The following is a 56856-nucleotide window of genomic DNA, read 5'->3' as shown; positions in this document are numbered from 1 at the left end:
CGACTTCAAGCGGAACATCCCCAAGCAAAGCTATCTCAACAATTAAATCGACTCATTACTTATCGACATGCGTTATATGAAAATATTCAACAATATTTGCTTAAACTTACTAATCAATATAATCGATTAGATAGAAAGTTATTGGGTGTTTCGCCAGAATATCACATCACGTTTTATGGTCAGACATTATATCAAAAGCAACAGCAACTGATTAATATGATTAAACAAAAATTAGCAATGTCGCAACATCAATTTGTTTTACAAACCTCACAACTTAATAACTTAAGTCCGCTGGCAACGTTAGAGCGGGGTTATTCCATTACCACTAACCAACATGATGATGTGATTTGTAATAGTCAACAAGTGAAAGTGGGTGAATGTATCACAACAAAGTTAAAAGAAGGGATTTTAGTCAGTCAAATTACTGAGGTGAAATAAAATAATTAATTATTACGATAAAAATCATATTACTAAACTTCAATTTTATACAATAAAGTATACTGATTATTTTAATCAAATAAAATTGTCATTAAAATAGTAATACAGTATATAATACTGCGTTTAAAATTTTTTTAATAACTAATAACTAATAACTAATAACTAATAACTAATAATATTTAAGTACATAAGAGAATAGACGATTTATGCATCCCCCAATAGGTATTGATTTAGGTACAACAAACAGCTTAATTTGTGTTTGGCAAGATAGTAAACCGACGCTGATTCCCAACGCAATTGGAGAAGTGGTAACACCATCAGCAATAAGTATTGATGAAGATGGATCCATTTTAGTTGGTCGAGCAGCGTTATCACGATTAACAACTCATCCCAATCAAAGTGCATCAGCATTTAAACGTTTTTTAGGATCGAATAAAGTTTTTGAATTAGGCGATAAGAAGTTTACGCCAACAGAACTTTCTGCAATTGTCCTAAAATCTTTAAAAGCTGATGCTGAAGCTTTTCTAAAACAAAACATTCATGATGTGGTGATTTCTGTCCCTGCTTATTTTAATGATGAGCAGCGCAAACAAACCCGTTTTGCAGCTGAACTTGCTGGATTAAACGCGGTACGTTTAATTAATGAACCAACTGCAGCGTCCATGGCATATGGCTTGCATGATGAACAATCCGGTAATACATTAGTTTTTGATTTGGGTGGGGGAACATTTGATGTCACCGTACTTGAGTACTCTATGCCAATAATCGAAGTCCATGCTTCGGCGGGCGATAATTATTTAGGTGGAGAAGATTTTACTCATGATATTGTTAAAGCTTGCTTAAGTGAATGGAATATTAAACAGCAAGATGTTTCAGCCGATGATTATGCCAGATTACTTGATTTAGCTGAACAGTTAAAATGCAAGTTAAACGGCGAACAGATGCAACACTTAACTTGGTTTTGGCAAGATAAAGAGAGGCAATTTGAGCTTAACGAAAATCGAGCTAAAATGATTTGGTTGCCATTATTAAATCGCCTTCGAGCACCGATCGAGCAAGCGTTAAGTGACGCTCGGTTGAAGTCGAATCAACTAGAACATATTGTGTTAGTGGGTGGTTCGTCTCAATTGGGCGTTGTGCGTGAACTGGTTACCAAATTATTTGGCAAATTACCTTATCGCCATATTAATCCGACCACTATTGTGGCACAAGGTGCTGCAGTACAAGCAGCTTGTCGATTGCGTAATAAAGATGTGGAAGAAGTTATTTTGACCGATGTTTGTCCTTACACATTAGGTATTGAAAGTGCGTCGGATAATGTTCATGGCTTATTTTCCCCCATTATTGAACGCAATACAATTGTACCAACTTCCAAAGTGAAGACTTTTTATACTAGTCGTCCACAACAAAAATTGATTTCTATAGCCGTTTATCAAGGCGAAAATCCACGTGTTGAAAACAATGTGTTAATTGATGAGTTTGAAGTTCCTTTAACGCCTATGGAAAAAATACAAGGGATTGATATTCGTTTCAGTTATGATTTAAATGGATTATTAGAGGTCGATGTTGTGGTACTTGAAACAGGTAAGCAACACGGCAAGGTAATCGATCATAGCCCGATAGGGTTAACAGAACAACAAAAACAGGAAAGTCATGAACGTTTAAAATCACTGAAAATTCATCCCCGAGATCAAATGCAAAATCGTACATTATTAGCTAGATTGGAACGTGCATGGGCGCAATCACTTGGTGATGAACGTCATTTAATTGGATCTTATCTTGAAGCATTTCTTGATGTATTAAATCGTCAAAATCCAGATGAAATTAATGAGTTTCGTTGTGATATTGAGTCTGAACTTAAAGATCTTGATAGATAATTATTCAAAGTAGTATTTATAAACTTCTCCCCTTTTATTATTGATATAAAAGGGGAAGTTTATACACTAGTTTATCTATTCCTTCACAGGCGGTCCATATCGGTTATTTTTTTTATAACTAGGTTTCCAGAAAGGTAATAATATCAGTAAAAATAGGGTATAAATAATGAAGTAACTTGGTTCACCTAAATAACTATCATTTGCACGTCGTTTTAATGCGAAAATAATATTTATTCCCGAAATCATATAAGCAAATTTTGAAACTTCGTTATATATTGATGCTTCGGACAAATATCTATCAAGAAATAAGGTAGAAAAACCAATAATTAACAGACTATAAAAAATTTGTTTACAAAATCCTTTACGATTTGTTCGTCCATTTAAACGCCAAAATTGCCACCATTTATTTTCAGGTAGAGATAATGCATCAACTTGTTTTTGATTTTCACGATTTCTAGCTAAAAGTATGGCGGCACATAAGCGTAATATCATATTATTGTCTGAATGATTTTTTAGCCCTTCTAACATCTCGATATCATCTTCTTCAATTAGACCACAGTAGTTGGCTAAACATTCTTTAAGATATATTATTCTAGCCGTTAGATCATTATGTTGATATTTATCTTTATTTACTGAAGATGGAAATAACCACTGTTTTTCGAGCGAATTTGCGATTTTTTGTAAATCATCATTATCACCTGCAATTTTATTCAACGTTTGTTGTAATTTCAGATTTTGTTCAGGTTTATATAACAAAATGGCATTTAATATCATTAAATAATAAGGGTTTTGATTGGCAAATTTGGTTTGCCACAATTGTTCGATTTTATTTTCGATATCTTTTAAATCAATTTTTTCAGGATAGTCTATATCAGATTCGATTGAATCTGGGTAATTGATTAAAATACTATTGATTAACCCACTATTATTATCCATTAAATTATAGAGCTCAGTTTTATTTTGCCAGTTTCCATATTTGAAAATATTAATCACTGGAAGCATTTGATCATCATCGGTTAATTTAAACGTATTATTTTCTTTTCGAAGATATTTTGCTGTTTCGTAGGGTTGATTAATTATAGCCATCGTTAAAATAAATTGACGATACCACTCCCAATAAACGTTTTTATCACACGATGAATCAGGTGGAGTTGGAAACTGGTAATAGTGTTCAGATTCTAAGAAAATAAACCAGTCAAACATCTCTATATTTGCATAACGCGAAAAATTATCAAGATGTTTTTTGGCACGCTCCGGAATGGCATCGAATCTATCCAACCATAAACGACCATAGTATTGTTCGTACCCATTCAAGTTAGGATCAAATTTATCTGGAATGGGCGTATTTTCATCACTATCATACAGCCAAGCTTTAAATTCTTTGACGGGTGGAATTTGTTCAAGCCATGTTAAATGTTGCCGAGCTTGGCGTTGTAAATTTTGTAGAATAAAATACTCAAAGTCATCTTTACTCTGTTCATCAATAATTTGTTGTAATAAAGTTTGATTACCATGTCGTAACATAATGGCATGACGATATAAGCGATATAAACGATTAGTACCGTCATCAAGTAACAACAGTGCAAGAATTTGACGATAATTCCAACTCACATTTAACGACCATTTGATAAAACTCGCAATTTCAGGGGAATACTCATCAGGATCAATTTGTGCTAGTCGTGCAACCGTTGTTGCTGTTAACTGAGGAACTGCGTAAAGGTAAGTTTCTGATGTTTCTGCAGCGATACAATAAGAGTTATTCAATGCGATAATTAACAATGGAAAGTAATCACTAGCATAATGTGAGCACCAGCCCGCTATCCAACTGGCTGCTTTTTCTTGATAATGACCTGAGTTATAAAGATCAAGCCAAGCCTGTAAAGACTCATGTTTTTTATCAAGCATAGTATATTGAATTGCTGCAATATATTTCCATTCGATATTGATATGTTCATCTTGATCATCTTGAGTGATGCATTTCAACGCATAATCTAATAAGGTTTGATTAGGGATTCTTGCAACGCAGTGCCAATTAGCAAATTGAAGCATTAAGCTTTTATCATTGGGTAAATAGATGACGGTATCTTGTGATAAAAAGTCATAAAGATCACTACTTCTACGTTCGTAAAATAACCATTTGGTATAATCGATATAATTTATCGTTGCATCTTGCAGAGCTCTGTTTGTGGTGGGTAACAGGGTATAGTCAAATAAATCTTCACTCTCAATATGATTTAAAAAGATATCATACCTTTCAGATTGATTGGGAGATTGTATTTTCAGTTGTTGGCGCCAACGCAAATTATCCGCTAACAGTTTGATACAAGCATTTGATACATTGCTTGCTTCATAACTTATTTCTAATAGACGCCATTTTACCGAATCAATGATTGCCATTGGGTAATCGTAAAATGAACTAATAAATTTTTGCCATTCATCGGCGTTAAAACACCGTTGTGGATCGTTCAAAAGTGCTTGATAAGCAGTATAAATTTCATTTTCTTTGATTTGTTTTTCTGTAAGGGGGTGATTGACTGCTTGCTCTTGTGATTCTTGTTGTGATTGCCCATCCATTTGTTCGGTTGACTGTGCATACTGTATTGCAAACTCATAAGCTTCACGTAAAGCTTTAAATCCAATCGGGTCTGTTTCGGGATGATAAAAGGGTAACTTGGCTCGATAGGCTTGACGTATTGCGACAGTATCCGTCGTTTTTTCTATTTCGAGTAGTTGCCAAATATGTTCATTCATAACCAATCATACTCCCTTAATGATTCTGGCTTTTCAAATTTCTCAATATCAATAAACCATGGTAATCGGTTAAAGGGTGCTTGTTTGTCTTCATATAAATTTGCCATGGATGTTACTTTAGATGGACGGGATAATTCACAGCGTAATTTTTCTAAATCGTCTTTAATCTGTAAATTATTCCAATATTGTAAACCAATAAACCAACTAACAAGGTAGTGTTGCCAAGATTGATAAAAGTATGTTGAACGTAACCCAATTCTATGCAAAATCCATAAACATTCTTCTTCAGTGACATATTTATTCGTCGTGCCAAGTCGTAGAAGATAGGCCATCCGGGCATAATCCCAACTACGAATTCCTGCAATATTACAGATAGGAAATGTTTGCTCAACAAATTTAAGTATCACTTTATGATAATCAGTTTGACGTTCATAAAAGCTGAGCCAATCAAATTCAGACAATTGAGAATATTTAGAATAGAATTCAGATAATAATGGTGCATGTCCATCATCAATCATGGTGAAAACGCAATCAAGTAAAGTTTCCCGAGAATCTATTTCCCAACTCTCTTTCAAATCTATAAAATCATCGTTAGGATAAAAAAAAGGTGAGGTATAGCTTGCTCCATATCTTTTATTTAATATTACCATTGGCGCTGACAAACCATATAGCCAATCAATATAATCCTGTTCCATATTAGCCTATAAAATATCAATACATAGTTTAGTGTATAAAGATAACAGATTTTTCAAATAGACGTCAGTCTGTTTTACTGTTTTTCGTTTATTATTTTTAAAAAAATAAACAATAATTATTATGAATAACAGTAAAATTGTTTTGCAAATTACTTTGTGCAAGGCATAATAAAATCAATTTATTTTGTCATCAGTTACACATTACTAAGCCATAAATGAAGGAGTTATAATGAGAAAAATTGCCTTAACGGTAATATTAATGTCTGGCTCATTGATGTTACAAGGCTGTGTTGCTGCGGTAATTGGAGCCGGTGCAACGGCTACAGCCAAAGTTGCTTCAGATCCGCGTACAACCGGGACTCAAGTTGATGATACAACGCTGAATTCACGAATGGGTATGAAATTAAAAGAAAATACATCAGCTTTTATTGGTTCACGTATTTCAACGAGTGCTTATGACGGTAATATTCTTTTAACCGGACAAGCAAATAATGAACAGAGTATGAAAGTCGAAAATCTTGCTCATGAAGTTGAAGGTGTCAAAAAAGTATTTAATCAAATTCGTATCGGTGAGTCTGTTGGTGCAGGAACCATTACCAATGACGCATGGATTACAACCAAAGTTAAATCACAATTAGTCTTAAATTCGGCAACAAAAGCCAGAAATATTAAAGTCGTTACCGAAAATGGCGAAGTCTTTTTAATTGGTATTGTCAAACCTGAAGAGGGTAAAGCTGCTGCAGTTGTTGCCAGTAAAGTAGCTGGTGTTAAAAAAGTTATCACACTTTTTACTTATTTAGATAAGTAAAAAGTGAAATCGATGAAAGGGCGGAAAGATATTTCGCCCTTTTATTATTCTAATTAACTGATTGAATTCGCTCTATTAATTTATCTAATCCTTTTAGGCGAGATTGACTAAGCTCGTCGGTAATTTTAAGTTTACTTAATTCAAACTGAAAATCGATAGCCTGAATTTGCTTCGCTGTTTTATGATTTGCAATGATAAGTAAAATTGCGAGTAACCCTTTAACAATTCGACCCTCACTATCACCTTGAAAAATAAAAGTATCATCAGCTTGTTTTTGAAAAGTAAGCCAAACTCGATTTTCACAACCATTGACTTGGTTACTATCTGTTTTTAAATCGGCTGGAAAGTCAGGCAATTGTTTTGATAACGCAATGATTTGCCGATAACGATCTTGCCAGTTTTGTTGTTTCAATAATAATTCCGTTAATGTTTGCTGCGATAGCATAATATAGACCTATTTGTCGTTTACATAATGATAAATATTTAAAGTTAACAAAAGCTGGTGATAATACAATTAATCCAAGATTTGTATTGCATGTTGTAATGCATTTATAAAACGATCGATATCGTGTTTGTTATTATAAGGCATCAATGAAAGACGAATGACACCTTGGCAACCTAGCTTTTGCATTAATGGTTGAGCACAAAGTTCACCAGTGCGTATTGCAATGTTTTGTTCACTTAATAAGATAGCAATATCATTATGATGAATATTGTGGATATTAAATGTGATGATTGAACTATTATTTACACTGTAAAATTGAATATTGGTTAGTTTACTAAGTTGTGATTTTGCATAATCGGCTAATTGTTCGGAATATACTTGTGCTTGATTAAAATCCCAACGTTTTAGCCATTCAAACGTTGCATTAAAGCCTAGCATTCCGGCGATATTGGGTGTGCCTGCTTCAAATTTATACGGATGTTGCTCAGGTATAAAGTGATCGAAAGAGACACTTTTTAGCATTTTACCTCCACCATGCCAAACGGGCATAGTCTCAAGCAAAATTTGTTTACCATATAATACACCGAGTCCTGTAGGACCATATAATTTATGCGCTGAAAATGCATAAAAATCAATATTAAGTTTATCAACATCAATGGGATGATGAACAATACCTTGAGCACCATCCACCACTAAAATGGCATTATATTGGTGAACGATTTGGCTAATTGCTGCTAAATCCGGGCAAAATCCTGTCACATTTGACATTTGTGTAATGGCGACAATTTTTGTGCGTTCTGATAGAAGTGAAGTCAGATCATCAATAACTGATGACCATTTAATTACTTTGGCTCCCGTTTGCTCTGCAACAATTAGCCATGGCAATAAATTGCTATGGTGCTCTAATTCACTGACAATAATCTCATCACCTGCTTTTAGCAAAGGTCGAGCATAGCTTTGTGCAATAAGATTAATGGATTCGGTCGTACCACTTGTCCAAATAATTTCACTGCTCGTTGAAGCGTTAATCCAATCAGCGACATTTTGCCGAGCTTGATTTATTATTTCAGTCACTTGTAAGGCATTAGGGTGCAAACTGCGTTTAACAGTTGCAGTATTGTGTGCATAATATTCCAGCGTCGCATCGATCATCGCTTGGGGCTTGAGTGATGTTGCGGCTGAATCAAGATACACGTTTTCATTGTTCAGAGCAGGAAATTCTGCTCTAAACTTTTGATGAGAAAACTTTTTACTGGTTAAGTTCAAGTCCTGCAATTCCATTCCAATACCCATTACAGTCTCGTTTATGCTCTATATGTAGCGGATTTAATCCTTCTTCGTTCGCTCTAAACTGTTTCACAATATCCAATGTTTCCAACCCAAGTGGTGAAATACGAACAATATCAACTAAACCATTCATCTCTTTGAGTTGATTACCTAAATTATAGCAATAACCGCTTTGTGTTTGGATTCCATTTAAAACAAATACTTTTTGTTGTTCTTGTGAAAACACTTCACGCCCAACAGGGTATTTGATACAACATGTTTCGCATTTATCTTTGGGTTTATCTTCTGAACGTGCCGTAAAACAACGAGCTGAATAGGCTAACGGCAGGTAACCGTAACTGAAAACTTCAACGTCAAAATTTCGCTCGATATTGAGACTATCAAATTGATTTAGTACATTTGCTAACCAATCCCGAGAAAGTTCAACGGGCATACACCAACGTACCATACCTTGTTTTTGTAATAATTTTAACGTGTAAGCGTTATAGCAATTAATCGCAGGGCCGGCAACAAAAGGCAATTTATTTTCTTGAGCGATATTAATTGCAGCTAAATCATTGGCTTCAATTAAAAAATCGCCATTATTAACGAGTAATCTTAATTCATTTAATTCAGATGGAGCTTCAAGCAAAGCCAACGTTGAAAGCACAACTTGTTTACCTGATTTAGCGACTTCTTTAGCTAATTCAAGCCAGTTAGGGACTTTCATTTCACGGCGTTTAGTACAAACTGTTTCGCCCATATAAATAATATCGGCTTCACTTTCTTTTGCCGCATGATAAAAAGCTTCTGTTTCGGTTTTAGGCCAATAATAAAGCACTGGGCCTAATGCATATTTCATAGTTTTGCTCACTATATTGATTTATGTTAGATCATTTATCAAATCATTTAAAATGATATTTTATTAAATAAATTCAATAATATAAATTAAAGTAACGCCACTTTATTTTTAATAAGTGTCTTTTCCAATAATATGAATTTAAAGTCTAAAATACTCAATTATTGCCATTTACGGTGATAAGCACCCAATGTTGTTTGTGTTCCTTCCGACACAGAGCCTAATGTATCCATCCAATGTTGTTCAGCTTGAAATGATTGTGGATTGGCTTTATAACGGTCAATTGCTTGTCGCCATACTTTGGTTACTTGCTCAACATAAGCTGGACTGCGTTGACGCCCTTCAATTTTGACCGATGCAATATTGGCAGCAAACAGCTCGGGTAATAGCTCAATGGTATTTAAACTGGTTGGTTCTTCAATTGGATGATAAAGCTGTTCTCCAACAAAATAACGTCCTTTACATAGGGTTGGATAACCAGCATTTTCACCTTTTTTATGACAATCAATCAATACGTTATTCAAACGAGATTCAAGACCTTTGTCGGTCTCTTCCCATCGCACAAATTTAGCTGGAGAACATGCCCCAACCGTATTAGGTGATTCACCTGTTAAATAAGACGATAAATAGCAACGTCCTTCAGCCATTATACACAAACTACCAAAGGCAAAAACTTCTAAAGGGACGGGAGAAACTTTTGATAACTGTTTAACTTGATGCATCGACAGAACACGTGGCAATACAATACGATGAACCTGAAAATTATTATAATAAAACTTAATTGACTCTTCATTGGTTGAAGAGGCTTGAACGGAAACATGGCGTTCAAGATTAGGGTACTTTTCGGCAGCATAATCAAGCATAGCAAGATCAGCAATAATTAACGCATCAGCACCAATGTTAGCCGCGGTATCAACTGCATGTTGCCAACGCTGAAAATTTTCAGGATGTGCAAAAGTATTTATCGCAATATGCAATTTTTTACCACGTTTATGTACATAATCAGCGGCTTCAATTAATCGCTTCTCATTGAAATTTAAACCAGCAAAATGACGCGCATTGGTATCATCTTTTAAACCAATATAAACGGCATCAGCACCATTATCGATGGCTATTTTAAGTGATGGCAATGAACCTGCTGGACAAAGAAGTTCCATAATAATTCCTAAGTTAAGTTCGGTAATTTATACGTCGTGTATTATGCAATAATTCCCAATTTAAAGCGACTAGAAAGCCAAGTATGCGATGAAAAAAGTAACAATAGTGTGGATTAAATAGATTAACTAACTGTCAGGAAAATTGCCAGAATACTAACTCTATTGCTCACAAATTGCAGTTGGTCAATCATGATAAATATTCTTTTATTTTGTACTTAAAATAGGACAAAATCACCTTAACGATAACGACTGATGAAGAGAAAAATCAAGGTGATTTTATCGACTGAATAACAATACAACGTGTGATTATTGTAATTGGCAGGCGTCTTCATCGCCAGTATTTTGGCAAGACAGCTTAAAATAATGTTTAGCTGTGTTAATGTCTTTTTCTCGTCCCAGTCCTTGTTGATAAATAAGTCCTAAATAGTATTGTGATTCACCATGATTTTGCTCAGCAGCCAGTTCAAACCATTTTTGGGCTTGCCGATAATCTTGTTTAACGCCGTTTCCGTTAAAATATAGCCAACCTAATTTGAATTGTGACTCAACGTAACCTTTTTTCGCTGCTTTTTCATCTAATTTTCTACCTTTTACGTAATCTTGTTTCAATCCACCTTTTCCAAGATAATAAAAGTTAGCCAAATTATTATTTGAAACAATGGCATTTCCTTTTACGGCTTGTTCATAATACTTTCTTGCTTTGACGTCATCTTGTTTGACACCTCTTCCAGCTTCATACAAAACACCAAGATTTCCGGCCGCAGCTGGTTCTCCATGCTTTAATGCTTTTTCATACCATTTTCTAGCCATGATATAATTTTGATTGATTGCGTCATTTTTTAAATTGGATTCGATTCCTTTTGCTCTTGGCTTTTGAGCAATTAAATCATAAAAAAGCCCCATATAAAACTCGCCACTACTGTTACCGTTCAATGCGCCTTTTTCAATCAGTTTTTTTGCTTTATCTAAATTTTGAGTGACGCCTAAACCATTCAAATATAAGGAACCTAAATAAACTGAGGCATTTTCATTATTTTGTTTTACAGCTTTTTCATACCATTGAGCTGCTTTGGTATAACTTTGCTCAACTTCAATGCCTTTTTCATACATATAACCTACATGAAATTGTGCTTCAGCATCATTTTGGATAGTTGCTTTTCTGTACTCATCCTTATAATTAAGTTCTTGATTTTCATCAGCGAAAATGGGGGTGTTCACTGAAAAAAATAAGCATAAAATTAATATTAATTTCTTCATCCATTTTTTCCTATTTATAACAATTTATAGCAAATATATTGTATCAAATTACATCGATAATGGTTTATAAGTATCGTCTTTTAATAAAGTTTTATTAAATAAGTTTGTAATATGTGAAAATTATTTAGCAATGCATACGGTGAAAATCGAAAATAATGTTAGTGATAAGTGAATAATATGTTGATAGGAATTATTTATGTAGCAGCTAGTCTCTTTAATAAATTATTAACGTATCAAAACATTATTTAATGCGGTGAATTTGGGATGTTGCGTTATTTTTCTCAAAATCAATAATATCGCTGACATTCCCAACATAATCTGGCAATAAGCTTATAAAACCTTTATACTATGCCGTAAATTTTGGTATCACTTTTTAGGTTTGCCAAAACAACCCGTTCTTTAACATCATCAATTGGAAGAAAATTATGCATCCGATGCTTAATATTGCTATTCGTGCTGCTCGCAAAGCAGGTAATGTTGCCATTAAGGCTTATGAAAATCCTAGTTCAATCGAAATTGATACTAAAGGTGCTAACGATTTTGCAACCAACGCAGATCGTGCTGCTGAAGCTTTAATTATTGAAACAATTAAAAAAGCGTATCCAGATCACATTATTATCGCTGAAGAAAGTGGTCTTGCTAAAGGTAGCGATACCGATACGCAGTGGATAATCGACCCAATTGATGGTACCACCAATTTTATTAAGAATATCCCACATTTTGCTGTATCTATCGCTGCTCGAGTAAAAGGTAAAACCGAAGTGGCAGTGGTTTATAATCCAATGAGCAATGAATTGTATACTGCTGCACGTGGTAAGGGTGCTCAGCTAAATGGCTATCGTATTCGTGTCAGTAATGCTAAAGATTTAAATGGAAGTATACTGGCAACCGCATTTCCATTTAAAGCGAAACAATATAGCGATAGCTATTTTGCAGTTTTACAAAAATTATTTACTAAATGCGGTGATTTTCGTCGCACTGGTTCAGCAGCATTAGATTTGGCTTATGTGGCAGCAGGTCGTTTAGATGGATTTTTCGAAATCGGTTTAAAACCTTGGGATATTGCGGCAGGTGAACTCATCTTACGTGAAGCTGGTGGTGTCATTACCGATTTTGCCGGTGGTAATAATTATATGGTATCAGGTAATGTTGTGGCTGGTAATCCACGAGTTGTGAAAGATTTATTAGTGTCTACTCAAAACGATTGGCCAGAAAAATTACGTAATTAATTTCTATTATGAACAGCGTTGTAATAACGCTGTTTCCTCTTATTTATTGCTTGTCTTTTTGATCACTAAGAAAAAGTAATTGATGCAAAGCATCTTGTATTAAAGTGATTATTGTTTAGGTTGGTCAGCTATTGCTGCCATTGTACAATTGATATTTAGTCCTTGGCGATTTAAACAATGGCTTCCCCATTGATACATTGCTTCTAATACAGGTTTAATACTTTTGCCAAAATCTGTTAAGGAATATTCTACTTTTGGTGGGACGACAGGAAACACTTTTCGGTTGATTAATTGATTGGATTCGAGTTCACGTAACTGCTGAGTTAACATTTTTGGTGTGGCGCAAGGAATTTCTTTTCGTAACTGAGAAAATCTTAATGTTTTGTTTGTCATCAGTTTCCATAAAATTAATGATTTATATTTACCTCCAATCATATTGATTGTTGTTTCAACCGGACAGTGAATAACAGATTCCAAGCTTTGCTCGTTGTTATAGGTTTTAACTAAATGATTTTTCACTTAATGCCTCAATAGTATCTTTTTGGATAGTATATATCAAAAAAGTGCATTCTTGTTATTCGAATAATTAGTATTAAAATATTTGTTAAGTAATCAAAAAAATTTGTTGAGAACGTTTTTTAATCTTAACAACCCTATCACCAAAGGATGCGTCAAATGAAAACAGTTGAATATAATTTTTATGTTGAAGATATGAGCTGCGCATCATGCGTTAGTCGTGTTGAAAAGGCGATTAAAAAGGTTGATGGAGTAATTGATGTTAGCGTGAATCTAGCGACTGAAAAAGCAACCGTTAAAGCAAATTCAAATGTTAATTTAGCAACACTGATGTCAGCGGTAGACAAAGCAGGTTATCATGCGGTGAAAATGACGGATCAGCAAACACATGCAAAAGATACTGAAAAACAAGCATCACTTTGGCCGATTGTGGTGTCCATTTTATTCGCTATTCCTTTTGTTTTACCAATGTTATTAGAGCCATTTGGTTTCCATTTAATGATGCCTGCATGGTTACAATTTATTCTGGCTTCGATTGTTCAATTCGGTCTTGGTGCTAAATTTTACCGAAGTGGTTTTAGTGCTTTAAAAGCTTTCACCGGTAATATGGATTTATTAGTGGCTATAGGTACCAGTGCGGCTTATAGTTTATCGTTATATCAATTAATTACAGGGCATTATGATCATCTCTATTTCGAATCATCTGTTGTAATTATAACTTTAATCTTAGTGGGTAAATGGTTAGAGTCAAGAGCGAAACATCAAACCACACAAGCGATCGAAGCACTTTCAGCATTAAGACCTGAAGTCGCTTTAGTCAGACAAGGGGATCACGAAATTAGTTTACCGATTAGCCAAGTTAAAGTGAACGATATTGTCGTAATTAAACCCGGTGAACGTATTCCAGTTGACGGTATTATTATGGAAGGCACATCCAGTAGTGATGAATCGATGTTAACCGGAGAAAGTTTTCCAGTTAATAAAACTGTTAATGATGTGGTCACGGGTGGTACCATTAATGGTGAAGGACTGATAATCGTCAAAACTACCGCTATCCAATCTGATTCAAAACTGTCTAAAATTATTGAAATGGTCGAATCTGCACAGGCTAAAAAAGCACCTATACAGCGAATTGTCGATCGTATCAGCGCAATTTTTGTCCCAGTCATTTTGATCATTGCTTTGATTACCTTATTGGCTTGGGGAATTATTTATCATGATTGGCAACAAGCATTACTTCATGCCGTTGCTGTATTGGTGATTGCTTGCCCATGTGCTTTAGGATTGGCAACACCCACAGCGATTATGGTTGGCACGGGTGTGGCTGCACGTCAAGGTATTTTGATTAAAGATGCTGAAGCTTTAGAAACCTTGCATAATGTTAACACTGTCGCATTTGATAAAACAGGCACCTTAACAGAAGGTAAACCTGACTTGGTGGAAATCGATGTCGTTGGAACTGAAACACCCGATCAGATTTTGTCACTTGCTGCATCGATGCAAGCTGGTAGTGAACATCCATTAGCAAAAGCTATGTTATCTAAAGCTAAAAAGTATGATTATGCGAAAAATATCACATCAGTAACAGGATCGGGCGTCATGGCAACGATTGATAATACCGAATACTATTTAGGAAGTTTGCGTTGGATGAAATCGTTAAACGCCTATTTTGTAAACATGGATGATAAAATAGATGAGCTAACCAGTAAAGGGTACACTATTTCATTTTTGGCTAAACAACAAGCTGAAGATAGTGTCGTGATACTTGCTTTATTTGGCTTTGCTGATGTGATTAAACCTGAAGCGAGAAATGCAATTGATGCATTACATCACTTGCATGTTAATACTGTCATGCTAACTGGTGATAATCAACAAGCGGCAAATTATGTGGGTCAACAATTAAACTTAGATAAAGTGATAGCCGAAGTGTTACCCCAAGATAAAGCCAACTATATATATCAATTGCAAAAAGAGAGCCATACCAACACCAATAATCAAGTAGCAATGGTAGGGGATGGCATTAATGATGCGCCAGCGTTGGCTGCCGCTGATATCGGCATTGCCATGGGAACAGGTACTGATGTGGCAATGCATACGGCAAGTATTACCTTAATGCGAGGTAATTTATACCTTATCGCTGATGCTATTGATATTTCTCGTCGAACATATAATAAGATCAAACAAAACTTATTTTGGGCGTTTTTCTATAATTTAATTGGTATTCCATTAGCGGCATTTGGTTTTTTAAACCCAATGATTGCTGGCGCTGCTATGGCTTTAAGTAGTGTTAGTGTGGTGACTAATGCATTATTACTAAAACGCTGGAAGCCAAGAGCAGAAACAAAATAAAATTAGCTTGTTAACCTTTAACTTAAGGGGCAATGGATAATGTCCCTTAATGGTTTGATAGCTGATTGATAATGAGCAAGTGGCTTATGTGCTAAGTGACACGAAAATCAATTTGCGAACCTTTTCCTTGCTCAGTCACAAACACGCCGACAGCACAAATAAGTTGTTCATTATAATATATCAAAGGGATGCGTGTTCGCATCCAAGGTGGAATATGGTGTTCTTGCCATAGTTTTTTGATTGCTCTTGAGCCTTGACGATTAACGATTTGAAGCTGTCCTTGAGCATGAAAGCGTACGGTAACATGTTCGTCTCTGTTCGGTAGACGACACGTTAAATCATCTTGATAAAGAGCATGTAACTCACCGATATGATCGGGTAAAACTAAAGGCGAAGTCAGATCCCAATTTATGACTTGTTGTTCAGTATCTTTATAAAGTGGCAATAGATAAAGTAAATTTTGATAACGGCGAATTTGCTTATGGTGTAAAACGAATTGCGGATTAGCATCGTTCTTTGCTTGAACAATGGTTTGCCAAATAAGTGCTAGTTGTTTTTGGCTAGGCATCATAACGTGTTGATGTCGTAGCCACATGCGTAAAATGGCATTGCGTTTATATTCTGAATAATCGCGTAATGGCGACAAGCGTAGCTGACCTTGCTGGGTTAATACTTGATGAAAATCGTTAAGTAACAGCTCGTTAATTAAAGCTTCTTGTTGTTGGCAAAGCGATGCACTTCGGGCAACCATTTGTGAAAACTGAGGCCAACGTTGATCAATAATTGGCAAAACATTTAATCTAAGAAAATTGCGATCATAATGGTCATCTTGATTACTTTCATCTTCTATCCAAGTTAATTGATGCCAATTGGCATACGCTTCTATTTGTTTACGTGAAATAGTGAGTAACGGTCGAAGATGTTGTTGGTTTTCAACGGGCATGGCTGATAACCCTGATGGACCGCTTCCTCTTTTTAAAGCTAACAAAAACGTTTCGCATTGGTCATCAAGATGTTGTGCTGTGCATAGCATTTCATCGCTTTTCAAATGACGATAAATCGCTTGATAACGAGCATGTCGAGCTTGTTCTTCAATATTGCCTGCCGAGGTATCAAGCTTAACCTTTTCAATAATAAAAGGGATTTTCCATTGTTGGCATTGTTGTTGGCAATGGCTTGCCCAATTATCTGCATTTTGACTTAAACCATGATGAATATAAATGGCTCGTACTGCTAGATCAGCTTGTTGTTTCAATTTGACTAGTGCATGTAACAATACAGTGGAATCAACCCCGCCACTATAAGCTACCAATAGCTTACGGTGTTTTTTTAAACATGTTGAAATGGTCTGTGTGATGGTTTGATCAATCATGAGTTGACTTTGATTATCCATGTTTTTCCCGATTATACTAAGCTTTGTAGTGCATTTGCTTTATGATTATGCTGATTGATTCTTTCTAAACCAGCAGCAAGATCAGCAATTAAATCTTCAGGGTCTTCAAGACCGATATGTAATCGGATGAGTGTGCCTGTAAAACTAATACCCGAAACAGGTCTAATTTTAGCTAGTTCTTCCGGTTGATTGGCTAAAATTAATGACTCAAATCCGCCCCATGAATAAGCCATAGAGAAATGGGTTAAATTATCCAGAAAATCGGAAAGTTGAACATCACTTAGGCGATCATGAAGTATAAAAGAAAATAGTCCACTTGCTCCCGTAAAATCACGCTTAAAAAATTCATGTCCTTTACAACTTTCTAATGCTGGGTGATTCACTGTTGCAACTTGCGGGTGATTAGCCAACCATTTTGCTATTTTTAATCCACTTTCATGATGTTGTTTTAATCTGATAGCTAAGGTGCGTAACCCTCGTGCTGCCATATAAGCTGTATCGGCATCGCACATTTGTCCCATTAAATAAGAACGTTCTCGTAGTCTATCCCAGCATCTTTCATTAGCAACCGCGGTACCTAACATTGCATCAGAATGACCAATTAAATATTTTGTGCCTGCCTGAATTGAGATATCAATATTATGATCTAAGGCTTTAAATAATACACCAGCAGCCCAAGTCGTATCCATCATAATGATAATATCAGGATTTACATGGCGAATCGCTTTAACGATGGCCGGTACATCATGCACTTCCATGGTAATGGAGCTTGGCGATTCTAAAAATACGACTTTGGTATTCGGTTTAATATGGTTAGTGATATAGCGACCAACTAAAGGTGAAAAGTAATCGGTTTCGACGCCAAGATCCTTTAAAATATGATTACAAAATTCTTGAGTTGGTTCGTAGCTGGCTTCGGATACAAGGATATGATCCCCGGTTTTTACAAAAGCTAAAATGGCATTAGCAATTGCAGCTGCACCACATGGATAAAGATAACATCCGGCTCCGCCTTCAATTTCAATCATGGCATCTTGAAGTGAAAAGTGGGTTAATGTGCCTCGGCGTCCATAGAATAGTGCCCCTTTGGCTCGATTTTCTGTTGCTTCTTTTTTGGCAGCGACAGTGTCGAAGACTAATGAAGAAGCACGCTGAATTACCGAATTTACAGCGCCTTGGGTATAGCGTTTTTTGCGACCAGCATTCACTAATTTGGTTTGTAATGACATGATGTATCCTTAGCTATCTGAGAAATTTTAATAACAGTTAGCATAGCATGCTGTTAAAATAGTAAAAAATAATTTTTATGAATACTGGCTTTTCAATTATGCTAATCGTCCAACTAGCCAATTTAAATACGGCGACAATTAATTATGCGTTGTTATCAGAGCAAATTATCAACGATGCCAATCAGATGAATGGACAACGTAAAAAACAGTTTTTAATCTGTCGTTCGATATTAGCAGATTTGCTTAATCAGTATTGCCATTGCTCTACCTTGCCAACAATCGTAATCGGTGAAAATAGTCGCCCATGTTTTTTAGATCGAACTCTTCCTGATTTTAATATCAGCCATAGCCAAGATAGGGTAGCTGTCGCGATATCTTTAAACGGTAAAGTAGGTTTAGATATTGAACTTGCTCGCCAGCGTAAACACTATTTAAAAGTAGCAGAAAACTTTTTTGATGATGATGAATATCAATGGATGATAGCGCAAACCGATACATTATCGGCTTTTTGGCAATTATGGACGTTAAAAGAGTCTGCTTTAAAGCTGTATGCGAAAGGTGTTTGGCAAATGAAATCTGTGAAAATTGACCTTAATCACCAATTGATTCATGCTCCTTTTGCAAGTCATTTTTATTATCAATATCAGCAGATTGATGATGTCCATTTGGCGGTCAATAGTAGTGTGCCGATAACAAGGTTTATCTTACAACGTTAAAGACGCTAATCTGCCACATCAAAAAATGAAGCAGATTAACATGTTGTATTAATTATTTGTTGGTCGTTAATAAACCTGATTCACTTAACGTTTTGTTAAAATCTTTATCCATAAAGAATAGGTCACGCTTATTTTCACCGACTAATTCTAGTTTATCGACAATGCTTTTGAAGAGTTTTTCTTCTTCATGTTGTTCAGAAACATACCATTGTAAAAAGTTAAATGTCGAAAAATCTTTCTGTGTTAACGCATAATCAACCAGCGCATTAATTGCTTTGGTAATTTTAAGCTCGTGCTGATAAGCCACTTTAAATAATTCAAGTAAAGAAGGATATTGTGATTCAGGGGCTTCAATTTTGCCAATTAAAGCTAAGGAACCACAATCTAAAACATAATCAAATAAACGCTCCATATGTTGGCGTTCTTCACCCGCATGATCTCTTAAAAACTTTCCGAAAGATGGAAAATTTTGGTCATCACACCAAGCACTCATTTGTAGGTACAGATTTGAAGAGTAAAACTCTAAATTTAATTGCTCATTAAGCTTTTTGACCATTTGATCGGTTAACATTTTTATTTCCTCACATTGCTATTTTATGACTTCACATTTCAATCGATAACATCGTTGATGTGATTATTATTTAAGTATAGATTAACTATCTATATCATTGATATTGTCTAAATTAGATAAAGGTCTTGAAGTACCTTTCTTTTGTTATTATCTAATTGATATTCCTGATCTAACCAATTATCAATAGTCTGATAACGCTGTTTAATTGCCGTTATTGCGGCGGTTAGGTATGCTTCTTTAGCAGCAAAAATCACTTTTTGATTTTCAAGTTCGGTTGCCGTTAATTGGTTTTTATTCTGGTTAAGAATGGTGTCACGAAAATCTTTTAATAATTGTTCGGTAAGTAGATAGTCTTGCATGACAACGTCTTCACTCACGCCTAATGCAAACAGTGTTAAAGCGACACCAATGCCCGTTCTATCCTTGCCGACAGCACAATGCTGAACTAAGGGCTGCCCATTACCATTTAATAAAATGTCAGTGAGTTTTTGATAAGCAGGATTATTGAAAGGTAATAATTGATAAAGTTTGATCATAAAATCAAAGGGTGACGTTTTTTTAATGGTAAAAATATCATCTTCAATTTCTGAGGTTAAACTGGCTGTCACTTCATCACTTAATGGATTTGCCGGAACATTAATATAGTTGGCATTACGCCATAAATTGTCGGGATAGCGATTGATTTCGTTCGGATCTCGATAGTCTAAAATGTAGTGTAATTTTAATTCATTCGCTAAGAAGTCTTTTTCTTGTTCGCTAATACGTGAAAATTCACCTGCACGATATAATTTTCCTTTACGTATTTGACGTCCATCTTGTGTTTTAATTCCACCTAAATCACGAAAATTAATTCCATTTTTTATTGGTACAGCAGATGTCATAACGAATCCTTATTTATTCTTAACCTGCTTGCTATATTAGCATGTTTCTGATTAGAATTAAGCCATTGTTTTATTTTTATCAATAATTGGAGTTCTGCTTATGTCGATGTTATCTATTTTACTTTCTGAAAAACCTGCACCGTCGCAATGGGGTAAAGATGCACTACTGAGTTTTTCAGATGAATCAATTACCATTCATTATAAAACTGAGCATCGTTTAGGGGCAATTCAACGTGCAGGGCGTAAACTCGATAATCAAGGTATTAAATCGGTTAAACTTAGTGGTCAAGGATGGGATTTAGAAGCTTGTTGGCATTTTTGGTTGGGTTATCGTAATGCAAAAAACAACAATAAAGTCACTTGGGCAAAGCTGGATAGCAAAGATAAGGCAGAATTAACACATCGTCTGGCCATTATTGATTGGTGTCGAGATATTGTTAACCAGCAAGCGGAAACATTGAGCCCACTTGAATTAGCTACGCAAAGTGCCAAACTCATCAGTCAATATTCGACAGACGTAACATACAAAATTATTTCAGGCGAAGCATTAAAAGAGCATGATTATATGGGGATCTATACTGTTGGCAAAGGTTCAGATAGACCGGCAGCGCTACTTGAACTTGATTATAATCCGGGTAAAAATCCAACAACACCGGTTACTGCTTGTTTAGTGGGTAAAGGGATCACATTTGATTCTGGTGGTTATAGTTTAAAACCAAGTAGTTTTATGGAGTCGATGCGCTCAGATATGGGCGGAGCAGCGCTAGTCGCTGGTGCATTAGCGCTTGCTATTGCACGAGGCATAAATCACCGTATTAAACTTTATCTATGTTGTGCAGATAACTTAGTGAGTGGTAGCGCTTTTAAACTAGGGGATATTATTTGTTATCGTAATGGTAAAACAGTTGAAATTGATAATACCGATGCTGAAGGTCGTTTAGTGTTAGCCGATGGGTTAATTTGTGCCGATAATGATAAACCACATTATATTATCGATTGTGCAACATTGACGGGTGCAGCAAAAATTGCGGTGGGTAATGATTATCAATCACTACTTTCATTTGATGATAAATTTGCTCAATTGTTATTGGCAAGTAGCGATATTGAGCATGAAGCATTTTGGCGTTTACCATTAGCCGAATTTCATCGCTCTCAATTTCCTTCATCCTTTGCAGACATGTCTAATTCTGGATTACCTAACACAGCAGGGGCAAGTACTGCAGCGGCATTTTTATCACATTTTATTAAAAATTATCAGCAAAACTGGTTACATATCGATTGCTCAGCCACTTTCCGTAAAAGTGCAACTGCATTATGGGCAACGGGAGCAACAGGTGTTGGGGTCAGAACTATTGCTCACTTATTGAGTAAATTAAAAAAAGCATGATTCATTGTTAAGGGATGTAATATCTATTTATTAAAACCGATTAGTTTAATAATTCTTAATAATTTTTGTTATTGCTAATTTGAGTTTTTTTCCTACAATAGGCAGAGTTTAAAATTTGTCAAATGTTTATAATTTAGAGATATAAGGAAAGGTATGAAAAAAGTATTTTTTATTTTGTTAATAGTATTGTTTTCAAATGCAACCTACGCTGGCGAGTGTGAGAAATATTGGAATTCAGAAGAGTATGATAAAGCTTTTGATGCTTGCCAAAAAGAAGCCGAACAAGGTGATAAAAAAGCTCAATTTTATTTGGCTCAAGCTTATGAGGAAGGTTTGGGCGTTGAGGGAGATTTCGATAAGGTATTACATTGGGTAACTAAATCAGCAGAACAAGGATATGATCAGGCACAATATTATTTAGCACTAATGTATGATGAAGGTGAAGGTGTTGAAGAAGATGATCAAAAGGCTGTTTATTGGTATAAAAAAGCTGCCGAACAAGGTTTAGTTGATGCTCAATATAATTTAGCGATAATGTATGATGAAGGGGAAGGTGTCGAAAAAAATAAAGAAACAGCTGTGTTCTGGTATAAGAAAGCAGCGGAGCAAGATTCGCCAGAAGCGTTAAATAATTTAGGTGTCATGTATTACAATGGTGAAGGAGTAGAAAAAAATAGACTGTTAGCCATTAAGTACTTTAAGAAAGCCTGTAGTCTTGGCATAGATGAAGCTTGTGATAATAAAAGCTTGCGATAATATAAAACAAATAGAACTAATTAAAATATGTTAAAACTGAACTGTCTTAAATCATTAAGACAGTTCTTTTGAATAAATGAAGTAGAATAAATAAAATCATTTATTCTGTTATGATAATTGCTTTTTTAATATAAATTGGCTCAATCGGTACATTTTGATGTGGGCCCATCCGTTTAGTTGGCACATTGACAATTTTATCAACAACATCCATTCCTTTTATCACTTTTCCAAATACTGCGTAACCATAATCTTTGGATGGATCGTGGTTGAGAAAATGATTATCGACAACATTAATAAAAAATTGGCTCGTTGCACTATCGATGACACCGGTTCTGGCCATTGCAATCGTACCACGCACATTTTTTAATCCATTATCTGCTTCGTTTTTAATTGGGGCATTTGTTTCTTTAAATTTTAATTCACCGTCTGCTCCACCACCTTGAATCATAAAATTAGGGATCACACGATGAAAAGTGGTGTTTTCATAGAAACCACTTTTAACATAATCAAGAAAGTTTTTGGTCGTAATTGGTGCATGCTCATTGTCTAATTCAATTTCAATATCCCCCATACTGGTTTGCAACAATACTTTTGTATCTGCTAATGCAATGGGTGAAAGTAAAATTAAGCACAATGTGATGATTAATGATATGATTTTATTCATTATATTTGTTCCTTAGTCCATTTGTTTGTTGATTATACCGAATATAAAATTTATTTAAATAACAATTGTGCAAAATACAAAAAAATTTTGTGAAATAGTTCGAGTTATTGTTTATTTAATATTTTTCAACATGTTAAACAAGATATTATAAGTAAGTTTTTGCATTTGAGTACTATTTTTATGGCTGAAAAAAGTATTTTTTGAACGATATGCGATGGTCTGAAAACAAACTCTTAGTATTGACGTTTTATCCTTTATTAAATGATTGTTTTAAATTTTTGGATGACATTATTTTTAAAGTTGGAGAATTATGCGTTGCTTCTTATGCAATATGCCATTATATTTGGCACATCATGGAATTTGTTATCAATGTTCAAAAAACATACCGAAATTAAACAAGGTATGTCCGCAATGTTGTTTACCGCATTCTTTATCCACTCAGATTTGTTATCGTTGTCTTGAAAATAAACCCTACTGGGATACATTAATTGCGACTAGCGAATACATTAATCCGTTAAAAAAATTAATTCAGCAATTAAAGTTTTATCATAAAACGGAACTGACATTGGCACTGGCAAGATTAATGTTTTTAACATGGTATAAAAAACGACTTGCAAATGAAATCATAAAACCGGATTTAGTCACTTGCGTTCCATTACATCATATACGTTATTGGTCAAGAGGATTTAATCAAGCAGAATTATTGGCAAAATTGATAGCGAAATGGTTAAATTGTGATTTTTATCCTCATTTACTCTATCGACATCAACGAGCAATAGATCAGAAAAAGCTTTCATTAAAAGAACGTAAACAAAATGTAGAAACACTTTATGAATGTCGAAAAAATCTTTCTCAAAAATCGGTAATGCTTATTGATGATATTGTCACTACGGGAAACACAATAAATGCTGTTAGTCAGCAGCTAAAAAAATGCGGGGCAATGAATATTCAAGTGATTTGTTTATGTCGCACAGTATTGTAAAATTGTAAACAGTCCCTATAATAACCAACATAGTTAGTCAACTATTACAACAAATCAATTAGCTAGTTTATTACCTAATTGCATCAAAAGTGAGGGGTTATGTCTATTATTACCATTTCTGAATCAGCTCAGCAACATTTCAAAAAACTACTAGCCAATCAACCACAAGATACACAAATTCGTGTCTTTGTCATGAATCCTGGTACGCCAAGTGCAGAGTGTGGTGTTTCTTATTGTCCTGATGATACTGTAGAAGATAGTGATATAGAAGAAAAGTTTGCAGATTTTTCGGTATACATTGATGAAATGAGTGCACCATTTTTAGAAGAAACCGTTATCGATTATGTTACTGATGAATTGGGTTCGCAATTGACGTTAAAAGCGCCAAATTCCAAAATGAGAAAAGTCAGCGATGATGCACCTTTAATTGAACGCGTCAATTATACGATTCAAACTCAAATTAATCCTCAACTTGCTAGTCATGGCGGTATGGTAAGTTTAATTGAATTAACAGAAGATAATTATGTTGTCCTTCAATTTGGGGGGGGCTGTAACGGTTGTTCAATGGTTGATTATACGTTGAAAGAAGGAATTGAAAAACAATTATTAATGGAATTTCCTGAACTTGCAGGCGTAAAAGATGTGACTGAGCATCAAGCAGGAACACACTCTTTTTGTTAAGAAAAACTAAATAATTTGGATTTAAATCTTGCTTATTGCTAAGATTAAGTCATAATCGCATGATGTCTGCCAGTTCACTTTATGATGGGGTTTTATGAATCAAGTCAGCATTATTTCAGATCTTATCGTTTGGATTGAAAAAAATCTGGAGCAGCCTTTGTCTATTGATCATGTTGCTCAAAAATCAGGTTATTCAAAGTGGCATTTACAACGTATGTTTAAAGAAGTAACCGGTCAGGTACTTGGTACTTACATTCGTCATCGTAGGTTAACTTATGCTGCACTTTCTTTACGAATGACGAGTAAGCCGATTTTAGATATTGCCATGCAATATCGTTTTGATTCTCAGCAAACATTTACCCGTTCTTTTAAAAAACAGTTCAATGAAACCCCAGCAAGTTATCGACGCGCTGAATTTTGGGATCCGACAGGATTAACGCCAGCAATTGAACTTAATAAAACTCAGCTTACATTACCCGAACCCAAATTCGTTAATATGCCAAAACAGACATTTTGGGGTATTACTTATAAAAATAACTGTAATTTAAGTAAATTATTAGAGGAAGAAAATAAGTTGCGAGGGCAATTTTTTCATAATTATCTTTCTCGTTATACCCATAAAAATGAAATTCTGCCGGATAAAATTTATGCTTTTAACCGTATCTTGAAAAGTAAAGAAAATGCTAATGAACAAGAGTTACTTTATACTATAGCGTTAGAACACAATAATCATCTTGAGTATATTGAACAGTTTGTTAGCGAAGGTGGTCTGTATCTTTGTTTTAAATATATTGGCACACCAGAAAACTTTAAAGATTTTATTTCTCAGGTGCATTTAGCTGCGATGCCAGCTTTAAAAGTTCATTTACGTGCCGGATGTTTAATTGAAATCCATCATAATCGAGATAAAAATACGGTTGAAACGGCAAAAGATATCCAACGTATGGAATGCGATTATTGTGTGCCAGTTGCAACAGAAAATGAAGTTCTTCTAAAGAAAAATTCGTAGTAATTCTAAGTTTTTATCTGTAATCAATCTTGTGACTAATTGTAATAACCTAGCATTATAATCAATTTAACAATGTTTTTTCTAACCATTGTCTAAATTCTGGTGATGCTTCTTTCAAACTGTTTGATCCACGTGTGACAGTGGCAATACCAATACCTAATTGTTCTTTAAGCTGTCTTTGATTTATTGAACCATCAAGTAAAGAGTGAATTATTTTAACTCGGGTAATTAAAGCATCACGTTCATCTGCGGTTAGCAGCAGTTTAAATATATCCAGTGAATAACCATCATTAAATGCTTGGTGTAGTATTTCAACTGTTTGTTTCCATTCTTGAGTTTTCATAATGCCCACCATTAATAGGTTCTGTTAAATTCGTTTGCGGTAAAAATATTATGCCTTTTTTGACCTAACAAATTTTGATAAATATAATCATAAACTAAAACATTTTTAACATAATTACGTGTTTCAGTAAAAGGAATACTTTCAATAAAAGCTACTGCATCAAGTTTACCATCACTATTATTCAACCATCGTTTAACTCGACTTGGTCCAGCATTATAGGCTGCTGACGCCAAAATACGATTTTTAGCATTTTGTTGATAAACATTATTAAGAAAATATGTCCCTAATTCTATGTTTGTCATGGGATCAGATAGCTGAGATGTTGATGTATAACTAATTGAGCTAACTTTTTTTGCTGTTTCTTTTGCTGTCGCAGGCATTAATTGCATTAAACCTTTTGCCCCAGCTGGTGATTGTATCGTGGCATCAAAAGCGCTCTCTTGACGAGATATAGCCAGCGCATAAGAAAGAGATATCTCTTTACCTTTTAATGCCTGTTTATATATATCTTCATACATAATAGGTAAGCGCTCTGTCCAATTATTCCAAAGTTTTCCAGATATTGTTGCTTGAATACTAAGATCTCCCCAACCTTTATAATAAGCATATTGAGCTAAATCTAAATATTCATTATTTTCAACGTGATTATTCAACATAAAGCGCCATTCGCGTGTTGATTCTGTTAACTTCTTCCAGAAACGTAATTCTTTAATTCGTTTTATAACAGTTTGATTATCATACTTAGATTTTAAATTTGCTATCTCGGCTTGTGTAATTTTTCTGGATTGGTTGTTAAGAGAATATTTTTGCTTAAGCAATTGAGCGCTGACCATGCCATAAAATCCACGATTAGCCGATAATTTTTTCAAAATGGTATTGGCTTCATTTTTTTTGTTTTGGTCTAAATAGACGCGAGCTTGCCAATATTGCCATTCTTCTTTTAATTTATCTTCAGGTGTTAATTGTGATAACCAATAAGCAATATCTTTATAATTATTTTCATCAATCGCAACACGAATGCGTTTTTCAACTAACGTTGTATCATGATACTTGGAAATGTAATCATCACGCCATTTAATTTGCTCATTTGTCGCAGAATCACTGAAAAATCTGTTTGCTAAATTTTTTTGTAATGCAATGAGTTCGGTTTCGCTTAGATGTTGCTGCTGTACCAGTTTTGGCAATAGTATTTGCGCAAAATTCATATCCGCTTTAACTACTCGAGGAAAAGAAGCCAATACAATTTTTTTAGTAAAATTGCTGGTTTTGATATTTTTAGAGAAATCCTCTAATTTTTTCGGATTATCTAATAAAGCATATAAATTACTTTTGGTTGTTTTATAGTCATTATCTAATAAATTGATTAAATATCGTGCTAATTTTAAATTATTCGCTTCTATGGCAAGTTCAATTCGTAACAAAATGATATTGTTTGTTTGTTTTCCAGCATCTTTCCATGCATTAAGAAGAGGATCACAGGCAGAAGGTAATTCTTTTCCTGTTAGCCACAATGATTCTACTGTCTCTATAACAGATTGATTACCCTGTTGTAACAAAGCGTATTGATAACGGCAGTTAGATTGAATTGAGTTATCTTTAGGAAAGTCAACAATAGCAGCCCAATCTTGACGATTGGTCAATTCTGATAAGAAAGATTGACTTAATGATGCTGTTAACGGAAATTTACTATACTGAGTGACAAAATTGCTCACCATGTCTGGGGAAACCGTTTTGATATTTTTTTGAAAATATTGTACTGCAGCATAAGGATACAGTGGGTAATCTTTTAGCTCTTTTAAAAGAGCGGTTTGTTCATTAAGATTGAGTGATTGATATGAGTTAAGCCATTTTTTGTAATTAGCTCGTAAATCTTGCTGCGTATTAACCGCGATTGCACTTTTAGTAAAGAGTAATCCTATTATTAAAATACACTTTAATAGTGATTTCATTGCTCAACTCCTATATCAAATTAGTTTACTAGATTAGCATATTTCACCATTGTTCGTCGATGAAAGAACTTAAGGTTTAATTCCCACTAAAATAGTCAACTAAATACTTGACTAAAATTGAAGGATATATAAAATACCTTCCATATATAAAGGGGAATAAATAATGAAATTGACATCAAAAGGGAGATATGCAGTAACTGCAATGTTGGATATTGCATTACATTCTGGTTTAGGGCCCGTATCACTTGCAGATATCTCAGAACGTCAACAAATCTCACTTTCCTATCTTGAACAACTATTTGCCCGTTTACGTAAACATGGTTTGGTCTCTAGTGTTCGGGGGCCGGGTGGTGGCTATGTGCTTAGTCGAAGCATGGATCAAATTGCGATTAGTTCAATTGTTAAAGCCGTCGATGAAACGGTTCACGCAACAAAATGTTATGGTCATGATGGATGTCAAGGTGGCGTGAGATGTTTAACTCACACTTTGTGGAATGACCTAAGTGAACGTATCGATGAGTTTTTAACAAGTATCACTTTAAGCGAATTAGTCAATAATAAAGAAGTTAAAGAAGTGGCTAGTCGACAAAGCAATCTAATATCAATAAATTAAGCAATAAAATTTGTACACAGATTTTGTCATTGGGAGTATTTAATGAAACTACCTATTTATATGGATTATGCAGCAACAACGCCTGTCGATCCTAGAGTTGCTGAAAAAATGATGCAGTATCTAACCTTGGATGGTATTTTCGGTAACCCCGCCTCTCGTTCTCATAAATTTGGTTGGCAAGCTGAAGAAGCGGTTGATATTGCACGAAATCAAATAGCCGATCTTATTGGTGCCGATTCACGAGAAATCGTTTTTACTTCTGGCGCGACTGAAGCGGACAATTTAGCCATTAAAGGTGCAGCACACTTTAATCAAGCTAAAGGTAAACATATTATTACGTGTAAAACTGAACATAAAGCCGTGCTTGATACTTGTCGCCAACTAGAACGAGAAGGTTATGAAGTAACGTATTTAGCACCTGAATCTGATGGAATATTAGATTTAAACAAACTCGCAGCGGCAATGCGTAGTGATACGACAGTGGTATCAATCATGCACGTTAATAATGAAACAGGCGTCATACAAGATATCGAAAAAATTGGTGAAATGTGTCGTGAAAGAGGCATTGTTTTCCACGTGGATGCAACCCAAGCTGTTGGTAAATTACCGATTGATGTAACCAAATTGAAAGTAGACTTGATGTCTTTTTCAGGTCATAAAATCTATGGTCCAAAAGGTATCGGTGGGCTGTATGTAAGACGTAAACCACGTGTTCGTATCGAAGCCCAAATGCATGGTGGTGGTCATGAACGAGGCATGCGCTCTGGAACGCTACCTGTGCACCAAATTGTTGGTATGGGTGAAGCATATCGGATAGCAAAAGAAGAAATGGCTACTGAAATGCCACGTCTATTGGCACTCAAAAATCGGTTATGGAATGGTTTAAAAGATATAGAAGAAGTTTATCTAAATGGATCTTTAGAACACAGTGCACCAAATATTTTAAATGTCAGTTTTGCTTATATTGAAGGTGAATCGTTAATGATGGCATTAAAAGATTTGGCTGTATCTTCTGGCTCTGCCTGTACGTCAGCGAGTTTAGAACCTTCTTATGTATTGCGGGCACTAGGCCTCAATGATGAATTAGCACATAGCTCAATCCGTTTTTCACTAGGTCGATTTAGTACTGAAGAAGAAGTGGATTATGTTATTGAGTTAATCAAAAACTCTATTGATAAATTAAGAAACTTATCTCCGCTTTGGGAAATGTTTAAAGATGGTGTTGATTTATCAAAGATAAAATGGTCAGCCCATTAAAATTAGGAGTAAATTATGGCATACAGTGAAAAAGTAGTCGATCATTACGAAAACCCTCGCAATGTCGGATCGTTCGATCAAAACGATCCGAATGTTGGTAGTGGTATGGTTGGTGCACCAGCCTGTGGCGATGTCATGCGACTTCAAATTAAAGTGAATGATGATGGCATTATTGAAGATGCGAAATTTAAAACTTATGGCTGTGGTAGCGCAATTGCTTCAAGTTCGTTAGTTACCGAATGGATTAAAGGTAAATCTTTAGATGAAGCACAAGCAATAAAAAATACGGATATTGCTAAAGAACTCGCTTTACCGCCAGTTAAAATTCACTGTTCAATTTTAGCTGAAGATGCAATCAAAGCGGCAATTGATGACTATAAGACTAAAAAAGGGCAAAGTTAATGGCTATTACATTAACCACTAGTGCAGCTGATCGTGTTCAAGCTTTTTTAACTAATCGTGGAAAAGGCATCGGTCTAAGATTAGGTGTTAAAACATCTGGTTGTTCGGGTATGGCTTATGTTTTAGAGTTTGCTGATACGATTAATGACGATGACAGTGTATTTGTAGACAAAAATGTTAAAGTTATCGTGGATAAAAAAAGCTTAGTCTATATTGATGGCACTGAACTTGATTTTGTTAAAGAAGGATTAAATGAAGGTTTTAAATTCAATAATCCTAATGCGCATAATGAGTGTGGTTGTGGCGAAAGCTTTAATGTTTAACTGAGGCATCAAGCGTGAATAATTATTTTGAGTTATTTCATCTACCTATTCAATTACCTGTCGATACGCAGCAGTTAACATTACAATATCAACAATTACAAAGACAGTATCACCCTGATAATTTTGCAACGGCATCGGATAGTGAAAAAATGGCGATTATTCAAAAATCAGCCATGATTAATGATGCTTATCAAGTATTAAAAAATCCTATAAAAGCAGCTGAATATTTCCTATCTTTGCAAGGCTTTAATGTGGCAACGGAACAACATATTATTCATGATGCAGATTTTTTAATGGAGCAATTTGTTTTGCGTGAAAAGCTAGATGATATTGAAAGTCAGTCAAACTTTGAACTATTAGATAGCTTTGAGTCTGAAATATCAGGGCGTAAAAAAGATATTTATAATCAATTGTTGAATAATATATCGCAACAAGATTGGCAATCCGCCCTAAATCAAATCTACAAGATTCGTTATCTTACTCGATTAATAGAACAGATCGAAAAGTTACAAGAAAAGCAATATGCTTTATAATTTAAGATAAATAACACATCAAGTAGAGATAAGTTAAATGGCATTATTACAAATTAGTGAACCAGGTCAAACACCAGAACCACATCAGCGTCGGATTGCGGTTGGCATTGATTTGGGTACGACCAACTCACTAGTTGCAACCGTTCGAAGCGGTAAATCTGAAGTCCTGCCAGATTTAGAAGGCGATTTTTTATTGCCTTCAGTTGTACATTATGGTGTTGATCATGATGATAATACTATTATCACAATTGGTAAAAATGCTAAAAACAGTGCTACTTCTGATCCAAAAAATACAGTAAGTTCAGTTAAGCGATTAATGGGAAGACGTCTTTCTGATATAGACACATCTCATTTCCCTTATCCATTATCCATGACAGAAAATGGTGTGCCATTACTAAATTTACCGAATCAGCAAGTTAATCCTATACAAGTCTCTGCTGAAATCTTGATTGCTCTAGCAGATCGGGCTAAAGCGAGTTTAAATGGTGAAATCGATGGTGTCGTCATCACCGTTCCCGCCTATTTTGATGATGCTCAACGACAGGCAACAAAAGATGCTGCTAAATTAGCTGGTTTACACGTTTTACGTTTGTTGAATGAACCTACTGCTGCAGCTATCGCTTATGGCCTTGATTCTGGAAAAGAAGGCATCATTGCTGTATATGATTTAGGTGGTGGAACTTTTGATATCTCTATCCTGCGTTTACATAAAGGCGTTTTTGAAGTCCTATCAACAGGGGGAGATTCTGCTCTTGGTGGTGATGACTTCGATCGTTTACTTGCGGAGTATATTAAAAACGAATTAGGGTTGATTAATCATCATGATGCACAGTTGAATCAGAGAATGATTCATCAAGCGGTTGATATTAAAATTGCTCTCAGCCATCAAGATGCTGTCACGATCACATTTGATAATCAGGTCTTAACTATAACCCGACATCAATTTGAACAACTCATTGAACCGCTAGTTAAACGAACCTTAGCTGTTTGTCGGCGTGCATTAAAAGATGCTGATATTGATATCGATGAAATTGTTGAAGTGGTCATGGTGGGGGGATCTACCCGAATTCCGTTTGTGCGTGAATCGGTCGGTAACTATTTCAAAACAAAACCTTTAACTTCTATCGATCCAGATAGAGTAGTCGCTATTGGGGCTGCCATTCAAGCGGATATTTTAGTGGGTAATAAACCCGATTCCGATATGTTGTTGCTTGATGTAATTCCCTTATCTTTAGGCATCGAAACAATGGGCGAATTGGTTGAAAAAATCATTCCTCGTAATAGTACGATCCCTTGTGCAAGGGCGCAAGAATTTACAACGTTTAAAGATGGTCAGACCGCTATGATGATTCATGTTTTACAAGGTGAACGTGAAAATGTAGCCGATTGTCGATCGTTGGCGCAATTTATCTTACGTGGCATTCCGCCAATGCCTGCTGGTGGCGCACATATTCGTGTCACTTTCCAAGTGGATGCTGATGGATTGCTGAGCGTAACGGCAATGGAAAAATCAACAGGCGTTGAAGCTGCAATACAAGTTAAGCCATCTTATGGGCTAACTGATAAAGAAATTGCAACTATGATTCAAGATTCCATCAATTACGCTCAACAAGATAAGCAAACTAGAATGCTTGCTGAACAAAAAGTTGAAGCAGCAAGAGTCCTTGAGAGTTTACAAAATGCATTAGATAAAGATGCTGACTTATTGAATGAGCATCAGCTTAATCAAATTTTAAATGCTAAACATCGTTTACAAGCGGTAAGCGAATCTGATGATATATACGAAATTGAAAAGCAAATTAAAATTGTTGATAACGTGACGCAGGATTTTGCGGCTAAGCGTATGGATAGATCCATTCGTCAAGCTTTAACCGGTCATAAAGTTGATGATATTTAACTAACGAGATTATTATGCCAAAAATTACTTTTTTACCAAATGCTGAACTTTGCCCTGAAGGGAAAACAGTTGAAGCGCAAGAAGGTGAATCTATTTTAGAAGTCGCTTTACGTAACGATATTGAAATTGAGCATGCTTGTGAAATGTCATGTGCTTGTTCAACTTGCCATTGTATTGTCCGTAAAGGTTTTGACTCACTTGAAGAGAGTGATGAACAAGAAGATGATATGTTAGATAAAGCGTGGGGCGTTGAACCGCATAGTCGACTAAGTTGTCAGGCTCGTGTTGCCGATGAAGATCTTGAAGTCGAAATTCCAAGATATAGCCTAAATCACGCCAAAGAAGATCATTAATTAGTCGCCTTTATGGCGACGTGATTTCCTCAAAAAGCCCGTTCCTCAACTTTTCGGTAACCATAAATGATCATATTTTTTCTATCTATATGATAATTAATACTTGATGTTGGTACACCAACGGGGTATAATTCCGCCACTTTGTTTATTGTCTTTATGTAAGCAAATGCGTATGAAGATATAATCCTTATTTAATAATATTGAATTATATCAACAATACTCCCGATCTGGGGGTTACGAAAAGAACGGATTACACTCTCCTGTCAATCGAAACAGGGTAAGAGGAGTAGTCTTTTGTTATAACTTTTAAATAGTGGAGCTCTGGTCTCATGTCGAACCAAAGAATCCGTATCCGGTTAAAAGCGTTTGATCATCGTTTGATTGATCAATCAACTGCTGAAATTGTAGAAACTGCGAAGCGCACTGGTGCGCAAGTTCGTGGTCCTATTCCATTACCGACACGCAAAGAGCGTTTCACCGTATTGATTTCTCCGCACGTTAATAAAGACGCGCGTGATCAATATGAGATTCGTACTCATAAACGTCTAGTTGATATTGTTGAGCCAACTGAAAAAACAGTTGATGCTTTAATGCGCCTAGATCTTGCTGCCGGTGTTGATGTGCAGATCAGTTTAGGTTAATCCTAAGCTGAATGATTGAGAGGTCTAAACAATGATTGGTTTAATCGGTCGTAAAGTAGGAATGACACGAATCTTCACCGAAGAAGGTGTTTCTATTCCTGTCACCGTAGTTGAAGTTCAAAGCAACCGCGTTACTCAAGTTAAAACTTTAGAGAACGATGGTTATCAAGCTATTCAGGTTACTACTGGCAGCAAAAAAGCAAGCCGTGTAAATAAACCTGAAGCAGGTCATTTTGCTAAGGCTGGCGTTGAAGCTGGTCGTGGTCTATGGGAATTCCGTTTTGAAGAAGGCGAATTTACTGTAGGGCAAAGTATTAACGTTGATATTTTCACAGACGTTAAAAAAGTTGATGTTACTGGAACATCTAAAGGTAAAGGTTTTGCTGGCGTAACTAAACGTTGGAACTTCCGTACTCAAGATGCAACTCATGGTAACTCTTTGGCACACCGTGGTCATGGCTCTATCGGTCAAAACCAAACTCCAGGTAAAGTGTTCAAAGGTCGTAAAATGGCAGGTCACCTAGGTAATGAACGTGTAACTGTTCAAAACTTAGATATTGTACGTGTTGATGCTGAACGCAACCTTTTATTAATTAAAGGTGCAGTTCCAGGCGCAATCAATAGTGACGTAATTGTTAAACCGGCAATCAAGGCTTAACGTCGAGGAGATAGAGATGGAATTAGTAGTAAAAGACGCGAAAGCGCTTTCTGTTTCCGAAACTACCTTCGGACGTGAGTTTAATGAAGCGTTAGTTCACCAAGTAGTTGTTGCTTATGCATCTGCTGCTCGTCAAGGCTCACGCGCACAAAAAACTCGTGCAGAAATCGCTGGTTCAGGCAAAAAACCATGGCGTCAAAAAGGCACAGGTCGTGCTCGTTCAGGTTCTATTAAGAGCCCAATCTGGCGTAGTGGTGGTGTAACATTTGCAGCAAAACCACAAGATCATAGCCAAAAAGTTAACCGTAAAATGTATCGTGGTGCATTAAAGAGTATTTTCTCTGAATTAGTGCGTCAAGAGCGTTTAGTTGTGGTTGAAACATTTACTGTTGAAGCACCTAAGACTAAATTACTAACTCAGAAATTAAATGATATGAATCTTAATGATGTCCTTATCATTACAACTGAAGTTGATGAGAATCTTTTCTTAGCAGCACGTAACTTGCATAAAGTTGATGTGCGTGATGTGGCAGGTATTGATCCAGTTAGTTTGATTGCATTTGACAAAGTGGTTATCACTGTTGATGCCGTTAAACAAGTAGAGGAGATGTTAGCATGATTCGTGAAGAGCGTCTGCTTAAAGTCCTGCGAGCACCACATGTTTCTGAAAAAGCATCTATTTCAATGGAAAAAACAAATACATTAGTATTGAAAGTTGCTAAAGATGCTACTAAGAGAGAGATTAAAGCCGCAGTTGAACAACTATTTGAAGTTAAAGTAGATGACGTTAATACACTTGTTGTTAAAGGCAAAGTAAAACGTCGTGGTCAACAACTTGGTCGCCGTAGCGACTGGAAAAAAGCTTACGTAACTTTAGCAGAAGGTCAAAACTTAGACCTTGCTGGCGTCGCTGAGTAATTCGGAGGAGTAAGAACAATGGCAGTTGTTAAGTGTAAACCTACATCTCCGGGTCGTCGCCACGTTGTTAAAGTGGTTAACCCAGAGTTGCATAAAGGTAAGCCTTATGCACCGTTGCTTGATTCAAAAAGCAAAACTGGTGGTCGCAATAATAATGGTCGTATCACTACCCGTCATATCGGTGGTGGTCATAAACAACATTATCGTATTGTTGACTTTAAGCGTAACAAAGATGGTATTCCAGCAGTTGTTGAACGTTTGGAATATGATCCAAACCGTAGTGCAAATATTGCATTGGTTTTATATAAAGACGGTGAACGTCGTTATATTTTAGCGCCTAAAGGCTTAAAAGCAGGTGATCAGATCCAATCTGGTGTTGATGCATCGATTAAAACAGGTAACTGTTTACCAATGCGCAATATTCCAGTCGGTTCTACCGTGCATAACATTGAAATGAAACCAGGTAAAGGCGGACAACTTGCTCGCTCAGCTGGTAGCTATGTTCAAATCGTTGCGCGTGATGGTGCATATGTAACATTACGTCTACGTTCAGGTGAAATGCGTAAAGTATTATCTGATTGTCGTGCCACTATTGGTGAAGTCGGTAATTCAGAACATATGCTTCGCGTACTAGGTAAAGCGGGTGCAACGCGTTGGCGTGGTGTTCGTCCTACTGTTCGTGGTACAGCAATGAACCCGGTAGACCATCCACATGGTGGTGGTGAAGGTCGTAACTTTGGTAAACATCCTGTGTCTCCATGGGGTCAAAAAGCCAAAGGATTGAAAACGCGTAGCAACAAACGTACTGATAAGTATATTGTTCGCCGTCGCAATAAGAAATAATTAATATAGAGGATTAGCTATGCCACGTTCTCTCAAGAAGGGTCCTTTTATTGACCTACACTTGCTGAAGAAGGTAGAGAAAGCGGTGGAAAGCGGGGACAAGAAACCAATTCGTACTTGGTCCCGTCGTTCAACGATCTTTCCTAACATGATCGGTTTGACCATCGCTGTCCATAATGGTCGTCAGCACGTTCCAGTTTATGTTACCGACGAAATGGTTGGTCATAAATTGGGTGAATTCGCGCCGACTCGTACTTATCGCGGTCACGCTGCGGATAAGAAAGCTAAGAAGAAATAAGTAGGAGAAAGAGATGGAAACAATTGCAAAGTACCGCCACGCTCGTTCTTCTGCACAAAAAGTTCGCTTAGTTGCAGATCTTGTTCGCGGTAAAAAAGTGTCTCAGGCACTTGATATTTTAACGTACACCAATAAAAAAGCGGCTGTACTTGTTAAAAAAGTATTAGAGTCTGCTATTGCTAATGCAGAGCATAACGATGGTGCTGATATTGATGATCTAAAAGTTGCGAAAATTTTCGTAGACGAAGGCCCAACCATGAAGCGTATTATGCCTCGTGCGAAAGGTCGTGCAGATCGAATTTTGAAGCGTACGAGTCACATCACCGTGATCGTCTCAGATCGCTAGGCTGGAGAATAGCAATGGGTCAAAAAGTAAATCCAAATGGTATCCGATTAGGCATTGTCAAGCCTTGGACATCTACATGGTATTCGGGTACAAAGACATTCGCTGATAATTTAGAAAGTGATTTTAGAGTGCGTGAATTCTTAAATAAAGAATTAGCACAAGCGTCAATCTCTAAAATTGTAATCGACCGTTCAGCAGAAACTAACGTTCGCATTACTATTCACACTGCTCGTCCAGGTATCGTGATTGGTAAAAAAGGTGAGGACGTTGAAAAATTACGTAATGCCGTAGCTTCTATTGTCAATAAGTATAAAGACAAAAGAGAAAAACGTGATGTTGCAGTACAAATTAATATTGCTGAAGTTCGTAAACCTGAACTTGATGCAAAATTAGTTGCTGACAGCATTACTTCTCAGTTAGAACGCCGTGTTATGTTCCGTCGTGCAATGAAACGTGCGGTACAAAACGCAATGAAAGCGGGTGCTAAAGGTATCAAAGTTGAAGTAAGTGGTCGTTTAGGCGGCGCTGAAATTGCTCGCTCAGAGTGGTATCGTGAAGGTCGTGTACCTCTACATACACTACGAGCTGACATCGACTACGGAGTGTCTGAAGCATTAACTACCTATGGTATTATTGGTGTTAAAGTGTGGATCTTCAAAGGTGAGATCCTTGGTGGTATGGCTGCCGTTGAACAAGCAGAAAAACAACCTGCTGCTCAACCGAAAAAGCAGCGCAAAGGCCGAAAACAATAAGGAGCGTCGCTGATGTTACAACCAAAGCGTACAAAATTCCGTAAAGTGCACAAGGGCCGCAATCGTGGTCTAGCTGTGAGTACTGACGTAAGTTTCGGTACATTCGGTCTTAAGGCTGTGGGTCGTGGTCGTTTGACTGCGCGCCAGATCGAAGCAGCACGTCGTGCAATGACTCGTGCAGTTAAGCGTCAAGGTAAAATCTGGATTCGAGTTTTCCCTGATAAACCAATTACTGAAAAACCACTTGAAGTGCGTATGGGTAAAGGTAAGGGTAACGTTGAATACTGGGTTGCTCAGATTCAACCAGGTAAAGTCCTTTATGAAATGGACGGAGTACCGGAAGAAGTTGCTCGTGAAGCATTTGCGTTGGCAGCTGCAAAACTGCCAATTAAAACCACCTTTGTGATTAAGACGGTGATGTAAATGAAAGCAAAAGAGCTACGCGAAAAAAGCGTTGAAGAGTTAAATACTGAACTTCTTAATTTATTACGTGAGCAATTTAACTTACGTATGCAATTAGCTGGAGGTCAGTTGACACAGACTCATATGTTAAAACAAGTGCGTCGTAATATTGCACGAGTTAAAACGTTATTAACTGAAAAGGCGGGTGCGTAATATGACTACTGAAGTAAAAATTCGTACTCAGCAAGGTCGTGTTATTAGCGACAAAATGGATAAATCTATTACTGTAGCTATTGAACGTAAAGTGAAGCATCCGTTATATGGTAAGTTCATTAAACGTACGACTAAATTGCATGTACATGATGAAAACAACGAGTGTGGTATTGGTGATACTGTAGAAATTAAAGAGTGTCGTCCATTATCAAAAACCAAATCTTGGACTCTTGTTCGAATCGTAGAAAAAGCAGTTAGTTAATCTAATCGATTAAAAACTGTACATAATATAATAAACGGCTAAATGCAGCCGTTTATTTTATGCTATCCATTTTATTTGAGTGGTGTTATACTATGCGCCCTCACATATGTGGGTTTTTGGTTGTCTATTCTTATCCATGGTAGTTGAGGTGGATGAAGGTAGATTAGACAATAATTTATTTATACGGAGCATTAAAATGATCCAAGAACAGACTAGGCTAGATGTTGCCGATAACTCTGGCGCACGTAGTGTAATGTGTATCAAGGTTCTCGGTGGATCGCACCGTCGTTATGCAGCGGTTGGTGATATCATCAAGGTTACCATTAAAGAAGCAATTCCACGTGGTAAAGTAAAAAAAGGTGATGTACTTAAAGCTGTTGTCGTGCGCACTAGAAAAGGTGTTCGTCGTCCTGATGGATCTGTCATTCGTTTCGATCGCAATGCTTGTGTTATTTTAAACAATAACAGTGAGCAACCGATTGGTACGCGTATTTTTGGACCGGTCACTCGTGAACTTCGTTCTGAGAAGTTTATGAAGATCATTTCATTAGCACCAGAAGTACTGTAAGGAGCGGGTAATGGCAGCGAAAATCCGTCGAGAAGATGAAGTTATCGTGTTAACCGGTAAAGATAAAGGTAAACGCGGTAAAGTAAAAAGTGTTTTGTCTACAGGCAAAGTGATTGTTGAAGGTATTAATTTGGTGAAAAAACACCAAAAACCAGTACCTGCATTAAATCAAGAAGGTGGAATTGTTGAAAAAGAAGCAGCTATTAATGTTTCTAATGTGGCAATTTTTAACCCAGCTACAGGCAAAGCAGATCGCGTAGGCTTTAGAATTGAAAATGGTAAAAAAGTCCGTTTTTATAAGTCTACTAATGAATTAATTAATTAAGTAATTTGGAGTGTACGATGGCGAAACTGCATGATTACTACAAAGCACAGGTAGTAAATAAACTGCAAGAACAGTTTGGCTACAAATCTGTCATGCAAGTCCCTCGGATCGAAAAGATCACCTTGAATATGGGTGTGGGTGAAGCAATTACTGATAAGAAATTATTAGATAATGCGGTTGCAGATTTAGCAGCAATCAGTGGTCAAAAACCACTTGTCACAAAAGCACGCAAATCAGTTGCTGGTTTTAAAATCCGTCAAGGGTATCCTATTGGTTGTAAAGTCACTTTACGTGGCGAACGTATGTGGGAATTTTTTGAACGTCTAGTTTATATTGCGCTTCCTCGTACTCGAGATTTCCGCGGTTTAAGCGCAAAATCTTTCGATGGTCGTGGTAACTATAGCATGGGTGTTCGTGAACAAATCGTTTTCCCTGAAATCGATTATGATAAAGTTGATCGTGTTCGTGGTTTAGATATTACTATCACAACAAGTGCACAATCAGATGAAGAAGGCCGAGCTTTATTATCTGCCTTTAACTTCCCATTTCGTAAGTAAGGTAGGGCATAATGGCTAAACAATCAATGATTGAACGCGATAAGAAACGCGTAAAGCTAGCAGAAAAATATTTTGCAAAGCGTCAAGAATTAAAAGCGATTATCTCTGATCTTAATGCATCAGATGAAGATCGTTGGAATGCAGTGCTTAAATTGCAAACGCTTCCTCGTGATTCTAGTCCATCACGTCAACGTCGTCGTTGTCGTCAAACAGGTCGTCCTCATGGCGTCCTTCGTAAGTTTGGTTTAAGCCGTATTAAGGTTCGTGAATCAGCCATGCGTGGTGAGATTCCTGGTCTTAAAAAGGCAAGTTGGTAATCAGGGGAGTGTTATAGATGAGCATGCAAGATCCTATAGCAGATATGTTGACCCGTATTCGTAACGGTCAAGCTGCGAATAAAGTTGCAGTCACCATGCCTTCCTCTAAGCTAAAAGTGGCAATTGCCAATGTGCTAAAAGAAGAAGGTTACATCGGAGACTATAAAGTTGTTGGTGACACTAAGCCAGAATTGGAAATTTCATTAAAATATTTCCAAGGTAAGGCTGTAGTAGAAAGTATTAAACGTGTTAGCCGTCCAGGTTTACGTATTTATAAACGTAAAGACGAATTGCCAAAAGTTATGGCTGGATTAGGTATCGCAGTTGTTTCTACTTCTAAAGGTGTTATGACTGATCGAGCAGCACGCCAAGCAGGTCTTGGTGGTGAAATTATCTGCTACGTAGCGTAAGGGAGAAAAAAATGTCTCGTGTTGCAAAAGCACCTGTCGTTGTTCCTGCTGGCGTAGAGGTAAAACTCAATGGTCAGGTAATTACGATTAAAGGTAAAAATGGCGAGTTAACTCGTACAATTAATAATGCTGTTGTTATTAATCAAGAAGAAGGTCAAATTAAATTTGCTCCTCGTGACGGCTTTGCGAATGCTTGGGCTCAAGCTGGTACTGCACGTGCGTTGATTAATGCAATGGTTATTGGTGTTACTGAAGGTTTTACTAAAAAACTTCAGCTAGTTGGTGTCGGTTATCGTGCACAAGTTAAAGGTAATGCTATTGGTCTATCTCTTGGATATTCACATCCAATTGAGCATCAATTACCTGCTGGTGTGACCGCAGAATGTCCATCACAAACTGAAATCATACTGAAAAGTGCTGATAAGCAGTTAATTGGACAAGTGGCAGCAGATATCCGTGCTTATCGTCGTCCTGAACCTTATAAAGGTAAAGGTGTTCGTTACGCAGATGAAGTTGTGCGTACTAAAGAAGCTAAGAAAAAGTAAGGTAACACTATGGATAAGAAATCAGCTCGTATCCGTCGTGCAACTAAAGCGCGTCGCAAGATGCATGAACTACTTGCAACTCGCTTAGTGGTTCACCGTACTCCGCGTCATATTTATGCGCAGATTATCGCACCAAACGGATCAGAAGTACTGGCAGCTGCTTCTACATTAGAAAAAGCTATCAGTGAAAGTTTAAAATACACCGGAAACAAAGATGCAGCAGCTGCAGTTGGTAAAGCAATCGCAGAGCGCGCATTAGCGAAAGATATCAAAGAAGTTTCTTTTGATCGTTCGGGTTTCCAATATCATGGTCGAGTTCAGGCGCTAGCAGATGCTGCTCGCGAAGCTGGCCTACAGTTCTAAGGTAGGAGTTAAAGATGTCAAACATCGAAAAACAAGCTGGTGAACTGCAGGAAAAACTAATCGCAGTTAACCGAGTTTCTAAAACCGTAAAAGGTGGTCGTATTTTTAGTTTTTCTGCACTAACAGTTGTTGGTGACGGTAATGGCCGCGTAGGTTTTGGATATGGTAAAGCACGTGAAGTGCCAGCAGCAATCCAAAAAGCAATGGAAAAAGCACGTCGTAATATGATTAATGTTGCTTTAAATAACGATACTTTACAGCATCCTGTTAAAGGTGCTCATACAGGTTCTCGTGTTTATATGCAACCAGCATCAGAAGGTACTGGTATTATCGCCGGTGGTGCAATGCGTGCTGTATTAGAAGTTGCTGGTGTTCGTAACGTTCTAGCTAAAGCATATGGTTCAACAAACCCAATTAATGTGGTTCGTGCAACGATTGATGGCTTAGAAAATATGAAATCACCAGAAATGGTTGCTGCTAAGCGTGGTAAAACCGTCGAAGAAATTTTGGGGTAATTAACCATGGCAAAGACAATTAAAATTACACAAACTCGTAGTTCTATTGGACGCATACCGAAGCATAAAGCAACGTTAGTCGGACTTGGATTACGTCATATTGGTCATACTGTTGAGCGCGAGGATACTCCTGCTATTCGTGGTATGGTAAACCAAGTTTATTACATGGTCAAAGTTGAGGAGTAATAGTAATGCGTTTAAATACTTTATCTCCTGCTGAAGGTTCAAAGCATGCACCAAAACGTCTAGGCCGAGGTATCGGTTCTGGATTAGGTAAAACAGGTACCCGTGGTATCAAAGGTCAAAAATCACGTTCAGGTGGCGGCGTTCGTCGTGGCTTTGAAGGTGGTCAAATGCCTTTATATCGTCGATTACCAAAATTTGGTTTTACTTCTCGTAAAGCTCTAGTTACAGCACAAGTTCGCCTTTCAGATTTAATGAAAGTTGAAGGTGATGTTGTTGACCTAAATAGCTTAAAAGTTGCAAATGTGATTAATTCACAAATCGAATACGCAAAAATCATGTTATCTGGTGAAGTTACAAAACCAGTAACAGTTCGTGGTATTCGTGTAACGAAAGGTGCTAAAGCTGCAATTGAAGCTGCTGGCGGAAAAATTGAGGAATAATTAGAAAGATGGCAAAGCAACCAGGATTAGATTTTCAAAGTGCCCGTGGTGGTGGGGGTGAACTTAAGAAGCGTTTACTATTTGTGCTTTTAGCACTGATTGTTTTTCGTTTAGGTTCTTATATTCCAGTTCCTGGCATTGATACTAAAGCGTTATCGGACATACTTTCACAAGCATCATCTAATGGTATTGTGGATATGTTCAATATGTTCTCTGGTGGTGCTTTAAGCCGTGCTTCAATTTTTGCATTAGGGATAATGCCTTATATTTCTGCATCGATTATTGTGCAGTTATTAACGGCCATTAACCCTAAATTGGCAGAATTGAAGAAAGAAGGTGAATCAGGTCGTAAGAAAATTAGCCAGTACACTCGTTATGGCACATTGGCTTTAGCTATTGTACAAGCAGTTGGTATTGCGACTGGTTTACCAAATATTCCTGGTTATGAGCGTGTTGTGACTAATCCAGGATTTTCTTTCTATTTCATTGCATCGGTTAGTTTAGTTACTGGCACTATGTTTCTTATGTGGCTTGGTGAGCAGATCACGGAACGTGGAGTAGGTAATGGTATTTCAATCATTATTTTCTCTGGAATTGTGGCGGGTCTTCCTCATGCAATATATGAAACAATTGAACAAGCTCGTTCTGGTGAATTGAATCCGATTCTATTATTAGTTGTCGCAGCTTTAGTGATAGGTGTGACTTATTTTGTTGTTTTTGTTGAGCGTGGTCAACGTCGAATCGTAGTTAACTATGCCCAACGTCAACAAGGGCGTCGCGTTTATGCAGCGCAAACATCACATTTACCATTAAAAATTAATATGGCTGGCGTTATTCCAGCGATATTTGCCTCAACAATTATTATGTTACCATCTATGATGGCATCTTGGTTTCAAGGAAATGGTGAAGGCTGGAGATATGTATTTGTACTTATTGGTCAATATTTCTCTCATGACCAACCGTTATACATAATCTTTTTTGCGGCAGCGATAATCTTCTTTTGTTTCTTCTATACAGCGTTGGTTTTCAACCCTAGAGAGACAGCAGATCAGCTTAAAAAATCTGGTGCATTTATTCCAGGTATCCGCCCAGGTGAGCAAACATCTAAATATATTGACAAAGTAATGACACGTTTAACATTAATAGGCGCAATCTACATTACTTTTGTATGTTTGGTACCAATGTTTATGACAAGTGCAATGAAGGTTCCAGTTCAATTTGGTGGAACATCTTTATTAATTGTGGTTGTTGTAATCATGGATTTTATGGCACAAGTACAGACTTTAATGATGCCAAATCGTTATGAGTCAGTGTTAAAGAAAGCGAACCTTAAAGGCTACGGCCGATAAGTTAGCCAGAAGTTACGGAGAAAAAAATGAAAGTTCGTGCTTCAGTCAAGAAATTATGCAGAAATTGTAAAATCATTAAACGCAATGGCATCGTTCGTGTTATTTGTGTTGAAGGTAAACATAAGCAACGTCAAGGTTAATTTATTTAGCCTAAAAGTTGAACTTTTGCATATTTTACTTGCCAAAGTATAGTAAAGCTGGCTAGAATAGCCAGCCTAAATTTTATTTGCAGACTTACTGTTTGAGTATCCTGAAAACGGGCTTTTCAGTATGGTGAGTTTGTTAAACATTAACAATAAAGGAGTGCATAGTGGCCCGTATAGCAGGCATTAACATTCCTGATCAGCAACATGCTGTAATTGCGTTACAAGCAATTTATGGTATCGGTAATACTCGCGCTAAGACAATTTGTGCTGAAGCAGGTATTCCTGAACATGTTAAGATCAGAGAACTATCTGAAGATCAGATTGAGAAGTTACGTGAACAAGTCGCTAAATTTACTGTTGAAGGTGATTTACGTCGTGAAGTAACTATGAGTATCAAGCGTTTATTAGACCTTGGTTGTTATCGTGGCATCCGTCATCGTCGTGGACTTCCAGTTCGTGGTCAACGCACTAAGACTAACGCTCGTACCCGCAAGGGACCGCGTAAGCCAATCAAGAAATAATTGAGGTGATAATAAATGGCAAAGACACCTGTTCGTACACGTAAACGTGTAAAAAAACAAGTTTCTGATGGTGTAGCTCATATTCATGCATCATTTAACAATACAATCGTAACTATTACCGATCGTCAAGGTAATGCGTTGGGTTGGGCAACCGCTGGTGGTTCTGGTTTCCGTGGCTCTCGTAAGTCCACTCCGTTTGCTGCTCAAGTAGCTGCTGAACGTTGTGCAGAAGCCGTAAAAGATTACGGAATTAAGAATCTGGAAGTTATGGTAAAAGGACCTGGTCCTGGTCGTGAGTCAACAATTCGTGCATTAAATGCAGCGGGTTATCGCATCACTAATATTACTGATGTTACTCCGATTCCTCATAACGGTTGTCGTCCACCAAAGAAACGTCGTGTTTAATGTTTATTAAACATTGAATGTTTAGGATTATTGGAGAAATAAAATGGCAAGATATTTGGGACCAAAGCTCAAATTAAGTCGTCGTGAAGGTACTGATTTATTCCTTAAATCTGGTGTTCGAGCGGTTGACAGTAAATGTAAGTTAGAACAAGCTCCTGGACAACATGGTGCGCGTAAACCGCGTTTATCAGATTATGGTGTTCAGTTACGCGAAAAACAAAAAGTTAGACGTATTTATGGAATTTTAGAACGTCAATTCCGTAATTACTACAAAAATGCAGCACGTATTAAAGGTAATACAGGTGAAAACCTATTAGGTCTTTTAGAACGTCGCTTAGATAACGTTGTTTATCGTATGGGATTTGGTGCAACTCGCGCTGAAGCTCGTCAATTAGTTAGTCATAAAGCTGTTCTTGTTAATGGTCATGTTGTGAACATTGCATCTTATCAAGTTTCGCCTGAAGATGTGATCAGCGTTCGCGAAAAATCAAAAAAACAAGCACGTATTAAAGCTGCTTTAGAGTTAGCTGAGCAACGTGAAAAACCTACATGGTTAGAAGTTGATGCTAGCAAAATGGAAGGTGTATTTAAACGCTTACCAGAACGTTCAGATTTATCTGCTGACATCAACGAACATTTGATCGTCGAACTTTACTCTAAGTAAAGTTTAGCACTTAAGAGAGGACATAATGCAGGGTTCTGTAACAGAGTTTTTAAAACCTCACCTAGTTGATGTTGTTCAATACACTCAAACTCATGCGAAAGTGACTTTAGAGCCACTTGAGCGTGGTTTTGGTCATACTTTAGGTAATGCACTACGCCGCATTTTATTATCATCAATGCCTGGATATGCAGTAACCGAAGTTGAAATTGACGGTGTTCTGCATGAGTACAGTACTAAAGAAGGCGTTCAAGAAGATGTACTTGATATTTTGCTTAATTTGAAAAAATTAGCAGTACGTGTACATACCAAAGATGATGTTATGCTGACTTTAAACAAATCAGGCATTGGTGCGGTAACTGCATCTGATATCACTCATGATGGTGATGTTGAAATTGTTAATCCTGATTTAGTGATTTGTCATCTTACTGATGCAAATGCTTCAATTAGTATGCGTATTCGTGTACAACGAGGACGTGGTTATGTCCCTGCTTCTGCTCGCGTTAAGTCAGAAGATGAAGAGCGACCAATTGGTCGTTTATTAGTTGATGCATGTTATAGTCCTGTCGAGCGTATCGCTTATTCTGTCGATGCAGCTCGTGTGGAACAACGCACCGATTTAGATAAACTGGTTATTGATATGGAAACTAATGGTACTATCGATCCAGAAGAAGCTATTCGTCGTGCGTCAACTATTTTGGCTGAACAACTTGAAGCTTTCGTTGATTTACGTGATGTACGTCAACCTGAAGTTAAAGAAGATAAACCGGAATTTGATCCGATTCTTCTACGTCCAGTAGATGATCTCGAATTAACTGTTCGGTCTGCTAATTGCTTAAAAGCAGAAGCAGTTCATTATATTGGTGATTTAGTACAACGTACAGAAGTTGAGCTACTTAAAACCCCTAATCTTGGTAAGAAATCACTTACTGAAATTAAGGATGTGCTCGCATCTCGTGGTTTGTCTTTAGGCATGCGTCTTGAGAACTGGCCACCAGCAAGTATTGTTGAAGACTAAAATAAAATTTATATAAGAAGGATAAAGTTATGCGCCATCGTAAAAGTGGTCGTCAACTGAACCGAAATAGCAGCCATCGTCAAGCAATGTTTCGTAACATGACTAGTTCACTTGTTGAACATGAAATCATCAAAACTACATTGCCTAAAGCAAAAGAGTTGCGTCGTGTTGTTGAACCGTTAATTACGCTAGCCAAAAGCGATAGCGTAGCTAATCGCCGTTTGGCTTTTGCTCGTATCCGTGATAAAGATACAGTGAAAAAATTATTTTCAGATCTAGGTCCACGTTTTGCTACCCGTCCAGGTGGTTATGTACGTATTTTGAAATGTGGTTTCCGTGACGGAGATAATGCTCCAATGGCTTATATTGAATTAGTTGATCGCCCTGCAGTAGAAGCAGAAGCAACAGCTGAATAAGATTTTAAATCATTGTATACAAAAGCCGGCTATACGCCGGTTTTTTATTGATGATATCTATCACAGATCCTTTAACTTTGGTTTCCTTATCCTTAAGTTCATCGTATCTAAATCTACTATATTCCTATTCTTTAATTGATTAAAAATTAAGCTTATGTTGTTTTTAATAAACATATGCCATGAAAATCTATTGAGAGGGATTAGTTTAATTGAAATTTCAATGTTAATTTATTTTTAAGTAGATTTAGATATCGATGTTTTTATAACTCTTCTGGATATTTCTAATGTTAATTTAAGAGCATCTAATAAATAAGTATTAATAGTTTTTTAAAAATAGGCTACATTATTATTTCATCATTGAGATATCTGACTATAAACATAATTAATAGTGTGGTGGTGGGGTTTCCTCAGATAAATTAGCAATATTCGATGTTTGAGTGGCTTGTAGTTTTTGTGATAATAACATTAATTGCTCTTTTAGTTTACTAACATCGGCTTGAAGGTTGGTTACTGCTTGGTTTAATTCTTCAATGGTGATTTCTTGAAACGCAACTTTGGTTTCTAATAATTCAATTTGTTGTCTCATATTATTTTCACAATTAGACTTTTTAAATATTGACCTCTATTGTAAGTAAAAATAACAATTAAATCCATCCACGTTCAGCAAATGAGACATATTCACCTTTACCAATTACAATATGATCAATAATACGGATATCGATTAATTCACAAACTTGATCCAACTTGCGCGTTAAATTCCGATCTGCTTGGCTTGGTTCTGCTAAACCAGAAGGGTGATTGTGGGCTAAAATTAAAGAGGCAGCATTATATTGTAATGCTTTTCTGGCTACTTCTCTGGGATGAACTTCTACACAGTTATAAGTACCAATAAACATTTCTTCAGATGTAATGACGTGATTTTGATTGTCCAGAAAAATAACCATGAAGATTTCACGATCTTTGTTAGCTAAGCGACTAGCTAAATAATGGTGAGTTAACGAAGGTGAAGTGAGATAATTTTCATTTGTCATTTTTACTTTCAAATATCGGTGCGATAATTCAACGACAGCTTTGAGCTGAGTATATTTAACGGTACCTAATCCATGTTTTTTACAAAACTGCTCATGAGTAGCGTTCATTAAATGATAAAATGAGCCAAATTCATTTAATAAATTTTGAGCTAGTTCTAAAACAGGTAATTTTCGTGTACCTGTCCGTAAAAATAGCGCAAGCAGTTCTGCATCACTTAGCATTTCAACACCAAATTGTAAAAGTTTTTCTCTCGGCATCAGTTTTGGACATGAAGGATGCATAGTATTTGTATTCCACTCATAAAAAAACTAATTATTCTTAGAAAATTGGCTTAAAAGAATTGAAAATTGAGAAAACTGTGAACTGTTTCTCAAAAAAATGAATAATATTTCACATGATGACAAAAAAGCGCTATCAAGCGCTTTTTTGTAAATTAATATGATGACTTAATGGCAACCGCAGCTTCCATGACCGCCACCACAACAACCACTATCTTCTTCATCTTCATGATCGTGTCCGCCACAGCCACAACCACCATGCCCATGTTCGTGACCATGTTCACTATGGATATGTCCATGCGCAATTTCTTCTTCTGTTGCTTCACGAATAGCTAATACTTCAACATTAAATTTTAAATCTTGTCCCGCTAACATGTGATTTCCGTCAATTGTCACAGTATCCCCATCAATTGCGGTAATTTCAACGGGTAAAGCGCCATGGTCGGTATCTGCAAAAAAGCGCATGCCAACTTCAAGTTCATCAACCCCGACAAATACATCACGTGGCACATTTTGCACCAGTGCATCATTAAAATCACCGTAAGCATTGATAAGTTCAACATCAAATTTATCACCAACTTGATGGCCTTCTAGTGCATTTTCAAGCTCTTGTAATAAATTACCCGCACCTTGTAAATATTCTAGAGGTGCAACAGTTGTTGCTTCGTCAACCAAAACCCCGTCTTTAGTGCGAACTTGGTATGCCAAACTGACTACTGTATTTTTTGCTATTTTCATTTTTTCTCCAACAAACTTGTATTGAGCAAACATCTTAAGATTTTAACGGAAAATGAAGGATAAGTATTCATAATTTTTATTTTTGACTAAAACTGACCAATGAAATGATAAAAGATCATGAAATGAATAATGATTAACATCGTGTTAGTGTTAACACGATAAAAACAGTCGATAAAGAATTCTTACAAGAAAGGTGTGGAACTTACGATATATCTGAATAGATTCAAAAATTAAAGGATGAAATCAAATGAATGTATGGACTGCCCTTTTTAATCCTAAAAAATTAGAAAATAAACGAATAAAAAAGGCATCAATATTGATGCCCTTTTTTTTATTTTTAAATGATACCTATTATTTAAGTTCTAACTCGTTCATTGCAGCAATGCTAAATCCACCGTCAACATGCACAACTTCACCCGTAATACCCGATGCTAAGTTTGAACATAAAAATGCCGCAGAATTACCCACGTCTTCAATTGTAACTGTACGACGAATTGGCGTAACCGATTCACAATGTGATAGCATTTTTTTGAAATCTTTAATGCCTGATGCAGCAAGAGTACGAATTGGACCAGCAGAGATAGCATTCACACGAATTCCTTCTGGCCCCATAGCATTTGCCATATAACGCACGTTTGCTTCTAGAGACGCTTTAGCAAGACCCATTACATTATAGTTAGGGATCGCTCTTTCAGCACCAAGATAAGAAAGGGTCACTAACGCTGAATTTGGATTCAACATCGAACGACATGCTTTAGCCATTGCAACAAAGCTATAAGAACTAATGTCGTGAGCGATAGCAAAACCTTCACGCGTGACGGCATTAACATAGTCACCGTCTAATTGATCGCCAGGCGCAAAAGCAATAGCATGAACAAAACCGTCAAATTTATCCCATGTTTTTGCTAGTTCTGTAAATAGGTTAGTAATACTATCATCGTGAGCAACATCACAAGGTAACACGATTTTAGAACCAAAGTCAGCCGCAAATTCTTCAACGCGTGCTTTTAATTTATCACTTTGATACGTGAATGCTAATTCTGCACCCTCACGATGCATTGCTTGTGCAATACCATAAGCAATAGAACGATTACTTGCAACACCGGTAACGAGTATGCGTTTACCTGTTAAAAATCCCATAAAGTTTTCCTCTATTATTTTACTATACAGTCTAGGATGGTGAAGATTATATGTTGATAAAGTCAACTTCGCTACTATAAATTTACTTTTAATGATTTTGTTTTGGTTGCTGAGTTACCAACAAAACGTTGTTTATCTCATCAATAATTGACTATAATAGTCAACTATTAATTTAGTTAACTCGTGATAAAATTTTGAAAAACCTAATTTGTTATAAAACATTACCTGTTTGGAATGCTAAATCATTACCTCAATCATTTTGTGAAAAACATAATACGCAAGTTGGCACTTGGGCTAAGCTCAATATCCTAGTGGGCAGTATCGATTTTGAGATATTAACTGAACAAGGTGAAATCATATCGCAACATCATTATGATGTTTCTCACCAACCTCCCTTTATTTTGCCTCAGCAATGGCATCGTATCGCTCAGGTATCTGAAAATTTACAATGCCAACTATCATTTTACTGTTTACCTGAAGACTATACTTTTAAAAAGTATCAAATGACCAAAACACATTCTGAAGTGCTAGCGGCAAGCAAAATTATCCCGTTAGGAAAGGTATTGGATTTAGGCTGTGGTTCGGGACGCAATTCGCTCTATTTACAGCTACTTGGTTTTGATGTGAATGCAGTTGATAAATCCGAATTAAGTATTGGTAATTTAAATCAAATCATCAAAGATGAAAACCTAAAGCACATTAATGCAAAGGTATATGATATCAATCAAGCAAATTTAGAAGGTGAGTATGATTTTGTTCTTTCAACGGTTGTCATGATGTTTTTACAACCTGAAAAAATCCCTGAAATTATTGATAATATGCAAAAATTGACTAAATCGGGTGGTTATAATCTTATTGTAAGCGCTATGTCTACTTCTGATTATCCTTGTTCTGTGGGGTTTTCATTTACGTTTAAAGAAAATGAATTGCGGGAATATTATCAGGATTGGGAAATACTGAAATATAACGAAAATGTTGGGGAATTACATAAAACCGATAGTCAGGGTAATCGAATTAAATTGAGATTTGCGACTTTGCTAGCTAAAAAAAGGTAATCATTACAGGATGATTCATCCTGTAATTTTTTACATTGATTAATTAGTTGGTACTTAGTTTTTCACCAACAACAAACCAAGCTTTGCGAGAGTTTAATAAATCTTGAGCTGACATCGGTTTTTTACCGGCAGGTTGTAACAGTGTCATATTTAATGCACCATCGCTTGTTGCAATGCATATCCCTTTTTTGTCTGCTTGTAAAATAGTACCGATTGGTTGATTGTGTTGAGTGGATACCACTTCTGCTTGCCATACTTTCACTGGTTCGCCATTAACTTCAAAATAACTAACAGGCCAAGGATTGAAGGCGCGAACACAACGTTCAAGTTTCTGTGCCGATAAATTCCAATCAAGTTTAGCTTCTTGTTTAGATAATTTTTCAGCGTAAGTGACCTGTGATGGATCCTGTTTTTCAGGTTGGATTTTCCCTTCAATAATGAGTTTTAAAGTATCAAGTAGTCCTTGTGGACCTAATTGCGCCAGTTTGTTATATAACGTTGCACTTGTATCAGAAGGTTCAATTGGACAGGTAAGTTTATATAACATATCACCCGTATCAAGCCCAGCATCCATTTGCATAATTGTGATACCGGTTAAAGTATCTCCAGCCCAACAAGCGCGTTGAATAGGAGCTGCGCCTCGCCATCTTGGTAATAATGAACCATGCACATTTAAACAACCTAGTTTAGGCATATCAAGCACAGCTTGCGGTAAAATAAGACCATATGCCACCACAATCATAATGTCGGCATTTAGCTCCGCAATGATTTTTTGATTTTCTTCCGTTTTGAGTGTTGCCGGTTGATAAACAGGAAGATGATTTTCAATTGCTAATTGTTTAACCGGACTTGCGGTTAACTTATTACCACGTCCGGCAGGGCGATCGGGTTGAGTAAAAACCGCAATGACATTATGTTTAGCATCAATTAATGCTTTTAAATGGGTTGCTGCAAAGTCAGGAGTACCAGCAAAAATAATATTTAATGGCTTGGCTGTTTGTGGCATATGTCTATAATCCATCATCAAAAAACTCGGATAATTATAACTTAATTTTCATTAAGAATCTTTAATCAAAAAGAATCGATATGTTGGTTTTATCAAACTGATGATGAATTAATAATTAAAAAGGAAAAAATATAGGTACTAATGCAATATTCACCGCCATAACGAGAAACGTTAAAGGTACACCGACTTTTACAAAGTCACTAAAGCTGTAACCACCTGGCGCAACGACCATGGTTTTTACCGGCGAAGAGACCGGCGTGATAAAAGAAGCGGAGGTCGCAATAGCCACAGTCATTGCAAACGGATAAGGTGAATAACCAAATTTTATTGCCAGATCAATTGCAATAGGGGCAATGAGTATTGCTGTAGCCGTATTAGAAATAAAGAGACCAACAGTTGAACATAATAAGAAAATGAAGGTCAGCACCATATACGGACTGAAAGAACGTAAATGAATTTCTAACCATGCCGATATGAGCGAAATGCCGCCGGTTTTATTCAGTGCTAAAGCAAACGGCATCATACCGATGATCAAAATGAGTGTTGGCCAGTGTATCGATTTATAAGCACTATTCATGTCGATGCAGCGTGTTGCTCCCATTAAAAGACAAGCTATTAGGGCAGCCACGACATTAGGAACAAGCCCCGTTACCATCAATATAATCATAATAGCTAAATTAATTAATGCTGCAAATGCTTGAGAACTTGCAGGTGCAACATCATCAATATCCGACGGATAATCTAAAACAACAAAATCATTGGTACGAGTTTGTAATTTTTGAATCGATCCCCAATCCCCACATACCAGTAAAGTATCACTCATTTCTAAACGTTCTTGGAATAAGTTATTGGTATCAACAGGGGCATGATTACGCCAAATTCCAATAACGGTTAAAAAGTATTTTTCTCTAAAATCGATTTCATTGAGTGTTTTGCCACAAAGTGACGATTCAGGTAATAGCGCCACTTCTGCCATGCCAACTTCTTTCACTTGTTCCGAAAAATATTCACCTCGTAAAACTTTAGGTTCAAGATTATTGGTCGATAAAAATGTTCGATAATCGGCTTCGGAGTGGGACATATCTAATAATAAAATATCGTTTTCCCGAAATTCTGTTGCCCCGTTAACGGGGATTAACACTTTTTGAAATTTGCGCCAACGTTCAATACCAATAACATTGACACCGTGTTCACTTCGTAAATGTAGACCATCAATCGTACGACCAACAAAAGGCGAGCCTGGTAATATTTGTGCACGATGTGCCCGACCAATTAATTTATAGTCTCTGATTAAATCTGTGATTTTTCTTCTTTGTGGCTGGGTATTTGTCGGAGAAACTTGTTGAGCTGTTAATAACCAATTGCGCGTTAATATACAATAAATGACGCCAACAACAAGCACGCCTAACCCAATAGGGGTGATAGAGAAAAAACCGAATTCGGTTAAATTTGCTCGATTTAACTCACTATTAACCACCAGATTAGGTGCGGTTGCAACCAATGTCATCATGCCACTAATTAAAGCGGCAATACACAGTGGCATCATTAATTTTTTAACATGAATACCCGTATGATTGGCAATACTGATGGCAACAGGAATAAAGATAGCGACAACGCCTGTGGAACTCATTATTGAACCCAGTAACGCCACACCGAGCATAATACAGGTAATAATTCGAACATCATTTTTTCCGGATACCTTAAGAATATATTCGCTCATTTTGAACGAAATGCCAGTACGGACTAAACTTTCACCAATGATAAACAATAATGCAATTAAAATGATATTAGGATCGCTAAAACCCGAAAACGCTTCAGCAGGCGTTAAAATACCCGTGACTGAAATAGCTGTAATGGTTAGCAATGCAATAATATCCATTCTTAATTTGCTGAATGAAAACATTAAAATTGCAATCAATAGCAATAAACAAACAGTAATAAGCGGATAATATTCGATAAAGTAATGAGGCAAAAATGCAGTTAAAGAGGTTAATAAATTTTGCCCGGATGACAAATTTTCCACAAAAAGTCACTCTATGAGAACGATTGGATTTTAACCATAATACCTTGATTTATTGTAATAGGGAATATTTTCCAAAAAAGTTTATTCTCAAAAAAATTAACGAACATTACATTTTTAACATTTTTTGCTTTTTTTTTCATAACCTATTCGCTTTATTAAAACTTAGGTGTAATTTAGTTAACTTAGATTATTTAATCTGTTAATTGTGTCTAGGAGACAGTATGTCATTAAAAAAATCAGTTGCACAAATTATTATCGAAGTCTTAGAGGAAGCTGGTGTTAAACACTGTTATGGTATTGTGGGTGATACACTCAATTACATTACCAGTGCCATTAAAAAAAGTGACATTGAGTGGGTGCATGTTCGACACGAAGAAGTCGGAGCTTTTGCAGCAGGAGCCGAGGCTTATCTGACTAATCAGCTAACTGCATGTGCAGGTTCTTGTGGGCCGGGAAGCTTACATTTTATCAATGGTATTTATGAAGCTCAGCGCAATAAAGCACCTGTTATTCTCTTAGCCAGTCAACTGGTTACCTCACAACAGGGAACAGATTTTCCACAAGAAGTTGATTTTGAGTCTGTTTATAAAAATTGTTCTGTCTTTTGTCGTCAAATTAACGATCCTACTCAAGCAAGACAGATTACGACGGCTGCCGTTCAAGCTGCAATAAATCAACGTGGCGTTGCTGTTCTGGTTATTCCTTATAATATTAGTTTAGAAAAAGTGGAAGATAAAAGTGGGCATAAAATTTATCATCCTAATCCGATCATTCGCCCATCAGATACAGAGCTTGCCCAAATTGCAGAAATCTTAAATAAAAATCAAAAAGTGGCTATTTTTGCCGGACAAGGCGCAAATGGCGCTCATGATGAATTAATCGCACTTGCTGAAAAATTGAAATCGCCCATTGTGCATACATCAAGAGGTAAGGATTTTGTCGAATACAATAACCCTTACAATGTCGGTATGACGGGCATGTTTGGCGTTGAATCAGGATTAACCGCCATTAAAGAGTGTGATGTGCTGCTAATGTTGGGTGCTGATTTTGCATGGTCTCAATTTTACCCAAATGATGCCACCATTATTCAAGTTGATATCGATGCAACTCACCTTGGTCGACGTCATCCAGTGAGTGTAGGTGTTGTTGGCAGTAGTCAACCTACTTTGGCGGCTTTAATCCCTTTAGTTGAAGAAAAACAAGATGCTGCATTTTTAGAAAAATGTCGCCAATTATATATGAAAGCAATGGATAAATTGAACAAAAAAGCCATGCCTTCAAAATCAACGATTCATCCGCAATATTTAACGGAATTAGTTGATAAATATGCTAATGATGATGCTGTTCTATGTGCTGATGTGGGTTCAGCAATGGTTTGGGCTTGTCGACACTTTAATACTAATGGAAAAAGACGCACGGTCATCAGTTTAAAACATGGCACCATGGCTAATGCTATGCCACAAGCTTTAGGCGTACAAAAAGCATTTCCTAACCGACAAGTGATAACGCTATCGGGTGATGGTGGCATTAGTATGCTATTAGGGGATTTACTGACGACTATTCAAGAACAGTTACCGATAAAAATTATTGTATTAAATAACAGCTCTCTCAACTTTGTCGAATTAGAGCAAAAAGTAGAAGGAATTGTGGATCATTATACCGATTTACACAATCCAGACTTTGCTAAAGTGGCTAGTGCAATGGGACTGTTTTCGATTAGAGTAGAAGATTCAGATTTACTTGAAGCAGCGATGCAATCATTTTTAGCACATTCTGGACCTGCCTTATTAGATGTCAAAACAAGTGCTAATGAGCTGGTTATGCCACCGGAAATTCAAGCATCTCAAGTGATGGGAATGGCGCTATATAGCGTCAAAGCATCATTGAGTGGCAAAATGGGGGATGTTGTAAATTTATTAGTGG

69 protein-coding genes (2 of these 69 only partly in view) are annotated in these 56856 nt (G+C 36.5%); 48 read left to right on the top strand and 21 right to left on the bottom strand.

Going from position 1 to position 56856, the window contains the following annotated elements; translation table 11 throughout:
- A protein-coding gene (gene xseA, locus J3U14_RS04945) for an exodeoxyribonuclease VII large subunit (RefSeq protein ID WP_267350264.1) crosses the window boundary here: on the top strand, window positions 1-438 show its final stretch. Its footprint begins 894 nt before the window's first position; 438 of the gene's 1332 nt are visible here — the last part of the coding sequence; the start codon falls outside the window, past its left edge; its stop codon occupies window positions 436-438.
- 206 nt (window positions 439-644) lie between these two features.
- Entirely contained in the window at window positions 645-2315 is a 1671-nt protein-coding gene (locus J3U14_RS04940) for a molecular chaperone HscC (RefSeq protein WP_267350266.1), read from the top strand.
- 75 nt (window positions 2316-2390) lie between these two features.
- Here the strand turns inward: J3U14_RS04940 and J3U14_RS04935 are convergent, their stop codons facing one another.
- Together J3U14_RS04935 and J3U14_RS04930 are read right to left on the bottom strand one after the other, a co-directional pair.
- On the bottom strand, window positions 2391-5066 hold the full coding sequence (locus J3U14_RS04935; RefSeq protein WP_267350268.1) for a J domain-containing protein: 2676 nt from the start codon (window positions 5064-5066) through the stop codon (window positions 2391-2393).
- Window positions 5063-5761 (bottom strand): DUF1266 domain-containing protein, encoded by a 699-nt coding sequence (locus J3U14_RS04930; RefSeq protein WP_267350269.1) that lies wholly within the window; start codon window positions 5759-5761, stop codon window positions 5063-5065. The genes J3U14_RS04935 and J3U14_RS04930 overlap by 4 nt, the downstream gene beginning before the upstream one ends.
- A gap of 229 nt (window positions 5762-5990) precedes the next feature.
- On the opposite strand from J3U14_RS04930, the gene dolP reads away from it, so the two are divergent.
- On the top strand, window positions 5991-6569 hold the full coding sequence (gene dolP / locus J3U14_RS04925) for a division/outer membrane stress-associated lipid-binding lipoprotein (protein WP_267350270.1): 579 nt from the start codon (window positions 5991-5993) through the stop codon (window positions 6567-6569).
- A gap of 49 nt (window positions 6570-6618) precedes the next feature.
- Here the strand turns inward: dolP and J3U14_RS04920 are convergent, their stop codons facing one another.
- The 5 genes from J3U14_RS04920 to J3U14_RS04900 form a co-directional block, all read right to left on the bottom strand.
- On the bottom strand, window positions 6619-7014 hold the full coding sequence (locus J3U14_RS04920; RefSeq protein WP_267350271.1) for a SufE family protein: 396 nt from the start codon (window positions 7012-7014) through the stop codon (window positions 6619-6621).
- 69 nt (window positions 7015-7083) lie between these two features.
- Entirely contained in the window at window positions 7084-8295 is a 1212-nt protein-coding gene (gene csdA / locus J3U14_RS04915; protein WP_267350272.1) for a cysteine desulfurase CsdA, read from the bottom strand.
- Window positions 8264-9142 carry a U32 family peptidase gene (locus J3U14_RS04910; RefSeq protein WP_267350274.1) on the bottom strand — a complete coding sequence of 293 codons (879 nt, stop codon included), beginning with the start codon at window positions 9140-9142 and terminating at the stop codon, window positions 8264-8266. The genes csdA and J3U14_RS04910 overlap by 32 nt, the downstream gene beginning before the upstream one ends.
- A gap of 158 nt (window positions 9143-9300) precedes the next feature.
- Window positions 9301-10296: a ubiquinone anaerobic biosynthesis protein UbiU gene (ubiU, locus tag J3U14_RS04905; protein ID WP_255556881.1), complete on the bottom strand. Its 996-nt coding sequence runs from the start codon at window positions 10294-10296 to the stop codon at window positions 9301-9303.
- Window positions 10297-10602: 306 nt separating this feature from the next.
- Entirely contained in the window at window positions 10603-11553 is a 951-nt protein-coding gene (locus tag J3U14_RS04900; RefSeq protein ID WP_267350276.1) for a tetratricopeptide repeat protein, read from the bottom strand.
- A 425-nt stretch (window positions 11554-11978) separates the two neighbouring features.
- Here J3U14_RS04900 and suhB point away from each other — a divergent pair, with 425 nt between their 5' ends.
- Window positions 11979-12782 (top strand): inositol-1-monophosphatase, encoded by an 804-nt coding sequence (gene suhB, locus J3U14_RS04895; protein WP_267350278.1) that lies wholly within the window; start codon window positions 11979-11981, stop codon window positions 12780-12782.
- A 108-nt stretch (window positions 12783-12890) separates the two neighbouring features.
- Here suhB and J3U14_RS04890 read toward each other — a convergent pair whose 3' ends face one another.
- Window positions 12891-13217 carry a winged helix-turn-helix transcriptional regulator gene (locus J3U14_RS04890; RefSeq protein ID WP_081299091.1) on the bottom strand — a complete coding sequence of 109 codons (327 nt, stop codon included), beginning with the start codon at window positions 13215-13217 and terminating at the stop codon, window positions 12891-12893.
- Window positions 13218-13457: 240 nt separating this feature from the next.
- On the opposite strand from J3U14_RS04890, the gene J3U14_RS04885 reads away from it, so the two are divergent.
- Entirely contained in the window at window positions 13458-15647 is a 2190-nt protein-coding gene (locus J3U14_RS04885; RefSeq protein WP_267350280.1) for a heavy metal translocating P-type ATPase, read from the top strand.
- Between the two features lie 91 nt (window positions 15648-15738).
- On the opposite strand, the gene tilS is transcribed toward J3U14_RS04885, so the two are convergent.
- Together tilS and metC are read right to left on the bottom strand one after the other, a co-directional pair.
- Window positions 15739-17019, bottom strand: a complete 1281-nt coding sequence (tilS, locus tag J3U14_RS04880; protein ID WP_411622919.1) for a tRNA lysidine(34) synthetase TilS — start codon at window positions 17017-17019, stop codon at window positions 15739-15741.
- Between the two features lie 32 nt (window positions 17020-17051).
- Window positions 17052-18269, bottom strand: coding sequence for a cystathionine beta-lyase (metC, locus tag J3U14_RS04875; RefSeq protein WP_267350283.1), 1218 nt, complete (start codon window positions 18267-18269; stop codon window positions 17052-17054).
- Window positions 18270-18346: 77 nt separating this feature from the next.
- On the opposite strand from metC, the gene J3U14_RS04870 reads away from it, so the two are divergent.
- The gene (locus J3U14_RS04870) at window positions 18347-18985 is read left to right on the top strand and encodes a 4'-phosphopantetheinyl transferase family protein (RefSeq protein ID WP_267350285.1); all 639 of its coding nucleotides are present in this window, start codon (window positions 18347-18349) and stop codon (window positions 18983-18985) included.
- A 52-nt stretch (window positions 18986-19037) separates the two neighbouring features.
- Here J3U14_RS04870 and ftnA read toward each other — a convergent pair whose 3' ends face one another.
- Entirely contained in the window at window positions 19038-19556 is a 519-nt protein-coding gene (ftnA, locus tag J3U14_RS04865; protein ID WP_267350286.1) for a non-heme ferritin, read from the bottom strand.
- Between the two features lie 107 nt (window positions 19557-19663).
- Entirely contained in the window at window positions 19664-20437 is a 774-nt protein-coding gene (locus J3U14_RS04860; RefSeq protein ID WP_267350288.1) for a tyrosine-protein phosphatase, read from the bottom strand.
- Between the two features lie 94 nt (window positions 20438-20531).
- Between J3U14_RS04860 and pepB the strand changes: the two genes are divergently transcribed.
- A complete protein-coding gene (gene pepB, locus J3U14_RS04855) occupies window positions 20532-21824 on the top strand; it encodes an aminopeptidase PepB (protein WP_411622918.1) in 1293 nt (430 codons plus the stop codon).
- A 153-nt stretch (window positions 21825-21977) separates the two neighbouring features.
- On the top strand, window positions 21978-22580 hold the full coding sequence (locus J3U14_RS04850) for a tetratricopeptide repeat protein (protein WP_267350291.1): 603 nt from the start codon (window positions 21978-21980) through the stop codon (window positions 22578-22580).
- Window positions 22581-22680: 100 nt separating this feature from the next.
- On the opposite strand, the gene J3U14_RS04845 is transcribed toward J3U14_RS04850, so the two are convergent.
- Window positions 22681-23244, bottom strand: a complete 564-nt coding sequence (locus J3U14_RS04845; RefSeq protein WP_267350293.1) for a peptidylprolyl isomerase — start codon at window positions 23242-23244, stop codon at window positions 22681-22683.
- A gap of 310 nt (window positions 23245-23554) precedes the next feature.
- On the opposite strand from J3U14_RS04845, the gene J3U14_RS04840 reads away from it, so the two are divergent.
- From J3U14_RS04840 to robA, 3 genes are all read left to right on the top strand, one after another.
- A complete protein-coding gene (locus J3U14_RS04840; RefSeq protein WP_267350295.1) occupies window positions 23555-24226 on the top strand; it encodes a phosphoribosyltransferase family protein in 672 nt (223 codons plus the stop codon).
- A gap of 105 nt (window positions 24227-24331) precedes the next feature.
- Window positions 24332-24907: a Fe-S biogenesis protein NfuA gene (nfuA, locus tag J3U14_RS04835; RefSeq protein WP_267350472.1), complete on the top strand. Its 576-nt coding sequence runs from the start codon at window positions 24332-24334 to the stop codon at window positions 24905-24907.
- 94 nt (window positions 24908-25001) lie between these two features.
- Window positions 25002-25916, top strand: coding sequence for an MDR efflux pump AcrAB transcriptional activator RobA (robA, locus tag J3U14_RS04830; protein ID WP_267350297.1), 915 nt, complete (start codon window positions 25002-25004; stop codon window positions 25914-25916).
- Window positions 25917-25977: 61 nt separating this feature from the next.
- On the opposite strand, the gene trpR is transcribed toward robA, so the two are convergent.
- Both trpR and sltY read right to left on the bottom strand, forming a co-directional pair.
- Window positions 25978-26259 (bottom strand): trp operon repressor, encoded by a 282-nt coding sequence (trpR, locus tag J3U14_RS04825; protein ID WP_218837341.1) that lies wholly within the window; start codon window positions 26257-26259, stop codon window positions 25978-25980.
- Between the two features lie 11 nt (window positions 26260-26270).
- The gene (gene sltY, locus J3U14_RS04820) at window positions 26271-28208 is read right to left on the bottom strand and encodes a murein transglycosylase (RefSeq protein WP_267350300.1); all 1938 of its coding nucleotides are present in this window, start codon (window positions 28206-28208) and stop codon (window positions 26271-26273) included.
- A gap of 163 nt (window positions 28209-28371) precedes the next feature.
- On the opposite strand from sltY, the gene iscR reads away from it, so the two are divergent.
- The 35 genes from iscR (at window position 28372) to rplQ (ending at window position 47661) form a co-directional block, all read left to right on the top strand.
- Complete coding sequence (iscR, locus tag J3U14_RS04815) at window positions 28372-28821, top strand: Fe-S cluster assembly transcriptional regulator IscR (RefSeq protein WP_065558570.1); 450 nt, start codon at window positions 28372-28374, stop codon at window positions 28819-28821.
- A gap of 42 nt (window positions 28822-28863) precedes the next feature.
- Window positions 28864-30078, top strand: a complete 1215-nt coding sequence (locus tag J3U14_RS04810) for an IscS subfamily cysteine desulfurase (protein WP_065558571.1) — start codon at window positions 28864-28866, stop codon at window positions 30076-30078.
- Window positions 30079-30093: 15 nt separating this feature from the next.
- Entirely contained in the window at window positions 30094-30480 is a 387-nt protein-coding gene (gene iscU, locus J3U14_RS04805; protein WP_065558572.1) for a Fe-S cluster assembly scaffold IscU, read from the top strand.
- Window positions 30480-30803 carry an iron-sulfur cluster assembly protein IscA gene (iscA, locus tag J3U14_RS04800; protein ID WP_267350302.1) on the top strand — a complete coding sequence of 108 codons (324 nt, stop codon included), beginning with the start codon at window positions 30480-30482 and terminating at the stop codon, window positions 30801-30803. The genes iscU and iscA overlap by 1 nt, the downstream gene beginning before the upstream one ends.
- A 14-nt stretch (window positions 30804-30817) precedes the next feature.
- Entirely contained in the window at window positions 30818-31336 is a 519-nt protein-coding gene (hscB, locus tag J3U14_RS04795; RefSeq protein ID WP_267350304.1) for a Fe-S protein assembly co-chaperone HscB, read from the top strand.
- A 37-nt stretch (window positions 31337-31373) separates the two neighbouring features.
- Window positions 31374-33233 (top strand): Fe-S protein assembly chaperone HscA, encoded by a 1860-nt coding sequence (gene hscA / locus J3U14_RS04790; protein WP_267350306.1) that lies wholly within the window; start codon window positions 31374-31376, stop codon window positions 33231-33233.
- A 14-nt stretch (window positions 33234-33247) separates the two neighbouring features.
- The gene (fdx, locus tag J3U14_RS04785; protein WP_065558576.1) at window positions 33248-33586 is read left to right on the top strand and encodes an ISC system 2Fe-2S type ferredoxin; all 339 of its coding nucleotides are present in this window, start codon (window positions 33248-33250) and stop codon (window positions 33584-33586) included.
- A gap of 329 nt (window positions 33587-33915) precedes the next feature.
- Window positions 33916-34227 carry a 30S ribosomal protein S10 gene (gene rpsJ / locus J3U14_RS04780; RefSeq protein WP_006120582.1) on the top strand — a complete coding sequence of 104 codons (312 nt, stop codon included), beginning with the start codon at window positions 33916-33918 and terminating at the stop codon, window positions 34225-34227.
- A 31-nt stretch (window positions 34228-34258) separates the two neighbouring features.
- Window positions 34259-34885 (top strand): 50S ribosomal protein L3, encoded by a 627-nt coding sequence (gene rplC / locus J3U14_RS04775; protein WP_065558577.1) that lies wholly within the window; start codon window positions 34259-34261, stop codon window positions 34883-34885.
- A 16-nt stretch (window positions 34886-34901) separates the two neighbouring features.
- On the top strand, window positions 34902-35504 hold the full coding sequence (gene rplD, locus J3U14_RS04770) for a 50S ribosomal protein L4 (protein ID WP_065558578.1): 603 nt from the start codon (window positions 34902-34904) through the stop codon (window positions 35502-35504).
- On the top strand, window positions 35501-35803 hold the full coding sequence (gene rplW, locus J3U14_RS04765) for a 50S ribosomal protein L23 (RefSeq protein WP_065558579.1): 303 nt from the start codon (window positions 35501-35503) through the stop codon (window positions 35801-35803). Before rplD ends, rplW begins: the two co-directional genes overlap by 4 nt.
- A gap of 18 nt (window positions 35804-35821) precedes the next feature.
- Entirely contained in the window at window positions 35822-36646 is an 825-nt protein-coding gene (rplB, locus tag J3U14_RS04760; RefSeq protein WP_065558580.1) for a 50S ribosomal protein L2, read from the top strand.
- A 19-nt stretch (window positions 36647-36665) separates the two neighbouring features.
- Window positions 36666-36944, top strand: coding sequence for a 30S ribosomal protein S19 (gene rpsS / locus J3U14_RS04755; RefSeq protein ID WP_065558581.1), 279 nt, complete (start codon window positions 36666-36668; stop codon window positions 36942-36944).
- 13 nt (window positions 36945-36957) lie between these two features.
- Window positions 36958-37290: a 50S ribosomal protein L22 gene (rplV, locus tag J3U14_RS04750; protein WP_034884235.1), complete on the top strand. Its 333-nt coding sequence runs from the start codon at window positions 36958-36960 to the stop codon at window positions 37288-37290.
- Between the two features lie 14 nt (window positions 37291-37304).
- Entirely contained in the window at window positions 37305-38042 is a 738-nt protein-coding gene (gene rpsC, locus J3U14_RS04745) for a 30S ribosomal protein S3 (RefSeq protein WP_065558582.1), read from the top strand.
- Window positions 38043-38054: 12 nt separating this feature from the next.
- Entirely contained in the window at window positions 38055-38465 is a 411-nt protein-coding gene (rplP, locus tag J3U14_RS04740) for a 50S ribosomal protein L16 (protein WP_025314389.1), read from the top strand.
- Window positions 38466-38657 carry a 50S ribosomal protein L29 gene (rpmC, locus tag J3U14_RS04735; RefSeq protein ID WP_034902373.1) on the top strand — a complete coding sequence of 64 codons (192 nt, stop codon included), beginning with the start codon at window positions 38466-38468 and terminating at the stop codon, window positions 38655-38657.
- A gap of 1 nt (window position 38658) precedes the next feature.
- Complete coding sequence (gene rpsQ / locus J3U14_RS04730; protein ID WP_025314391.1) at window positions 38659-38919, top strand: 30S ribosomal protein S17; 261 nt, start codon at window positions 38659-38661, stop codon at window positions 38917-38919.
- A 196-nt stretch (window positions 38920-39115) separates the two neighbouring features.
- Entirely contained in the window at window positions 39116-39487 is a 372-nt protein-coding gene (gene rplN / locus J3U14_RS04725) for a 50S ribosomal protein L14 (protein WP_025314392.1), read from the top strand.
- Between the two features lie 10 nt (window positions 39488-39497).
- Window positions 39498-39812, top strand: a complete 315-nt coding sequence (rplX, locus tag J3U14_RS04720) for a 50S ribosomal protein L24 (RefSeq protein WP_065558583.1) — start codon at window positions 39498-39500, stop codon at window positions 39810-39812.
- A gap of 17 nt (window positions 39813-39829) precedes the next feature.
- The gene (rplE, locus tag J3U14_RS04715) at window positions 39830-40369 is read left to right on the top strand and encodes a 50S ribosomal protein L5 (protein ID WP_065558584.1); all 540 of its coding nucleotides are present in this window, start codon (window positions 39830-39832) and stop codon (window positions 40367-40369) included.
- An 11-nt stretch (window positions 40370-40380) separates the two neighbouring features.
- Window positions 40381-40686 (top strand): 30S ribosomal protein S14, encoded by a 306-nt coding sequence (gene rpsN / locus J3U14_RS04710; protein ID WP_025314395.1) that lies wholly within the window; start codon window positions 40381-40383, stop codon window positions 40684-40686.
- A 17-nt stretch (window positions 40687-40703) separates the two neighbouring features.
- A complete protein-coding gene (gene rpsH / locus J3U14_RS04705; protein WP_065558585.1) occupies window positions 40704-41096 on the top strand; it encodes a 30S ribosomal protein S8 in 393 nt (130 codons plus the stop codon).
- An 11-nt stretch (window positions 41097-41107) separates the two neighbouring features.
- Window positions 41108-41641: a 50S ribosomal protein L6 gene (rplF, locus tag J3U14_RS04700; RefSeq protein WP_065558586.1), complete on the top strand. Its 534-nt coding sequence runs from the start codon at window positions 41108-41110 to the stop codon at window positions 41639-41641.
- Between the two features lie 9 nt (window positions 41642-41650).
- Window positions 41651-42004, top strand: a complete 354-nt coding sequence (gene rplR / locus J3U14_RS04695) for a 50S ribosomal protein L18 (protein ID WP_025314398.1) — start codon at window positions 41651-41653, stop codon at window positions 42002-42004.
- Between the two features lie 14 nt (window positions 42005-42018).
- Complete coding sequence (gene rpsE / locus J3U14_RS04690) at window positions 42019-42519, top strand: 30S ribosomal protein S5 (protein WP_025314399.1); 501 nt, start codon at window positions 42019-42021, stop codon at window positions 42517-42519.
- A 6-nt stretch (window positions 42520-42525) separates the two neighbouring features.
- A complete protein-coding gene (gene rpmD / locus J3U14_RS04685) occupies window positions 42526-42705 on the top strand; it encodes a 50S ribosomal protein L30 (protein WP_267350311.1) in 180 nt (59 codons plus the stop codon).
- A gap of 5 nt (window positions 42706-42710) precedes the next feature.
- The gene (gene rplO / locus J3U14_RS04680) at window positions 42711-43145 is read left to right on the top strand and encodes a 50S ribosomal protein L15 (protein WP_065558588.1); all 435 of its coding nucleotides are present in this window, start codon (window positions 42711-42713) and stop codon (window positions 43143-43145) included.
- Window positions 43146-43153: 8 nt separating this feature from the next.
- Entirely contained in the window at window positions 43154-44494 is a 1341-nt protein-coding gene (gene secY, locus J3U14_RS04675; RefSeq protein ID WP_065558589.1) for a preprotein translocase subunit SecY, read from the top strand.
- Window positions 44495-44520: 26 nt separating this feature from the next.
- Complete coding sequence (rpmJ, locus tag J3U14_RS04670) at window positions 44521-44634, top strand: 50S ribosomal protein L36 (protein ID WP_025314403.1); 114 nt, start codon at window positions 44521-44523, stop codon at window positions 44632-44634.
- Between the two features lie 170 nt (window positions 44635-44804).
- Window positions 44805-45161 (top strand): 30S ribosomal protein S13, encoded by a 357-nt coding sequence (rpsM, locus tag J3U14_RS04665; RefSeq protein ID WP_065558590.1) that lies wholly within the window; start codon window positions 44805-44807, stop codon window positions 45159-45161.
- Window positions 45162-45176: 15 nt separating this feature from the next.
- Window positions 45177-45566 carry a 30S ribosomal protein S11 gene (gene rpsK / locus J3U14_RS04660; RefSeq protein ID WP_034948028.1) on the top strand — a complete coding sequence of 130 codons (390 nt, stop codon included), beginning with the start codon at window positions 45177-45179 and terminating at the stop codon, window positions 45564-45566.
- Window positions 45567-45609: 43 nt separating this feature from the next.
- Entirely contained in the window at window positions 45610-46230 is a 621-nt protein-coding gene (gene rpsD, locus J3U14_RS04655; protein ID WP_065558591.1) for a 30S ribosomal protein S4, read from the top strand.
- A 25-nt stretch (window positions 46231-46255) separates the two neighbouring features.
- Window positions 46256-47245 (top strand): DNA-directed RNA polymerase subunit alpha, encoded by a 990-nt coding sequence (locus J3U14_RS04650; protein ID WP_065558592.1) that lies wholly within the window; start codon window positions 46256-46258, stop codon window positions 47243-47245.
- 29 nt (window positions 47246-47274) lie between these two features.
- On the top strand, window positions 47275-47661 hold the full coding sequence (gene rplQ / locus J3U14_RS04645; protein ID WP_065558593.1) for a 50S ribosomal protein L17: 387 nt from the start codon (window positions 47275-47277) through the stop codon (window positions 47659-47661).
- A gap of 382 nt (window positions 47662-48043) precedes the next feature.
- Here the strand turns inward: rplQ and J3U14_RS04640 are convergent, their stop codons facing one another.
- From J3U14_RS04640 to fabI, 4 genes are all read right to left on the bottom strand, one after another.
- Complete coding sequence (locus J3U14_RS04640) at window positions 48044-48247, bottom strand: SlyX family protein (RefSeq protein WP_267350314.1); 204 nt, start codon at window positions 48245-48247, stop codon at window positions 48044-48046.
- Window positions 48248-48305: 58 nt separating this feature from the next.
- Window positions 48306-48974, bottom strand: coding sequence for a RadC family protein (radC, locus tag J3U14_RS04635; protein WP_267350315.1), 669 nt, complete (start codon window positions 48972-48974; stop codon window positions 48306-48308).
- Between the two features lie 165 nt (window positions 48975-49139).
- Window positions 49140-49709, bottom strand: coding sequence for a peptidylprolyl isomerase (gene slyD / locus J3U14_RS04630; protein WP_267350317.1), 570 nt, complete (start codon window positions 49707-49709; stop codon window positions 49140-49142).
- A 351-nt stretch (window positions 49710-50060) separates the two neighbouring features.
- A complete protein-coding gene (gene fabI, locus J3U14_RS04625; RefSeq protein WP_065558597.1) occupies window positions 50061-50849 on the bottom strand; it encodes an enoyl-ACP reductase FabI in 789 nt (262 codons plus the stop codon).
- 194 nt (window positions 50850-51043) lie between these two features.
- On the opposite strand from fabI, the gene tehB reads away from it, so the two are divergent.
- On the top strand, window positions 51044-51904 hold the full coding sequence (gene tehB, locus J3U14_RS04620; protein ID WP_267350320.1) for an SAM-dependent methyltransferase TehB: 861 nt from the start codon (window positions 51044-51046) through the stop codon (window positions 51902-51904).
- A gap of 43 nt (window positions 51905-51947) precedes the next feature.
- On the opposite strand, the gene fmt is transcribed toward tehB, so the two are convergent.
- Entirely contained in the window at window positions 51948-52910 is a 963-nt protein-coding gene (fmt, locus tag J3U14_RS04615; RefSeq protein ID WP_267350322.1) for a methionyl-tRNA formyltransferase, read from the bottom strand.
- 115 nt (window positions 52911-53025) lie between these two features.
- The gene (locus J3U14_RS04610) at window positions 53026-54867 is read right to left on the bottom strand and encodes an SLC13 family permease (RefSeq protein WP_363317349.1); all 1842 of its coding nucleotides are present in this window, start codon (window positions 54865-54867) and stop codon (window positions 53026-53028) included.
- 287 nt (window positions 54868-55154) lie between these two features.
- Between J3U14_RS04610 and J3U14_RS04605 the strand changes: the two genes are divergently transcribed.
- A protein-coding gene (locus J3U14_RS04605) for a thiamine pyrophosphate-dependent enzyme (protein WP_220216351.1) crosses the window boundary here: on the top strand, window positions 55155-56856 show its 5' portion. It continues 20 nt past the right edge of the window; the window shows 1702 of its 1722 coding nt (coding positions 1-1702); it begins with the start codon at window positions 55155-55157; the stop codon falls past the right edge of the window.

Source organism: Gilliamella sp. B3801, from assembly GCF_026536645.1.
GTDB classification, from domain to species: Bacteria; Pseudomonadota; Gammaproteobacteria; order Enterobacterales; family Orbaceae; genus Gilliamella; species Gilliamella apicola_I.
Note: the sequence above shows the minus strand (reverse complement) of the source record. Positions and strands in the feature narration are given on the sequence as shown.

Bases quoted from the DNA above. Each gene is read 5' to 3' on its own strand.
- rplC (WP_065558577.1), top strand. From the start codon at position 34,259: ATGATTGGTTTAATCGGTCGTAAAGTAGGAATGACACGAATCTTCACC.
- dolP (WP_267350270.1), top strand. From the start codon at position 5,991: ATGAGAAAAATTGCCTTAACGGTAATATTAATGTCTGGCTCATTGATG.
- rplO (WP_065558588.1), top strand. From the start codon at position 42,711: ATGCGTTTAAATACTTTATCTCCTGCTGAAGGTTCAAAGCATGCACCA.
- rpmD (WP_267350311.1), top strand. From the start codon at position 42,526: ATGGCAAAGACAATTAAAATTACACAAACTCGTAGTTCTATTGGACGC.
- metC (WP_267350283.1), bottom strand. From the start codon at position 18,269: ATGTCATTACAAACCAAATTAGTGAATGCTGGTCGCAAAAAACGCTAT.
- rplD (WP_065558578.1), top strand. From the start codon at position 34,902: ATGGAATTAGTAGTAAAAGACGCGAAAGCGCTTTCTGTTTCCGAAACT.
- fabI (WP_065558597.1), bottom strand. From the start codon at position 50,849: ATGGGATTTTTAACAGGTAAACGCATACTCGTTACCGGTGTTGCAAGT.
- rpsS (WP_065558581.1), top strand. From the start codon at position 36,666: ATGCCACGTTCTCTCAAGAAGGGTCCTTTTATTGACCTACACTTGCTG.
- trpR (WP_218837341.1), bottom strand. From the start codon at position 26,259: ATGAAAACTCAAGAATGGAAACAAACAGTTGAAATACTACACCAAGCA.
- rplQ (WP_065558593.1), top strand. From the start codon at position 47,275: ATGCGCCATCGTAAAAGTGGTCGTCAACTGAACCGAAATAGCAGCCAT.
- rplR (WP_025314398.1), top strand. From the start codon at position 41,651: ATGGATAAGAAATCAGCTCGTATCCGTCGTGCAACTAAAGCGCGTCGC.
- rplF (WP_065558586.1), top strand. From the start codon at position 41,108: ATGTCTCGTGTTGCAAAAGCACCTGTCGTTGTTCCTGCTGGCGTAGAG.
- ubiU (WP_255556881.1), bottom strand. From the start codon at position 10,296: ATGGAACTTCTTTGTCCAGCAGGTTCATTGCCATCACTTAAAATAGCC.
- radC (WP_267350315.1), bottom strand. From the start codon at position 48,974: ATGCATCCTTCATGTCCAAAACTGATGCCGAGAGAAAAACTTTTACAA.
- J3U14_RS04920 (WP_267350271.1), bottom strand. From the start codon at position 7,014: ATGCTATCGCAGCAAACATTAACGGAATTATTATTGAAACAACAAAAC.
- suhB (WP_267350278.1), top strand. From the start codon at position 11,979: ATGCATCCGATGCTTAATATTGCTATTCGTGCTGCTCGCAAAGCAGGT.
- J3U14_RS04860 (WP_267350288.1), bottom strand. From the start codon at position 20,437: ATGACATCTGCTGTACCAATAAAAAATGGAATTAATTTTCGTGATTTA.
- iscR (WP_065558570.1), top strand. From the start codon at position 28,372: ATGAAATTGACATCAAAAGGGAGATATGCAGTAACTGCAATGTTGGAT.
- rplE (WP_065558584.1), top strand. From the start codon at position 39,830: ATGGCGAAACTGCATGATTACTACAAAGCACAGGTAGTAAATAAACTG.
- J3U14_RS04940 (WP_267350266.1), top strand. From the start codon at position 645: ATGCATCCCCCAATAGGTATTGATTTAGGTACAACAAACAGCTTAATT.
- rpsE (WP_025314399.1), top strand. From the start codon at position 42,019: ATGTCAAACATCGAAAAACAAGCTGGTGAACTGCAGGAAAAACTAATC.
- J3U14_RS04890 (WP_081299091.1), bottom strand. From the start codon at position 13,217: ATGATTGGAGGTAAATATAAATCATTAATTTTATGGAAACTGATGACA.
- secY (WP_065558589.1), top strand. From the start codon at position 43,154: ATGGCAAAGCAACCAGGATTAGATTTTCAAAGTGCCCGTGGTGGTGGG.
- rpsN (WP_025314395.1), top strand. From the start codon at position 40,381: ATGGCTAAACAATCAATGATTGAACGCGATAAGAAACGCGTAAAGCTA.
- J3U14_RS04935 (WP_267350268.1), bottom strand. From the start codon at position 5,066: ATGAATGAACATATTTGGCAACTACTCGAAATAGAAAAAACGACGGAT.
- J3U14_RS04840 (WP_267350295.1), top strand. From the start codon at position 23,555: ATGCGTTGCTTCTTATGCAATATGCCATTATATTTGGCACATCATGGA.
- fmt (WP_267350322.1), bottom strand. From the start codon at position 52,910: ATGCCACAAACAGCCAAGCCATTAAATATTATTTTTGCTGGTACTCCT.
- rpsK (WP_034948028.1), top strand. From the start codon at position 45,177: ATGGCAAAGACACCTGTTCGTACACGTAAACGTGTAAAAAAACAAGTT.
- J3U14_RS04870 (WP_267350285.1), top strand. From the start codon at position 18,347: ATGAATACTGGCTTTTCAATTATGCTAATCGTCCAACTAGCCAATTTA.
- J3U14_RS04810 (WP_065558571.1), top strand. From the start codon at position 28,864: ATGAAACTACCTATTTATATGGATTATGCAGCAACAACGCCTGTCGAT.
- slyD (WP_267350317.1), bottom strand. From the start codon at position 49,709: ATGAAAATAGCAAAAAATACAGTAGTCAGTTTGGCATACCAAGTTCGC.
- rplN (WP_025314392.1), top strand. From the start codon at position 39,116: ATGATCCAAGAACAGACTAGGCTAGATGTTGCCGATAACTCTGGCGCA.
- J3U14_RS04650 (WP_065558592.1), top strand. From the start codon at position 46,256: ATGCAGGGTTCTGTAACAGAGTTTTTAAAACCTCACCTAGTTGATGTT.
- rplX (WP_065558583.1), top strand. From the start codon at position 39,498: ATGGCAGCGAAAATCCGTCGAGAAGATGAAGTTATCGTGTTAACCGGT.
- rpsQ (WP_025314391.1), top strand. From the start codon at position 38,659: ATGACTACTGAAGTAAAAATTCGTACTCAGCAAGGTCGTGTTATTAGC.
- rplV (WP_034884235.1), top strand. From the start codon at position 36,958: ATGGAAACAATTGCAAAGTACCGCCACGCTCGTTCTTCTGCACAAAAA.
- rplW (WP_065558579.1), top strand. From the start codon at position 35,501: ATGATTCGTGAAGAGCGTCTGCTTAAAGTCCTGCGAGCACCACATGTT.
- rpsC (WP_065558582.1), top strand. From the start codon at position 37,305: ATGGGTCAAAAAGTAAATCCAAATGGTATCCGATTAGGCATTGTCAAG.
- rpmJ (WP_025314403.1), top strand. From the start codon at position 44,521: ATGAAAGTTCGTGCTTCAGTCAAGAAATTATGCAGAAATTGTAAAATC.
- rpsD (WP_065558591.1), top strand. From the start codon at position 45,610: ATGGCAAGATATTTGGGACCAAAGCTCAAATTAAGTCGTCGTGAAGGT.
- csdA (WP_267350272.1), bottom strand. From the start codon at position 8,295: ATGGAATTGCAGGACTTGAACTTAACCAGTAAAAAGTTTTCTCATCAA.
- rpmC (WP_034902373.1), top strand. From the start codon at position 38,466: ATGAAAGCAAAAGAGCTACGCGAAAAAAGCGTTGAAGAGTTAAATACT.
- J3U14_RS04910 (WP_267350274.1), bottom strand. From the start codon at position 9,142: ATGAAATATGCATTAGGCCCAGTGCTTTATTATTGGCCTAAAACCGAA.
- rplB (WP_065558580.1), top strand. From the start codon at position 35,822: ATGGCAGTTGTTAAGTGTAAACCTACATCTCCGGGTCGTCGCCACGTT.
- iscA (WP_267350302.1), top strand. From the start codon at position 30,480: ATGGCTATTACATTAACCACTAGTGCAGCTGATCGTGTTCAAGCTTTT.
- J3U14_RS04845 (WP_267350293.1), bottom strand. From the start codon at position 23,244: ATGAATAAAATCATATCATTAATCATCACATTGTGCTTAATTTTACTT.
- robA (WP_267350297.1), top strand. From the start codon at position 25,002: ATGAATCAAGTCAGCATTATTTCAGATCTTATCGTTTGGATTGAAAAA.
- J3U14_RS04930 (WP_267350269.1), bottom strand. From the start codon at position 5,761: ATGGAACAGGATTATATTGATTGGCTATATGGTTTGTCAGCGCCAATG.
- hscA (WP_267350306.1), top strand. From the start codon at position 31,374: ATGGCATTATTACAAATTAGTGAACCAGGTCAAACACCAGAACCACAT.
- J3U14_RS04885 (WP_267350280.1), top strand. From the start codon at position 13,458: ATGAAAACAGTTGAATATAATTTTTATGTTGAAGATATGAGCTGCGCA.
- fdx (WP_065558576.1), top strand. From the start codon at position 33,248: ATGCCAAAAATTACTTTTTTACCAAATGCTGAACTTTGCCCTGAAGGG.
- ftnA (WP_267350286.1), bottom strand. From the start codon at position 19,556: ATGTTAACCGATCAAATGGTCAAAAAGCTTAATGAGCAATTAAATTTA.
- J3U14_RS04640 (WP_267350314.1), bottom strand. From the start codon at position 48,247: ATGAGACAACAAATTGAATTATTAGAAACCAAAGTTGCGTTTCAAGAA.
- J3U14_RS04850 (WP_267350291.1), top strand. From the start codon at position 21,978: ATGAAAAAAGTATTTTTTATTTTGTTAATAGTATTGTTTTCAAATGCA.
- rplP (WP_025314389.1), top strand. From the start codon at position 38,055: ATGTTACAACCAAAGCGTACAAAATTCCGTAAAGTGCACAAGGGCCGC.
- iscU (WP_065558572.1), top strand. From the start codon at position 30,094: ATGGCATACAGTGAAAAAGTAGTCGATCATTACGAAAACCCTCGCAAT.
- rpsJ (WP_006120582.1), top strand. From the start codon at position 33,916: ATGTCGAACCAAAGAATCCGTATCCGGTTAAAAGCGTTTGATCATCGT.
- sltY (WP_267350300.1), bottom strand. From the start codon at position 28,208: ATGAAATCACTATTAAAGTGTATTTTAATAATAGGATTACTCTTTACT.
- tilS (WP_411622919.1), bottom strand. From the start codon at position 17,019: ATGATTGATCAAACCATCACACAGACCATTTCAACATGTTTAAAAAAA.
- J3U14_RS04900 (WP_267350276.1), bottom strand. From the start codon at position 11,553: ATGAAGAAATTAATATTAATTTTATGCTTATTTTTTTCAGTGAACACC.
- rpsH (WP_065558585.1), top strand. From the start codon at position 40,704: ATGAGCATGCAAGATCCTATAGCAGATATGTTGACCCGTATTCGTAAC.